We start from the raw sequence: 56,672 nt of genomic DNA, 5'->3' as shown, positions 1-56,672 counted from the left end.
CCCGATCGATCCACTGCCCTGGGACGCCGCGCCCGCCCCGGCGATGACGGGCGCTCTGGAGCCCAACGACACCCTGATGAAAGCCGAGCTATTGGCGCGCGGCCAGGTGCATGGTCCGGAAGACACCGCCGTCGACAGCCAGGGCCGGGTCTACGCCGGCCTGCATGACGGCCGCATCGTTCGCGTGCTGGCAGACGATAGCCTGGAAACCTTCGCTGACACCGGCGGCCGCCCGCTGGGCATGAACTTCGACGCCAGTGGCAACCTGATCGTCGCCGATGCCTACAAGGGCCTGCTGAGCATCGACCCGCAGGGCGCGATCAAGGTGCTGACCACCGAGGCTGAAGGCCTGCGTTTCGCCTTCACCGACGACCTGGACATCGCCAGCGACGGCACCATCTACTTCAGCGACGCCTCATCGCGCTTCGAACAGCCGGACTACCTGCTCGACCTGCTCGAGGCCCGCCCCCACGGTCGCCTGCTCAGCTATGACCCGACCAGCGGCGAAACCCGCGTATTGCTGAAAGACCTGTATTTCGCCAACGGCGTAGCCCTGTCGGCGAACGAGGACTTCGTACTGGTCAACGAGACCTATCGCTATCGCATCACCCGCTACTGGCTCAAGGGCGACAAGGCCGGCCAGCACGACATCTTCATCGACAACCTGCCGGGCCTGCCGGACAACCTGCAGGGCGACCGCAATGGCACCTTCTGGGTAGCACTGCCGACCCCGCGCAAGGCCGACGCCGACTTCCTCCATCGCCACCCCTGGCTCAAGTCGCAACTGGCCAAGCTGCCACGCGCAATGTGGCCGAAGGCGATCCCCTACGGCTTAGTCATCGCCCTCAACGAGCAAGGCGAGATCGTCCGCAGCCTGCATGACCCCAGCGGCACGCGCCTGCGCATGATCACCTCGGTCAAGCCGGTAGGCGACTACCTGTATTTCGGCAGCCTGGATAACGATCGAATCGGCAAATTGCAGATTCATTGAGCCAGAAGGCGGCCCGGGTCATTCAGGCCTGGGCCACCGGCTCAGACCTTCTGGGCGATCCAGATGGTGTGCCGCGTGCCCCGATTGCCGTGGGCATAGACCTGCACCGCCTCACCCTTGAAGCCGGCCTTGCGCACTTTCTCGGAAAAGGCGCGGTCGGCGCTCGACGACCATACCGCCAGCATGCCCTTGGGCCTTAGCGCTTTGGCGCACTGGCGCAGGCCGTCCATGCTGTACAACCAGTCATTGCCCTTCTGCGTCAGGCCTTCGGGGCCATTGTCGACATCCAGCATGATCGCGTCATAGCGCTGCACTGCTGCCTGCAGCACCTTGGCGACGTCCTCCTGGATGATCAGCGTGCGCGGGTCATTCAGGGGATAACCCGACTTCGCACCCAGCGGGCCACGGTTCCACTCGACCACGCCTGGCACCAGTTCGGCGACCGCAACCTCGGCATCGGCACCCAGGTGCTGCAGCGCTGACGCCAGGGTAAACCCCATGCCCAGGCCACCGATCAGCACACGCGCCTGTGGCCGACTCGCGATCTGCTTGCAGGGAATCGCGGCCAGGGCATCTTCCGAGCCGTGCATGCGCGTATTCATCAGTTGCCCGCCATCGCCTCCAGCAATCTTGATGACGAAGTCGTCACCGTACTCGAACAGATTGAGCGCGCCATCCGTACCGGGGATTGCAGCGGTGTCGAGCAAGACGAAACGTTTCATGCAGACGAAGACCTATGTAGCGAGCAACGGGGCGGGCAGCATGCCTGAATCACGCACGCAACACAGCCCCGCTATAAACGACGAGGCCCCGCGTTCACACGCGAGGCCTCGAGTCTGCTGCGATAAGCTCAGACCACGCCTTGCGCCAGCATGGCATCGGCCACCTTGACGAAGCCGGCTATGTTGGCGCCCTTGACGTAGTTGATGCGGCCATTCTCCTCACCATGGTGGACGCAGGCATGGTGAATGTTCTGCATGATGCCATGCAGGCGTTCATCCACTTCACCGGCGCTCCAGTGCAGGCGCATGGCGTTCTGGCTCATTTCCAGACCGCTGGTGGCCACGCCACCGGCGTTGGAAGCTTTGCCCGGCGCGTAGCAGATGCCGGCCTCGACGAACAGGTCCACCGCCTTCAGGGTCGAGGGCATGTTGGCGCCTTCGGCCACGCAGATGCAGCCGCTCTTCAGCAGCGCCCGGGCATCCTCACCGTCCAGCTCGTTCTGCGTCGCGCACGGCAGCGCGATATCGCACGGCAGGCTCCAGGGCCGCTGCCCCGCCAGGAACTGCAGACCATAGTGCTCGGCCATCTCGCGCAGGCGGCCGCGACGCACGTTCTTCAGGTCCATCAGATAATGCCATTGTTCAGCGCCCAGGCCGCCCTCGGCATACAGCGTGCCCTCGGAATCGGACAGCGAGATGACCCGGCCACCCAGATCCATGACCTTCTGCGCAGCGAACTGAGCAACGTTGCCGGAACCGGAGATAGCCACGCGCTTGTCCTCGAAACCCTGGCCGACGCACTTGAGCATTTCCTGGGCGAAGTACACGCAGCCGTAGCCGGTGGCCTCCGGGCGAATCAGGCTGCCGCCGTAGCTCAGCCCTTTGCCGGTCAGTACCGAGGTGAACTGGTTGGACAGCCGCTTGTACTGGCCGAACAGGTAGCCGATCTCACGGCCGCCGACGCCAATGTCACCGGCCGGCACGTCCAGATCGGCACCGATATGGCGGTACAGCTCACTCATGAACGACTGGCAGAAGCGCATCACCTCGCCTTCGCTCTTGCCCTTGGGATCGAAGTCCGCACCGCCCTTGCCGCCGCCCATGGGCAGCGAAGTCAGCGAGTTCTTGAATACCTGCTCGAAGGCGAGAAACTTGAGTACACCCAGGTTCACCGAGGGGTGGAAACGCAGACCGCCCTTGTACGGACCAATGGCACTACTCATCTGGATACGGTAGCCGCGGTTGACCTGCACCTGGCCACGGTCGTCGACCCAGGGCACGCGAAACAGGATGGCCCGTTCCGGCTCGACCATACGCTCGAGAATGCCAGCCTCGCGATAGCGCGGGTTGGCTTCGAGGAAGGGCCACAGGCTGCGCACCACCTCTTCCACCGCCTGGTGGAATTCCGGCTGATCGGGATCGCGCTGTTTCAGGCGCGCCAGGAAAGAATCGACGGACAACGACATGCGGCACCTCGACACCACAGAGACAAAGTGGCCGGCACTCTAGCAGGCAGCAAAGCACCAAAACAGATCAAAATGTCGCCTTGATGAAACTTTTTAGTGCATCACCCAGTGAGAAAAGATTGAAAAGCTTCTATAGCAGAGTTTTCCCAATTCAATTACGCACCGAATAAGAGCCAAAAACGCACGAATATCGACCACGACTTGCGCCGCTGGTGCCACAGCTTTGCCGAATGAAGCTGAACAGGCTCGTTCTTCGTGGGGATCGGATAGCAGGCTAGGCGGTATGATGCCGCAAACCCTGCTATGACACAGGAGACACCATGCCACTCGCTCAACTGATCAGCACGGAACACCTTCAACAACGTCTGGGACAGGAAAACCTGCTGATCCTGGACTGCCGCTTCGCACTCGAAGACCCGGCCTACGGCCGCCGCAGCTACCTTGATGGGCATATACCGGGCGCCCACTTCCTCGACCTCGAACAGGATCTGTCCGCTCCGGTGGTCAAGGGCGTCACCGGCCGCCACCCACTTCCCGACCCGAGCGCACTGGTCGAACGCCTGCGCAGTTGCGGCCTGCGGGCGGACAGCCAGGTGGTGCTGTATGACGATGGCCCCGGCGCCTTCGCCGCGCACGCCTGGTGGTTGCTGCTGTGGCTGGGCAAACGTGATGGCCTGTACCTGCTAGATGGCGGCCTGAAAGCCTGGCGTGAAGTCGGCCAGGAACTGACCACAGCGGCACCGAGCAATGCCCCCGGTGATTTTTCCGCGCAACCGGACAACAGCCTGCTGCTGACGGCCGATCAACTGGCCCAGCGCCTGGGCAACCCGGACCTGACCCTGCTCGATGCGCGGGCCCTACCGCGCTTTCGTGGCGAGGTCGAGCCACTCGACCCAATCGCCGGGCACATTCCCGGCGCGCAATGCGCCGTGTTCACCGACAACCTGGGTAACGATGGCCGCTTCCTTGCGCCGAACGCCTTGCGCGAGCGCTTCGACAAGCTGCGCGGAGAACGTCCCCTGGAAAACCTGGTGGCCTATTGCGGCTCCGGCGTCACTGCCTGCCACAACCTGTTCGCCATGAGCCTCGCTGGTTACCCACTGGCACCGCTCTATGCGGGGTCCTGGAGCGAATGGATCACCGATCCGACACGCCCGATAGCCACGGGCGATTGATCGAAGGTTTTAAGCACCAATCGAAATATGCCCAATAACTCAGATCAAGAATCAATTTAAAAACAGACCTTTACAGCTTAAATATCGCACTAGACTTGAAAATGAGCGGCTAACCCCGCTCCCGGTGGGGCCTTTATCGAAGAGCCACTAGAAAAGCTGCCACGCGCCCGGCCCCACCGGCACCCTCCGCGAGGATGCCATGGGAATTGCCGCCTGCGATCTCAGCCAGCATGTGATCCGCCCTACCCTTCTCTATCTCGAACGCCATAGCGCCACGGCCGAAGCGCTGCTGCTGGGAGCTGCCGCCTGTCAGTCGGCACTGGGCAGCGCGCTGGACACCCCGCAAGGTCACGGCCTGTATCGCATCAGTGAACAGCGCCACCAGATACTCTGGGACCAGCATCTGGCCTTCGACCCCGAGCTTGCCAGCCGTGTACGTGGCCTCGCCAGCCAGCACGCCTTCCTTGAAGCACCACACGTGGAGCTGACGGTCAATCTGCGTTACGCCACGGCCATTGCCTGGCTGCTGGTCGAAAGCGAGAAACTCGAGATGCCAGCCGCCGATGATCTGCCGGCCTTGGGCCGAATATGGTGCAAGGTTTTTCAGCCCCAGGCTCGGCAACATGATTTTCTCGATGCCTGGCAACGCTGCATCGAGCCCGTTAGCCAGGTAGCCTGATCAAATAGTCAGAAAATCTAATTTAGAAAATCCGTACATTATCAAACCAATTGTCCGACAATGCGCTCTATTTAGGGAACTTCAGCGTCTTGGCAGGGGTCAGGAAAAACTGTAGCGTGCGCCCCCCGCCTCACCACAGGAGCTTCCCCGTGAGCAAACGTCTTCTCAAGACCGGTCTTGCCGTCGCCATCACCGCCACCTCGAGCCATGGTTTCGCCAGTGGCTTCGCCCTCAACGAACAAAGCATTTCCGGCATGGGCACCTCCTTCGCCGGACGCTCATCGTCCGCCGATGACGCCAGCACCGTGTTCGGCAACCCGGCCGGCATGTCCCGCCTCAAGCGCGACGAAGTGTATGTAGGGGCGGCGGCGATTCACGCCAAGAGCGATATCAGCCACGCCAGCGCCAACGCAGGCCCCCTGGCGCTGTCGGGTAGCAACGACGGCGATATGGTGCCGACCACTGGCGTGCCCATGGGCTATTACGTCAAACCGCTGGACGACAAGGTCGCCTTCGGTCTGGGCGTATACGTGCCCTTTGGCCTGATGACCGATTACGAGAGCAGCTTCCAGGGCCGCTACTACGCCGACAAGAGCTACGTGCGGGTGATTACCGTGCAGCCGACCTTGAGCTATCGCTTCAACGACAAGCTGTCGGTGGGTTTCGGCCCGACCTTCAACCACATCGAAGGCGAACTCACTTCCTCCGTGCTCAACCCGCTGAGTCCCGGTAGCAATGACGGCAAGGTGAAGGTCAAGGGTGACGACACCGCTGTCGGCTTCAACGTCGGTGTGCTCTACGAGTTCACCCCGAACACCCGCGCAGGCGTGACCTACCATTCGCGCGTGAAGTACGAACTGGAGGGCGATACGCGCGTTTCCGGTAGCGGTGCGCTGGCCGGCATCGCCGGCAAGTACGACGCCAATCTGGACCTGACCACGCCCGAGTCGGTGGATATGTCCATCACTCACGACCTGAGCGATGCGCTGACGCTGTATGTCGGCAGCACCTGGACTCGCTGGAGCCGCTTCAAGGAAATCCGCGTGGAGAACGACTCCGCGACGCTGCCGGCCAACCTCTCCACCATCGTCGAAGAGCAGAACTGGCACGACACCTGGGCCCATGCAGTCGGTCTGTCGTACAAGGTCAGCCCGCAGTGGACGCTGCGCACCGGTATCGCCATCGACCAATCGCCGACCAACAACGTCGACCGCTCGCCGCGCGTGCCCTCCGGTGACCGCACCATCTTCAGCGTCGGCGCCGGCTGGAGCCCCAACCAGGACATGACCATCGACGTGGCCTACTCCTACCTGCAGGAAGAGTCGGTGGACGTGAACCACGTCAGCGCTACCCGTGGCACCTACAGTGCGCGCTACAAGAACAGCGCTCATGGCCTGGGGGCTTCACTAAGCTATCGCTTCTAATCGAGGCTCGGCTTTGGCTAAACTCACGCGGCAGAACAACAATAAAAGCCGCGTGAGAACATCATGACTGCCCTCTGCACCACCCTGCCCGACAATCTTCGCCTGCTGCTGGTCGACGACCATCGCATCTTTCTCGACGGCCTCTCCCTGGCCTTGTCGCCACTGAGCCAGAACCTGCAGATCCATACCGCGCACAGCGCTGCAGAAGCGGAGCAGTGCTTGCGTCAGCATGACTATGACCTGATCCTGCTCGACCTGCGCCTGCCTGACGATCCCGGCATCGAGCTGTTGCAGCGCTGGCTGGTGCGCGGCGAGAACACGCCGGTGGCGATTCTCAGCGCCAGTGATTCCGCGCTGGAGGCGCAGGCGGCGCTGGCCGCCGGCGCACTCGGCTTCATCCCCAAGAGCTCCGATGGCAACGCCCTGCGCCAGGCGGTGACCCGCGTCTTGCTGGGCGAAACCCTGCCTGCGCCAAGCAGCTCATCACCCCTGACACCCAGGCAGTTGGAGATTCTCCAGTTATTGGCAGAAGGCCTGCCGAACAAAGCCATCAGCCGCGAACTGGGTCTGGCCGAAGACACGGTGAAAACGCACCTCAAGGCGCTGTTCGAAACCTTCGCCGTGCATACACGCACCGCCTGCGTCAGCGCCGCCCGTCAGCGCGGCTGGCTGTGATCAGGTGAGTGCCTGGCGTGCCTGCAACTGAGTGGCCAGCACCTGGCGCAAACGCACCGGCAACAGGGGCTTGCCCAGAGGAATGACGTGCGCCGGCAGGCAGCGTTCATGCAGTTCTGGGCTCAGATCAGCAGTGATCAGCAACGCCGGCAACATCTGCCCTGCCGCCTCGCGCAATCGCTCGATGGCCTGCAGCCCGTCGCCCCGCTCGGCTAACCGATAATCGCTGATCAGTAGCTGCGGCGCCTCCTGACGCAAGGCCTGCAGCGCACCGGCCAGATCGGCGCAGGCCTGCACCTGGCAACCCCAGCGACGCAGCAAACCGGCCAGGGCTTCGCGCCCAGTGGCGTCGTCTTCGAGCAACAGGATGCGCCCGCGCAATGCCAGCGCAGCATCCACACGTGGCGCTTGTACCGGCACCTCAGCAAGCGGCAACTGCAGGGCGAAGCGTGTGCCAGCACCTGGCTGGGAGTGCAACTGCAAGGGGTGCTCCAGCACCTCGGCCAGCTGTTGCACGATGGCCAGGCCGAGACCGAGTCCGCGCTCGGCATTGCGCCCGGGATTGTCCAACTGACGAAACTCCTCGAACACCAACGCCTGTTCCGCCTCGCTGAGACCGCGGCCATCGTCCGCCACCTCCAACACGATTGCGTCGCCGTCATGCCGCGCACTCAGCTTCAGGTGCTGCGCCTGTGCGTGCAGCAGCGCATTGTTGAGCAGATTGCGCAGCAGTCGCTCCAGCAACAGCGGATCGCTGTACACCCCGCACTCGTCACAATGCAGCTCTAGTTGCAGCCCTTGTTGCTGCGCCTCCGGAAGCACTTCGGCAATCAGCCGCTCGAGCAATGGGCGCAGGGCGAACACATGTGGCCTGGCCTGCACGCCACCGGGCAAGGTCAGGCGGGTGTAGTCGAGCAACGATTGCAGCAGACGCCCCAACTGCTCTACCGAAGCGGCCAGACGCGCGCTGATGCGCCGGGTTTGCTGATCGCCGCCCTGCTCCACCAGGTGTTCGGCGTACAACCCCATGGCGTTGAGCGGCTGGCGCAGATCGTGACTGGCAGCCGCCAGCAGACGCAACTTGCGCGCGTCATCGGCTTCGGCGCGCTGGCGCGCCAGGTCGAGCAGGCGCAGGTTCAGCCAGGCGCCACGCTGACCATGCTCCTGCATATAAACACCGACGCTGCCGATCAGGTTGGCGCAGAACAGAAACAGGCCCTGGTAAGCCAGCTCACCGCCGGTTTCGCCGAACAGCACACCCACACCGATGAACAACAGGCAGAAGCTCCAGCTGCACAGACTGATCGCACGGAACGACAGCCCAAGCAGGGCGTAGCCGAACAACAGGACGAGGAACAGGCCGTCGTAGGGCATCGCCACGCCCTGCTGCCAGCACAGGTGCACGATCAACGCGACGCTGACACCGTTGACCCAGTAGGCCGCGGCATAGACCAATGGCACCCTGGCAGGCGGTGCCTCGATCCGGCGACAGTAGAAAAAGGACAGCGCCAACACCGCCAGCGCGATCAGGCGCAGCGGTAGCACCGAGAGACTGACCGTCAGCGGCATCAGCAGAAAATCCAGCAGCGCATAGATCAGCTGGAACAAGGCTGCCGTGGGGGCGATCAGGGGCAGACGCCGACGAATACGCTGCACCCGATGCTCGGCAAAACCCGCCTCCAGCTCGGCGACGAAACGCAGCGAGCGATAGCCTCGGCGCTGCTGGGCCAACAGCAGGCGCTCGCTCATGGGCGACATCCGTCAGGGGTCGAGCGGCTCCGGCTGCTTCGCGGCAATGGCGTCATAGGTTTCCACACGGTGTCGGTCTTCACTGCTGAACAGCCGCTCGCGCAACTGGCGCTGCAGTTGCTCGCCATCTGCCTCGCTCAGCCCACGACCCTGCAGGCTGGCCAATTCATTGCGATAGGCCTGGTAGTGCTGCTGCCAGCCGCGCTCGCGCCGCTGCTCATCGAGCAGGCGCTGCACGGTGTCCGGATCATAGGTCATCGCCAGGAACTCGCGCACCTGTTGCTCGTCCGCACCATCACGCCAGAGTTGCTCGCTGCGCTGCAATTGCTCCAGAGCCAGTTGCTGGCGCTGCTCACTTTCTCGCAGCGCGTCGGGCAGACGCTCACGCAACTGTTCGAGCAATTGCGTGCGCTGCGCCTCGCCGAGGTCATCACGCTGCTGCACTGCCAGGCTATCGAGGGTGTAACGGGCGTAGGCCTGTTCGGCGCCGAACAGCGCTTCCTGCGCAGCTGCAGAGAAATGTGCGCGGCGCAGCTCGTCCAGGCGCGCGAATGCCGACTGCAGAGCCTGTAACTGCGCCTGCGGCTCGACCTGCTGCCGAGCATCCAACGGCTGCTGCATCAGCGCCATGCTGGCACGCTTGTAGTCCAGGTAATCACCGAGCAGGCTGATCATCTGCCCGAGTGCAGGCTCCGGCAGGCGCCGGCCGGCATCGGCCAGCAACGCCTCGATCACCGCATCGAGCCCGGAATGATCGACCGCGCTGAGGAAGTAATCGAAGTAATCGCGAACCGCCAGATCCAGCAGCAGATTGCCGGCCGCGTCGGTACGCAGCCGGCCATCCACCTCGGTACCGGCCAGGCTGGGCAAGGTCGCGGCTATTGGCGGCTGCGCCTCGGCGGGCGCCTTGGCGGGGGAAGTCGAAGCCTGCTCGATCGACGACTGCCGTGACGGCACGGCGGCAGTGGCAGCAGGCTGCGCTTCAGGCACTGCTGCCGGCCAGCGCCAGTACAGGGTAAGGCCACCAGCGACCACCACGGCAACCAGGGAAAGACTGAAGAATTTGGACATGCGACCTCACTACGGCGAGTTGCCCCGCCGCGTTCACCGGGATCAGACGCCCTTGTTCTTCAGGCGATTGGCATGCTGACGATACAGCGACACCGGCTCGGTCCAGCCACGAATGCCGAACAGGTGGTTGATCGCATCGACGTGGTTCATGTTGTAGCGGTCGTCGATCACCTGCCCCAAATAGGTGGAACACACGCCCACCAGACCGTCGTTCTTCTCGCTGCCAAACACCAGGCCGGTGAAGGCTAGGAATGGATCAGCCGCATCGAGCACGTTGGTATAGGCGGCATTACCAGTCCAGGAGTAGTAGCGGATGCTGTGACCGCGTACGTTGTGCACTTCGGTCGACTTGGCGCAGTAGCTGCTGGTGTTGACGCCCCACGGGTGGCGACTGTTCAGCGCACTGGTGCCCGCGGTGGTCAAGGTGCCCAGCGCGTTGATACCGTTTTGCGGGTTGCTCGAGCCAGACAGCAGATTGATCACCGCGCCCAGAGCATTGGCGATGGCATTGGCACCACCTTCGATACCGCTACCCGGTGGCAGCACGCCGCGCACCACGTCGGCGACCTTGGAACCCTTGTTGACGCCGTTGATCGAGGTCACCGAGGCCACCAGATCCGGCCGCAGCGAAGCCGCCACGCGCGAGGTCGGCGAGCCCTGACTGTGGCCGATCAGGTTGACCTTGCCGCCTCCGGCTGCGGCCCAGGGCACGATCTGCCGGGCCAGCTCGGCGCCGCGCTGCTCGCTGTCATTGAAGGCAGCGACACTGGCGACGTGCACCCGGGCGCCATCACGCTCTAGGTTCCAGGGAATGGTATGGAAGTAATTGACCAGCCCGCCGATGGTATTGAACCCGGTCACGCCGTGTACCAGCACGATCGGATACTTGGTCTTGGTGTAGTTGGCCTGGGCCTCGACGGCGCCAAGCAGAGCGAGTGTTGCCAGGGCAGCGGTATAGACGCGACGCATGGGTGCCTCCTTATTGTTCTTGTAGGGCACGCCGGGTGAACTGCGTCCGGCGCCTGGCCAGTCTAGGCAGGCAGACGGACACGGCCCATCGCCCAGATGGGTGAAGGGCCGTGAAGCGAGAAGAATCAGAGCCTGTTCAGAGACTCTCAGGGTTGCGAGGCGATCGCCTTTTCGACGGCCGCAATCAGCTCGGGATCGTCAGGCTTGGTCAGGCTGGAGAAACTCGCCACCACCTTGCCCTGACGGTCGACCACGTACTTGAAGAAGTTCCAGCGCGGCTGCCGGCTCTGCTCGGCCAGGCCCTTGAACAACGGGATGGCATTGGCACCGGAAACCGGCTGCGGTTCGGTCATGGCGAAGGTCACGCCGTAGTTGACGTAGCAGACGGTGGCCGTCTCCTGACTATCGGCGGATTCCTGGCGGAAGTCGTCGGACGGCACGCCCAATACCTCCAATTCCTGATCCTTGTATCGTTGGTAAAGCGCTTCGAGCCCTTTGAACTGTGGGGTGAAGCCGCAAAAGCTGGCGGTATTGACCACCACCAGCGGCTTGCCCGCGTACTGACAGAGCTCGATGTTTTCACCTTTGGCGCGCAGCTTGGGCAGCTCACCCTGGAGCATGGCCGGGCACTCTGCGGCCAGCACCGGCAACGCCAGGCTGGAGAGCAACAGGGAACAGGCAAGACGACGAACAGACATGGCAGTGACCTCAGGCGATGACGCGATTCCACCACGCTACTCGCAGGCCCAGACGCAAGCAACTAGCAGATACCGACGCCCAACTGCAGCAACGCCAGCCCACCCTGGCGCCAGCCCCACCAGGCCAGCGCCAACAGTAGACCAAGGCCCAGCGTCAGGCCGGTGATCAGCAGTACCTTGTGGCTCACGCCGGCGCACCTTGCAACCGCGCAACCGGCACCTCGCGCACTGGCCAGTTCAGCGCGGCAGCCATCACACTCAGGCCAATGGAGATCTGCCAGACCAGGTCATAGCTGCCGGTGGTGTCGTAGAGGTAGCCGCCCAGCCAGCCACCGAGGAAGGAACCGAGCTGGTGGAACAGGAAGACGATACCGCCGAGCATCGACAGGTTGCGCACGCCGAACAGGGTCGCCACGGTACCGTTGGTCAGCGGCACGGTCGACAGCCACAGCAGGCCCATGGCGATACCGAACAGGTAGGCACTCCACTGCGTCAGCGGTGCCAGCAGGAACAGCGTGATCACCACACCGCGCAGCAGATACAGCGCACTGAGCAGGCGCGGCTTGGACATGCGTCCACCGAGCCAGCCGGCGATGTAGGTGCCAAAGATATTGAACAGGCCGACCAGCGCCAGCACCGTAGTACCGGTCAACGCCGGCAGGTGGTGATCGACCAGATAGGCCGGCAGGTGCACGGCGACGAATACCACCTGAAAGCCGCAGACGAAAAAGCCCAGCGCCAGCAGCCAGAAACCGGAGTGACTGGTGGCCTCACGCAGCGCTTCGACCAGCGTCTGCTGCGGACCATTGGTCACTGGTGGTGGCGTCTCCTTGATCATCGCCGCCAGCGGAATCATCAACGCCACCAGCAGCCCCAAGGCCAGCAGCGCTGCCGACCAGCCGAGCCAGCTGATCAGACCGAGCGTGCCCGGCAGCATGGCGAATTGACCGAAGGAGCCGGCCGCCGCAGCAATGCCCATGGCCATGCTGCGTTTTTCCACCGGCACGGCGCGACCGACCACGCCGAGAATCACCGAGAACGACGTGCCGGACAGACCGATGCCGATCAACAGACCTGCGCTCAGTGACAACGACAGCGGCGAGTCGGCCATACCCATGCACACCAGACCCAGCACGTAAAGCACGCCGCCGATGACGATGGCCTTGCGCGCGCCGAAACGGTCGGCCAGTGCACCGGTGATCGGCTGGGCCAGACCCCAGATCAGGTTCTGCAGGGCGATGGCGAAGGCGAACACCTCACGGCCCCAGCCAAATTCCGCACTCATCGGCGGCAGGAACAGGCCGAAGCCATGGCGCGTGCCGAGCGACAGCGCCAGGATCAGCGATGCGCCGAGCAGCAGCCAGGTGGTTGAACGCCATGCAGTTGTCATCGGTATCTCCAGCGGACGGTCGCCTGCGACCGTGTAGGCAGTGATGCGGCCTTCAGGCCAGTTCTTCGAGCAGCCTCATCAGCTCGGCACGGCGATCTGCGCCTAACCGGGCATTGAGTTCACGCTGCACCTGTTCCCACAGCGGCAGCGCCTGTTCGATGCGTTGCAGGCCGGCTTCTGTGAGCCGTACCTCGCGAGCGCGCAAATCGCGCCCTTCTCCCAGTTGCACCAGCCCCTGTTCCTCCAGCACCCGCACGTTGCGCCCGAGCGTGCTGCGATCGAGCCCCATGGCTTCAGCCAGCAGGGAAATGCTCGGTTGACCGAGCCGCTGCACATGGCGCAACAGGGAAAACTGCGCGGCACCGAGCCCGACGGCCGCGAGGGCATCGTCGTAACGGCGGGTGACACCACGGCTGGCGCGGCGCAATTGGGTACAGAGACAGGAGGTCGGCAACATGGATACAGGTATATACCCGCATCAGCGATTGGCACTCATACAGTTGCCCACCGCCTCGCCATAACAGTTGAGATCAGAGACTCAGCGCCAGTGTCAGGAGCACGGCGCACTCGGCCAGCTCGACCAGTGCACCGGCGGTATCTCCGGTGGTGCCACCCAGGCGTAGCAGCAACGCGCGACGCAGCCAGACGAACAGCAGCAATGCCGTGGCCAACGCCAGCAGCCCCGCCCAGCCGAACAGCAGCATGCCCAGTAGATGCACGCCCAGCACCCAATGCAGTTGCCCCCTCGGCAGATGATCGACCAGGGCCTGACCCAGCCCGCCGGCCCGCACGTAGGGCGTGGTTGCCAGCAGCAACGGCAACAGGCTGCGCCCCAGCCAGGGCAGCAGCAACAGGTAGATGCCCTGCCCGGCCTGCAGGAGCGTGAACAACCCAGCGAACTTGAGCAGTAACAGCAGCACCAGCACCACCACCGCAATGGGGCCGCTGCGCGGGTCCTTCATGATCGTCAGAGTGCGCTCGCGATCACCGAAACCGCCGACCCAGGCATCAGCGGTATCGGCCAGGCCGTCCAGATGCAGACCGCCGCTCACCCCCACCCACAACGCCAGAATGATCGCCGCCTGCAATAACGCCGGTGTCTGCCCCAACAGCAGATGAGCGCCCCACAGCAGCAGGCCGAGCAGCAGCCCCACTAGCGGGTACCAAAGCAGCGAGCGCCCCACCTGCTCGGGGGTGGGCATGCCAGGCAGGCTGACCGGCAGACGAGTGAGGAACTGCAGGGCGATCAGCAACGCGATCATGGCAACTCTGCCAGTTGCCCATCGGCATCCAGGCTCAGACGAAAACGCTGGGCATAGCCGACGTTGACCTGCAGCAGGTCCTGGCGTGGCAGGCCACGCGCGCGCGCCAGTAGCAGGCGCATCACGCCGCCGTGGGTGATCAGCAGCAGCCGCTCTCCCGCATGGCGCTGCTGCAAGCGTCGCAAGGCAGCCAGCACACGCGCCTCGAACTGCAGCAACGGCTCGCCATTAGGCGGTGTGAACGCATAGGGATCGGCCCAGAAGCAGCCCAGCGCTTCAGCATCGCTGTCCATCAGCTGTGCAGCAGTGCGCCCTTCCCAATCACCGAAATGCAGCTCTTGCAGATCCGCCTCGTAGTGCAGCGGCAAGGCATTGGCCAGCGCGATTTCCTCGGCAAAACGCGCGCAACGCTGCAGTGGCGAGCTGATCAGGCTATCCCAGGGGCCGGCGTCCTGCACCGCTGCGCGCAGTTGCGCCCAGCCCTGCTCGGTCAGCGCATCATCCAGGCTGCCACGCAGCCCACCGCCCAGCTCGGTTTCACCGTGACGCAGCAATTCCAGATGCAGCATCAGCTCGGCCTTTCGGCGACGGCCGCTTCGGTGAAGGTCGCCATCTGGCCATGCAGGGCACAGGCCAGACGCAGCAACGGCACGGCCAGCGCGGCGCCGCTGCCCTCACCCAGACGCAAGCCCAGCTCCAATAGCGGCTCGGCCTCCAGCGCCTGCAGCACACGAACATGACCGGGCTCGGCACCGTGATGGGCGAACAGCAGCCAGTCGCGGCAGCCAGGGTTCAGGCGCACGGCGAGCAAGGCCGCAACGCTGCAGATAAAGCCATCGACCAATACCGCGATACCCCGCTGCGCGGCGGCCAGGTAGGCGCCGGTGAGCGCTGCAATCTCGAAGCCACCCAGGTGGATCAGCGCCTGCAATGGCCCGTCGATCCGCGCACAGTGCAGGGCCAACGCGGCATCGATCACCCGCGCCTTGTGCGCCACACCCGCGCCATCCAGCCCGGTGCCGGGACCTGCCAGCTCGCTCGCCGGGCAACTCAGCAGCCAGCAGGCCAGCGCTGCCGCCGCGGTGGTGTTGCCGATGCCCATCTCGCCACCGACGAACAGATCGCAACCGCTGGCGCGCGCACGCTGGATGCTGTCGCGACCGGCCTCCAGGCAGATCATCACCTGCGCCAGGGTCATCGCCGGATCACGGGCAAAGTTCTGCGTACCAGCACCGACCTGCAGATGACGCACGCCTGGCAGCGGCGGCAAGGGTTCGGCAGTACCCAGGTCGATCACCTCGAGCGCCGCATCCAACTGACGCGCGAGCACACTGATCGCCGCACCGCCAGTGACGAAGTTGGCCAGCATCTGCCCCGTCACCGCCTGCGGGTAGGCGGAAATCCCTTCGGCCACCACGCCATGGTCACCGGCAAAGATGGCGATCGACAGCTTGTCCAGTCTCGGCCGCTCGCACCCCTGCAATGCGGCCAGATGGATCGCGAGACTCTCCAGCCGCCCCAGCGAACCCGCCGGCTTGGTCAATTGCTGCTGACGTGTCTCGGCCTTGAGCCGCGCAACATGATCGAGCGGCTGACAAGGCCCTTGCCACCATTGCAGACTCATAACGCCTCTCCCTTCAACACCATGGGCAAACCGGCGACTGTGAACAGCACGCGCTGGCTGCGCTCGGCCAGCGCCTGGTGCAGCCAGCCGGCCTCATCGACATAACGGCGGGTGAGCTCGCCCAGCGGCACCACACCCAGCCCGGTTTCGTTGCTGACCAGCAGGATTCGTCCGGGCAGTTCGTCCACGCAGCCGAGTAGCGCATCGCGTTCGGCTGCCAGCCGAGCCGGATCGTCCTGCATCAGCAGGTTGGTCAGCCACAGGGTCAGGCAGTCCACCAGCAGGCAACGACCGGGCGCGGCCTGTTCGCGCAGCACATGGGCCAGCGCCAGCGGCTCCTCGACCAGCGCCCAGTGCGGCGGGCGACGCGCGCGATGCTGAGCGACGCGCGCATTCATCTCGCCATCGAGCGGCTGGCTGGTGGCGATGTAAACGACCTCCAATCCAGACTCGTCGGCCAGCTTCTCCGCCAGCCGGCTCTTGCCGGAACGGGCACCGCCGAGGATCAATTCAAGCATGCTTCCATCCACATTCATTTCTCCCGTAGGAGCGAGCTCTGCTCGCGTACGGGACATAAAAGCTTCGCGAGCAGAGCTCGCTCCTACAGGCCGCAAAGCGCTCTGAGTTTTTCAGTATCCAGATGCAGTTCCACCTGGTCCGCCAGGCGGTCGATATCGCGCTCGCGCAACGCCTGGTAGTCCACCGTCTGCACCTCATGCAGCCCGGCCCAGCGCAACAGTGCGGCGAGCGCCGAGGGTTGCTCGAACAGGCCGTGCAGGTAGGTGCTGAGCACCTGGCCATCGGCGCTGAGACCGCCATCGCTGCGACCGTCATCGAGCTGCACGGCGCCGTTGAGACCCGGACCACGACTGACGCCGGCATGAATCTCGTAGCCGCTGACATCAGCCTGCTCCAGGCACAGCCGACCACGGACGTTACGCAGCTGTTTTTCCGGCTCCAGCAGCGTCTCGAAATCCAGCAGGCCGAGGCCCTCGCTGCTGCCGGCAGCGCCTTCCAGACCGTGCGGGTCGTGAATCTGCCGGCCAAGCATCTGCAGGCCGCCACAAATGCCCAGCAGCTTGCCGCCGTAGCGCAGGTGGCGGGTGATGGCCGCGTCCCAGCCCTGCTCGCGCAGCCGTGCGAGATCGGCGCGCACACTCTTGGAGCCGGGCAGGATGACCAGATCGCTCGGCGGGATGGCCTGGCCCGGCCCGACGAAGGTCAGTTGCACCTGCGGGTGTAGCCTTAGCGGGTCGAAATCGGTGTGGTTGCTGATACGTGGCAACACCGGCACCACCACGCGCAGCGCCTGTGCGTCCTTGGCCTGCTGCCGGGTATCGACGGCGTCTTCGGCTTCCAGGTGGAAATCCATCAGATACGGCAGTACGCCGAGCACGGGCTTGCCGGTGCGCTGCTCCAACCAGTCCAGCCCTGGTTTGAGCAGCGCGATATCACCGCGAAAGCGATTGATTACGAACCCTTGGATACGCGCCTGCTCGCTCGGGCTGAGCAGCTCCAGGGTGCCAACCAGATGGGCGAACACGCCGCCCTTGTCGATATCGGCAATCAGGATTACCGGGCAGTCCACCGCCTCGGCAAAGCCCATGTTGGCAATGTCGCCGGCGCGCAGGTTGATCTCGGCCGGCGAGCCCGCGCCCTCGACCAGCACCAGTTGATGACGCTCGAGCAAGCGGGCGTGTGACTCCAGCACAGCCGCCATGGCCACCGGCTTGTAGCCGTGATAGGTCAGCGCCTGCATGTTGCCGATGGCACGGCCGTGAATGATCACCTGGGCGCCCATGTCGCTGTTGGGCTTGAGCAGCACCGGGTTCATGTCGGTATGTGGCGCCAGGCCGGCCGCTTGCGCCTGTACCGCCTGCGCTCGACCGATCTCGCCGCCATCGGCGGTCACTGCCGAGTTGAGCGCCATGTTTTGCGGCTTGAACGGCGCCACGGAGACGCCCTGGCGCCGTACCCAGCGACACAGCGCCGTCACCAGTGTGCTCTTACCGGCATCGGAGGTGGTGCCCTGCACCATGAGGGTGGTCATCAGGGCGTTTCCTCGAGACTGGCCAATATCGGCGCGCATTCCAGCAGCCCCTGCTCCAGTCGCAGCCAGCCAGCCTCGTCCGCCGGCAGGCCGAAGCGCAGGCTGTCCAGTTCGGCGAACAGGCGTACCAGGATGCCCCGCCGCGCCAACAGCTCGGCGCAGGGCACGGCGCGGCGGGTGCAGCAGAACTGGAACAGCGACGAGCCCCCGGTCGACGGCAAGCCACAGTCACGCAGCAGCGCCTTGAGGCGCTCGCCGTCAGCCAGCAGGCGCTCACGCTGGCGGCGCTGCCCCTCGCCATCGACCAGCAGGCTGCGCGCCACGCTGCGCGCCGGGCCACTGACGGCCCAGGGCCCGAGCAGCGCCTCCAGCTCATCCAGCAAGGCCTGTGCAGCCAGGACAAAACCCAGACGCAAACCGGCCAGACCGAAGAATTTGCCGAACGAACGCAGCACGATCAGCCCCGGCATGTCGCTGTAGGCGGCCAGGCTGTGCTCCGGCGTGCAATCGATGAAGGCTTCGTCGACCACCAGCCAGCCGCCGCGCTCGGCCAGTTCATCGTGCCAGTCGAGCAGGCGCGCCGGCTCGATCAGGCGGCCGGTCGGATTGTTAGGGTTGACCACCAGCAGTACATCCACTTGCGGCAGCGCGCGATGTACCGAGCCCTCGCTCAACTTGATCACCCGATGCCCCTCGCGCCGCCAGGCGGCAGCGTGCTCGGCATAGGTCGGTGCGAGGATACCCACGCTGCTGTTCGTACGCAGACGTGGCAGGGCCTGGATCGCCGCCTGCGAGCCGGCTACCGGCAGCAGGCTGACGGCGCCGTAATAATCGCGCGCCGCCTGCTCCAGGCCGTCGTCCGCTTCAGGCAGGCGCGCCCAGGCAGAGCCCGGTACCGCCGGCAGATCCCAACCATAGGGTGCGACCCCGGTGGACAGATCCAGCCAGTCCTCCAGTGGGATGCCATAGCGCTGCGCCGCTGCGCGCAGACGACCTCCATGTTCAAGCACCCAGCACCTCCCAGACGATCAGGCATAACAGCCACAAGCCAACTCCGGCGATGACCCTGTTCATCGCCCGTTCGATATCCCGCGCCCGCGGCGGTGGGCCTTCGCCCAGTTGTGGGCGTTCATGCACCTCGCCGTGATACTCCGCCGCACCGCCCAGACTAACGCCCAGGCTTCCGGCACCAGCGGCCATCACCGGGCCAGCATTGGGACTGTCCCACAAGGGCGCCTGCCGGCGCCAGCAGCGCATGGCCAGGGCAGTCCGCCCAAGCAGCGCATAGGTCAGCGCCACCAGGCGCGCCGGGATGTAATTGAGCACGTCATCGATCTTCGCCGCGGCCCAGCCAAAACGCTCGAAGCGTTCGTTGCGATAGCCCCACATGGCATCGAGCGTGTTGCTCAGGCGGTACAGGACGACACCCGGCGCGCCAGCGACGACGAACCAGAACAAGGCGGCGAACACTGCGTCGGAGCCGTTTTCCAGCACCGATTCGGTGCCGGCACGGGCCACCCCGGTTGCGTCCAGCTCGGCGGTATTGCGGCTGACCATCCAGCCGACGCGCTCGCGCGCCAGGGCCAGGTCACCCAGACGCAGCGCGCGGGCCACCGGCTGCGCGTGCTCATACAGGCTGCGCAGACCAAGGGCGAAGTACAGGGCCAAGATCTCCACCGCCCAGCCAAGCGAGGTCAGGTGCACCAACAGCCAGGTGAGCAGGGTCAGGGGCAGCACCGCCAGGCACCAGGCTGTTACGCCATGGCTGCGCCAGCCGCCACCAGCCGGGTTGAAGCGCTGCTCCAGGCGCCCCGCCAGGCGACCGAAGGCCACCAGCGGATGCGCGCGCCTGGGCTCGCCCAGCACGGCGTCCAGCGCCACGCCGACGCAGGTGATCAGCGCCAGGCTCATCGTTCACTCACCAGATGATCCCCATCGATTCTCGAACAACAATTCCGATAGCGGTCGGGGCGTGGCCCAACCCTCCTCCACCAGCATCGGTTTGTCGTAAAAGGCCTGAACCGGCCCCAGGCACAGCAGCGCTACCGGCTTGCTGCCCGCCGGCATGCCCAACAATGCCGCCAGTGCCTCGGGGTCGAACAACGATACCCAACCGAGCCCGAGCCCTTCGGCCCGCGCAGCCAGCCACAGATTCTGAATGGCGCAGGCCACCGAGGCCATATCCATTTCCGGCAGGGTGCGTCGTCCAAAGACATGTCCGTCGCGTCCTTCCATCAGCGCCACCGCTAGTAGCTCGGCGCAGTCGCGAATACCTTCGACCTTCAGCCGCATGAACTCGTCACTGCGCTCGCCAAGGGCCTCGGCAGTGCGCACCCGCTCGGCCTCCACCAGTTCATGAATGGACTCACGCAGTTGCCGGTCACTAACGCGCACAAAGCGCCAAGGCTGCATCAGGCCAACGCTCGGCGCGTGGTGGGCGGCTTCGAGCAGCCGCGCCAGGACCTCGGCTGGCACCTCACCGCCGCTGAAATGACGCATATCGCGGCGCTCGGCGATGGCGCGATACACCGCCGCGCGCTCCTCGAGGCTGAAGGTATGCTCGCTCATGGGCGTAACAGCGCGGCGGCCGCCTCCGGGTTTGACGGTAGGTAGAAGTGGATATAGCTGGCCGTGAGTCGCCCCAGGCGATACACCGCCTCAGCCACCGGCTTGCCGTTCGGGCAGCGACCGAGCGCCAGAGGCTGCAAGGGACTTTCCAACCGCGAGTGATGGTAACTGTGGCCACGTAGCTCGCCTTCGGGCAGCGTCACCTGCTGCAAGGCCAGGGCGGTCAGCCGTGGCTGCAAGGCCGCGCTGCCCGCCAGCAGGCCGAGCATGCGCCCGCTGGCACCTTGCTTGTCGCGCAGTTCATCGAGCAGATAGAGCATGCCGCCACATTCGGCGAGCAAGGGCTTGCCGGCCTGATAATGAGCACGAATCGCCGCGGCCATCAGCTGGTTACCTTCCAGCTCGGCAAGGTACAGCTCCGGATATCCGCCAGGCAGATAGAGGCTGTCCACCTTTGGCAGCTCGCGATCAGTGAGCGGCGAGAAGTAATGCAACTCGGCGCCCAGTGCCTGCAGCAGATCGAGATTGGCCTGATAAAGGAAGGCGAACGCCGCATCGCGCGCTACGCCGATACGTACGCCAGACAACAGGGGCGCCAGTTCATCGACCTGCGGCGCGGCGAAGCTCACCGCAGGCGGCAGGTCGATGTTGGCACTGGCCGCCAGCGCATCGGCCGCGGCGTCCAGACGTGCGTCCAGATCGGCCAACTCACCGGCCTGCACCAGCCCCAGATGGCGGCTGGGCAGCTCCACCGCAGCGCTACGCGGCAACGCGCCGAACCAGCGAATGCTCGCTGGCAGCGCATCACGCAGAATCTCGCCATGCCGCGTGCTGGCAACACGGTTGCCGAGCACGCCGGCAAAGGGCAAGTCCGGCTGGAAGGTGGCAAGCCCGTGGGCCAGGGCGCCGAAGGTCTGCGCCATGGCCGCACCGTCGATCACGCCCAGCACCGGCACGCCGAAGTGGCGGGCCAGGTCGGCCGCCGAGGGCTTGCCGTCGAACAGGCCCATCACCCCTTCGATCAGGATCAGATCGGCCTCGCCGGCCGCCTGCCACAGCAGGCGACGGCTCTCTGCTTCGCCGACCATGGCCAGGTCGAGCTGGTACACCGGCGCGCCGCTGGCACGCGCATGGATCATCGGATCGAGAAAGTCCGGGCCGCACTTGAACACCCGCACCCGCCGACCCTGGCGCGTATGCAGACGTGCCAGCGCAGCGGTGACAGTGGTCTTACCCTGGCCGGACGCCGGCGCAGCGATCAGCAGCGCCGGACAATGACGTGCGCCCATCAGAATTCGATGCCCTTCTGTGCTTTTACTCCGGACTTGAACGCATGCTTGACCAGGCTCATTTCAGTGACGGTGTCAGCCGCCTCGATCATCCCAGGCAACGCACCGCGCCCCGTCACCACCACGTGCTGCAACAGCGGCCGGGCTTCGATATCAGCCAGCACCGTGTCCAGTTCGAGGTAGCCATGCTTGAGGGCGATGTTCAGCTCATCCAGCACCACCAGGCCGACCGACTCATCGCTGAGCAGATGCCGTGCCACCGCCCAGGCTTGCTGCGCCTTGGCGATATCACGTTGGCGATCCTGGGTTTCCCAGGTGAAGCCTTCGCCCATCACGTGATAGCTGACTTCCTCGGGAAAACGGCGGAAGAAGGTTTCTTCACCGGTGCTGGCCGCGCCCTTGATGAACTGCACCACGCCGACCTTGATGCCATGGCCAAGGGCGCGCGCGACCATGCCGAAGGCGCTGCTGCTCTTGCCCTTGCCATTGCCGCTGTGCACCAGCAGCAGGCCGTATTCGTCCTGGGCCTGGGCGATCTTTTCGTCGATCAGGGCTTTCTTGCGTTGCATGCGCGCCTTGTGGCGGGCGTCGCGCTCGGCGGTCTCACTCATGCTGTGCTCCTGCACGTCAGGCACCCGCGCCGCCTGTTCATCGAACAGTACGAACGGCAATGAGGAAGAAGATCGCGATGATCCGCACGCACTCATCCAGGCGCCAATGGCTGGTCAGGCGAGCGGAAGACGAAACAACACGAACGCCCCGGTAGAACCGGAGCGTTGGCCGGACAGCGCCCTCCGCGATGCCGTGAAACTGCGACAGGCCGGTCTCCGGGCTTGTGAGCGAACCATGGGTTCGACGCCGCGCCTTCCCGTGCATAGCACAGTGGCTTCGAGCAGCGTTTGACTCACCTACCGTTGCGGGGGCAGCGCCGGCATTGGAACCGGCTTCCCTGTTTCACCCCATGGCCGCCATTCACGGCAACGCGGGGCACCTGAAGCAAGGCGCGCAGGGTAGAGGCTGGCAGCCCTGCCCGTCAACGCCACTCAGTGCCTGGGCATGAACCCGGGCGGTTTGCTCGCCAACCAGTCGACGAACGTTCGCAAACGCTCGTCGCTCAGTAGTGCCTCGCGGCTGTTGTAGGTCAGCGCCAGCTCCTTTTCACTGAAAAGACGATGAATCTGGTTATGGCAGGCGCGGCAGACCCACAGCGTGGCGGTGATACGTTCATGACGAGGGTAGCGCTTCTGCACATAAGCCTTGTCGTGCAGCGCCTTGGGAATCAGGTGATGACGGGTCAATGCGACGGGGCGCGCGCACAGCTCGCAGACCTCAGGCTGAGGCGGCAGGCGAATGGGATCGACCATGGACAGTAATTCACGGATTACGCGCGAGCTCCGGAGTGATGACCCGCTTGGCATCTAGATAGACGCCCTGCCAGTAACCGCTGGTGAGGCTGTCCAGGCGCACGGTACCACCGGTGGAGGGGGCATGGACGAAGCGGCCATCACCGACATAGATCCCGGCATGACTGACGGCGCGGCCACCATTGGTGGCAAAGAACACCAGGTCACCACTTTTCAGGGCGTCGCGACGGACATCAGGGGTGCGCATGGTGCTCAGCTCACGCGTCGAACGCGGCAGACTGATACCGGCAGCATCGCGATAAACGTAGCCGATCAGGCCGCTACAGTCGAAACCACCTTCGGGGGTATTGCCACCATAGCGATACGGCGTACCGACCAGACCGAGGGCACGGAACAGCACGTCTTCAGCTCCGCCCTGATAAGACGGCGAAGTGACTGGAGGGGTGTAACTGGGCTGAGGAGAGGGAGCGCGACTGCTGCAGGCACTCAGCAGCAGAACGAGAGCGATGAGGGCAACACGGGTCGTGACGGGCATAAGCGAGGCGATCCTGAGCCTGAATGCGCTCTACTCTGCCCGAGACACGACGAACGGCGCAACCCTGAGGTTACGCCGTGTACATCAGTTGTTGCGCTTGGCGGCGACCTGCTCTTCCACCGGAGCCAACGCCAGGACGCGCTTGGCCTGCAGATAACTGCGGTTCCAGTAGCTGTCGTCGAGGCTGTCGATGCGCACACCACCGCTGCGGCTGCTGCTGGAGTGGATGAACTGATCATCACCCAGATAGATGCCGGCGTGACTGACGCGACCACGACCACGATCATTGAACAGGATCAGATCGCCCGGCTCCAGATCGGCGCGCGCCACCTTCGGTGCATCGAGGTTGATCAGCTCACGCGTGGAACGTGGCAGTTCCAGGCCGACTTCCTCGCGGAACAGGTAGCCAACGAAACCGCTGCAATCGAAACCGGATTGCACCGAGGTGCCACCGTAGCGATAGCGAGTGCCGATCAGCGAACGCCCGAGATCGAGCAGGCTGTCTGCCAGCTGGGGCATTTCATAGGGTTTGTCGTCGATCAGCGCGGTGATTTCATCGTCGGCAGGTTCAACCTGCTGAGAGAGCGGGCGAGCAACTGGCTCGGCCGCAGCGTCGCCTGTCTGCGGTTGCGGCGAGTGGCCGGCGCAGGCAGCGAGCAAGACTGTGAGTGCAAGAGGCACGAGGGGTGCGAAGCGTTTTAGCATGGGCACGACCGTGTCGGTTGAATTTACAAGTCGGTGACTATGCCTTCTACAAGGCCCATTTGCAAATTCTATCGTTAGAAATGTGACCCAGTAGTTTCGCCGCGCCATCTAAAGCGCCCGACCATACCCGCAGCCGGGCGATTCAGGCGCTAGCCGAGAATCTCGCTCAAGGGAATGAAGCGCAGCATATCCCCTTCGGCTAGCGTGCTGCCCTCCATCACCTCGGCCAACCCTTCGGCCCAGGCGGCGCTGCGCAAAACGCCGGAACTCTGGTTGACATAGGGCACCACGCGCCCTTGCTCCAGACGCGCGCGCAGATACTCACGGCGCATGCCGGGCTTACCCCAGGTAAAACCTGCCGGCACCGCGAAGCCCAGTGGTTCGACCCGCTGCACACCAAGACGACGCAACATGTAAGGACGCGCCAGCAGTCCGAAGGTGACCAGTGTCGAGGCCGGGTTGCCCGGCAAACCTATTACCGGAACGCCCTGGTAATGGCCGAAGGTCAGCGGTTTACCTGGCTTGATCGCCAATTTCCACAGCGCCAGTTCGCCCGCCTCGCGCAGGGCTATGCCGAGAAAATCCGCCTCCCCCACCGAAACGCCACCCGTGGAGAGGATCAGATCGACCTCGCCCAAGGCGCCCAGCGCTTCGCGGGTGCGCTGCAGGTCATCAGGCAATATGCCCGCATCCACCACGCTGCAGCCCAGCCGCTGCAACCAGGCGATCAGCAGACGCCGATTGCTGTTGTAGATCTGCCCCGGCCCAAGTGCCTGCCCCGGCTCGGCCAGCTCATCGCCGGTGGACAGCACGGCAACGCGCAGGCGCCGCCGCACCGACAGCCGTGCAGCCCCAAGAGAGGCTGCCAGCCCCAGCTCGATTGGCCCCAGGCGGGTACCGGCCGGCAGCACGGATTCGCCGCTGCGGGTTTCCTGACCTTGAGCCCGTACGTTCTGCCCGACGTTCAGCGGCTCGCGGAAATGCACCCGCCCCGCCTCATCCAGTTCAACGTTCTCCTGCATCTCGACGGTGTCGGCACCTTCCGGTAGCGGCGCACCAGTGAAGATGCGCGCGCAGGTTCCGGGCTCCAGCGGTGTGGGCGCGGTGCCCGCCTGAATGCGCTGGCTAATCGGCAACGCCTGACCATTGCAATCGGCCAGGCGCAGGGCGTAACCGTCCATGGCGCTGTTGGCCCAGGGCGGCAGATCCAGCGCTGCGATCAGCGGCTCGGCGAGCACACGACCATCAGCCTCGGCCAGCACGACCGGCTCGACCTGCTCGATTGGCGCCGCATCCGCCAGAGCCAGCAGGCGCTCCAGCGCCGCCTCCATGGGCAGTAGACCGGGGTGATCGCAACCACTCATCCGCGTGTCTCGCAGGCGCCCACCTGTTTCAGATGCGGCACGAAGTTGCAGGGACGATGCCGTGCATCCAGTTGTTCGCCGAGGATGCCGTCCCAGGCGGTACGACAGGCATTGGTCGAGCCCGGCAGGCAGCACACCAGGGTGCCGTTGGCCAGACCGGCCAGCGCACGTGACTGGATGGTGGACGTGCCGATATCGGCCACGGAGATCTGCCGGAACAGCTCGCCAAAACCGTCGACCTGTTTGTCCAGCAAGCAGGCGACCGCTTCCGGCGTACTGTCACGCCCAGTGAAACCGGTACCGCCAGTGATCACCACCACCTGAACCTGATCCTCGGCAATCCAGGTCGCCACCTGGGCGCGGATCTTGTAGAGGTCATCCTTGAGCAGAATGCGAGCGGCCAGTTGGTGCCCGGCGGCGGTCAGACGGTCGACCAGCAGTTGACCCGAGGTGTCGGTCTCCAGCGTGCGCGTGTCGCTGACGGTCAGCACGGCAATATTCAGCGGTACAAAAACCGCGTCGGCCTTATGGTTCATGGCAGGCATCCAATTGGGAGAGAATGGGCGCTGTTATATCACACAGCCTGCCTTCGGAGACTGCACACATGCCCGCATCCAACGCCCGCCTCACCTGCTCGGTGCTACTGCTTTCCGGTGGCCGAGGCCTGCGCATGGGCGGCCGCGACAAGGGCCTGCTGGAGTGGCGCGGTCGACCACTGATCGCGTGGTTGCATGATCTGACCAGACCGTTGAGCGACGACCTGATCATCTCCTGCAACCGCAACACGGAGCACTATGCACACTACGCCGACCAACTGGTCGCAGATCAGGATCAGGACTTTCAGGGGCCGCTGGCGGGTATCCGCGCCGGCATGGCTGCGGCACGCCACGAGCAAATGCTGGTGCTGCCCTGTGACGCTCCCCTGGTGGACCGCGCACTGATCGAGTCACTGCTTGCCCACGCAGGGAGCCGGCCGGTGGTGATCCGCCAGGGCAACTACTGGCAGCCACTGTTCTGCCTGTTGCCCACGGGGCTCAGAGACGACCTGGAACACGCCTGGCAATCCGGTGAACGCAGCCCGCAACGCTGGTTCGGCAAACTGGCCCCCATCGCCGTCGACTGCACGCTGGAAGATGCCCGCCTGGCCAACCTGAACACACCGGAAACGCTCGCGAACGGCATATCGCCTTGCTGAAGCGAGAAGCCCTGCGCGGAACTCATACGGTAGTTTCACGTCTGAGCGAGGGTATAGCACCTCTTTAGCACCCAAGGAGACAGACCATGACCAAACGGATAATCCCCGCCCTGCTGATGGCAATCGGCTTCACTGTGCTGGCCGGCTGCTCCACGCCGTCGGTGATCACCCTGAATGACGGGCGTGAAATACAGACGGTAGACAAACCCAAGTTCGATGAAGAATCCGGCTTCTACGAATTCGAGCAACTCGACGGCAAGCGCGCCACGATCAACAAGGATCAGGTGCAGACCGTGAAGGAACTCTGAAGCGAGAGCCCAAGGCACCGCTGAAGGACAATGGGGCACGCCCCGGCCGCAGAAAGGGATGACCGGCCTGATGATTTTTTCAGGCTAACCCCTTGTGCGGTAAAAGTTTTTCGGTAGAATACGGCTCATTCGGAGTGTAGCGCAGCTTGGTAGCGCGTCTCGTTCGGGACGAGAAGGTCGCAGGTTCGAATCCTGTCTCTCCGACCAATCCCTTGTTTCAGCATGTGCCTACATGTCTCGAAACCCCAGAAAACCCGGCCTCTGCGCCGGGTTTTCTGTTTCTGGCTGTCTCACCTTATCTCAGGTCATCCCTACCTAATTGGTATGCCCATTGGTATGCTGGCAAAACACCTATAACCCAGCATACCAAACAGCCATGAAACGAGCGGAAATCAAGCGCCGGCCGATGGCCGATACCACCCTCTCCAGCCTCGAGCCCGAAGAAAAAACATACCGCGAACACGACGGACAGGGGCTGTATTTTCGGGTGAAACCATCCGGCCAGAAGCTGTGGGAGCTACGGTACTCGAAACCAGGCTCGAAAGCCCGCTCTTGGCTGGGCCTCGGCCCTTACCCTAGCGTCGGTGGCGCCTTGGCCAGGACCAAGGCTCAGGAAGCGCGCACGCTCATCGCCCAAGGCATAGACCCTTCCACCCAGCGCAAAGCGGTTGAGGCGGAAGAGAAGGCACAATCCGAGAACCTGTTCGAACTCTTGGCGCGAGAATGGTATGCCACGCGCAAAGCGGGCTGGGGCGACGGGTATGCCAAGCGAGTAATAGGCGCCCTGGAACTGCATGTCTTTCCGAGAATGGGTAACCGGCCCTACGCCGATATCACCCCGATGGAATGGATGGAACTGTTCCGCTCCATGGAGAAGAAAGGCATCCTCGACCAGATGGGCAACGTGCGCCGCTTCTGCAAAGAGATTTACGACCTCGCCCGGGTTACCGGCCGGGCGATCAACAACCCTGTCGACGGCCTCGACAAGTTCCTCCAGAAGAAGCAGTCCACGAACTATGCCCACGTCGAACAGGTCCAGCTTCCCGCTCTCCTACGTGCAATCAGCGCCTACAACAACAGAACAGTCAGGATTGGGCTGCGCCTGCTGGTTATCAACGGGTTGCGGCCCAGCGAAGTACGAGAGGCCCGCTGGAGCGAAATCGACTTGGACAAAGCCATCTGGGAAATCCCGGCTGAACGGATGAAAAAACGGCGGGCGCACATCGTTCCGCTGTCGACCCAGTCAGTCGCTTTGCTCAAGGAACTGCAACTGTACTCAGGCTCCTACGATCTGCTGTTCCCCGGGAGGAATGACCGTACCAAACCGCTGAGCAACATGGTTTTCAACATGGCCCTTCGCCGCATGGGCTATGAAGGGATGCAGACTGGTCACGGCTTCCGCCACATCGCATCTACCATTCTGCGGGAGAACGACTTCCCGAAAGACCACGTTGAAGCGCAACTGTCCCACGCAGAGGAAGGCGTCGCCAGGATCTACAACAAGGCCACTTACCTTGAGCAACGGCGCACGATGATGCAGTGGTATGCCGACTACCTCGCCGCGCTCGAGCGCGGCAACGTGGTCCAGTTTGATAAGAGGGCCTGAACAGGCCCTCAGTCCGCTCTCACCGCCTCGATCTGCTTACCGACCTGATCAGTGATCAGGCTGCGCATCAGCGTGAGCCTGTCGATTTCCTTGCGCTTCCAGGCGCCGTCCCGGTCAGAGCGGCGCACGTTCTCCATCTGCTTGTTGATCTCGCTGATACGACGCTGCTGGCGGTTGAGCTGCTGCCGCATCGCCAGGATGCCGCGCTTCTCGGCTGCCAGATCCTGCGCCTCTGCCGTTTTCCCAAGCCCTTGCAACTCGCGCACGTCCGAGTAAATGCGGTTCGCCTCGCGCAGCCCATCGTAGAACAGCGTGCTGTACCGGGTGTAAGGCGCTGGTGCGCCCAGATCGCGATAGAAGCGGCGAATCGGTTGGTACTCGCTCCAGCGCTTGTCCGGCGCCTCTTGGCCAGTTGCTCCGCGCCATACCGTATCGATGATGCCGGCCGCGTTCGCACCCACGGTACCGAAGTAGCCGCGGATCAGATGATCAGCCTGCACAGGCGAAAGCGCGAACGGCGTTTCATCGCCAAACACCCGGCTCGCGCTAGATACGGCCTGCGCCGCCACGGTGGTGCTGTCCCTGGAGCGCAGCCCCTTGCTCAGACGCTCCATGCCTGCTGTTTCGATATCGCGACCAGTGAAGGCATCCCGGTTGGAGTAGATATCGATCACCGGTTGGAACATCTGCGGCACTGGGTTGAAGCTGAAGGTCTGCATCATCATGTCTTTCAGGCGATCGGCGAACAGCTTGCCGGTCGCCTTGTCGTCGACGAGCTGCTCGGTCACGCGCTCGGCCATGGTGGCGATCGCCCCCACCTCGAACGGCTTCGGGATGAAGAACGCATTGTCACCGATGCGGATAAACCAGTAGGCGTCCTTCTGCCAATCCTCGAGCTTGCGGTATTCATCATCATCCGCATTCGCCAGATACAGGGCAATGCTGGCCAGCGTGAGCGCGCCAGTCACTGCACTGAATCGTGCAGCAGCCTGCTTGTCACTGGTGGTACCCTGCCCCATGGCCGTCAACAGCGCCGGCTTGACGCCAGAGCGATACAGCTTGTCCAGGCCTTGCAGGCGCGCATTGAGGAACGGCACCACTCGAATCAGGAAGCGGATCGCTGGCCACGCCCCGTGCTGGCTGAAGTCCATAATGTCACGCGCCTCATAAGCAGCGCGCAGGCGCCCCAGGTCATCGACATTCTGCAGGTAGGTGGCCGCACGGCTCACGTTCTCGGCGGTGTCTGCTACCTCTCCCCAGCGCCGCCAGCCAGCTCGCAGCAGCTTCGGTACCATGCTCACATCCGTCACCAGTTCTGCACCGGTAACGGTCTTCTTCAAACTGGCCTTCACCTCGTTCACGTCAGCGCCGTACAGGTGGCCGAAGCTGAACGCCCCGCCGCTGGCCTGCATTTCCGCCCTGGTGCGCGCATCCCGGTAACCCGCAACGCCCTGCGACAGGTTCTTGAACAGGTTTTTACTGGTCGGTGAAGTCGCCGAGGCCTGCATCAGGTCGCGCATGGTGTTGGCCAGGATGAACTGCGGCGTAACCGTGGTCATGTTGGTGAACAGCCGCTTGAAGGCCGACATGGTCTGCACCGCCAAGTTATTCAAGCCAGGATCTGCCAGAGCAGTTAGCGACTCGAATACCAGGGGATCATCGATCTCGTAGAAGACACGCTCACCATCCTTCAGGACGAACGTGCTGGTCTTCGGATCACGGCGACTCTCTGGCACCACTCGCGCAATGCCAGCGCGCTCGGCGTTGACCATTGCCTGCGTCGCGGCCTGGTTCTTCAGGCTGGCCGAAATCAGGTGGTGGAAGTTCATCAGGGTGTTTTCCAGCAGGTCATTCAGATTCTGCTTGCCGCCCTTCAGCTTCTTGTAGGCCTCCTGCCGGCTCAGTCCCTTGCCCGCGCGCGGGCCGCCGGCGGCAGCCTCTTCATCCATCACCCGATAGAACGGCACGTAGAACTCGTCACGCCACATCGCCCTGGTGTCGGCATTGATGATGCCGTTCGCCTCGGCAATGGCCAGCACATCGTCACGGTACTGCTGAAACTCGTTGAAGACCTTGCTGTACAGCATCTGCCGGCTCTTGCCGTCCGCCGTCCGCCCGCCGTTCAGCTGCTTGCCGCTGGCAATTTCATCGGCGGTGAACAGGTTCTCGCGCCCCTCCTGCATCAGGCGATCAGCGCGATTCGCGGCAATCCACCCCATGAAGCGCTCCACCTCTGCCGCCGAACCCAACTGCGTCAGCACGGCAGAAAGCCCACCAGTCTTATCGCCGTCCTGCAGGGTGATCACCCGCTCTTTCCCGTCGAAGCGCAGGCGCCCAGTGGTCAGCATTGCATTCAGCGCACCAGAGGCCGACGACGACATACGCGCCAGCACCCACGAACTGCTGTGAATGGCGTTGTCGATGAAGTCTTTGCCAAGCAGCCTCTCATCGAGCTCTTTCAGCGCTGCATAACGGTCCACTACGCCCTGGCGGATCTTCGTGGCCACACGATCAGTACGCTCGCGCACCCATTCCTTGGCCTTGGTCAGCGCCGGCGGCGATCCGATCTTGTTCAAGAAGTCGCGCGCACCCTGATTCAGCTCGGGGAAGGCATCTGCAGTTTTGCCGGTAACAAAACGATCAGTGAAGGTATCGAGCAGATCGACAGTGCCCTGGCCTGATCGGCGATAGCGGATATCAGGATCGACCTCATCGAATGCACCCGTGTTGTTCGTGGCCGACTTCACCTGGTTGTTGTAGAACGCCACCCAGGTACCGGTATTCGCAAGCTGGATGCCGTCATAACCCTCGGCTTCAAGCCGCTGCCGCATAGCGATCGACTTCTCGAAGCTATCCAGGCTCTGCGATTCCGCCACACTCATACGGTAAGGGTTCTTGATCGAGGCGAACAGCGGCATCACGTTGGCCAGCCCTGGCATGCCGTCGGTTGCTTTCTCCGCGTAGGCTTTCGCCAGGGTGCCGTCATTGGTGAGGAACACACCAAGCGGTGCCGTAGTGTGGCCGGTGCTGCGACCCGGCCGGCTCTGGTCAAAGATAGTGAACTGTTCGGCGGTGCCGTGGTACAGCACCAAGGGCTCGCCGTTACCGTCCGTCACCTTGGATACGTCTTCTGGATTGACGCGCGCCAGCGGTCGACGTACAAAGGTGCCTGACGCCTTGGTATTGGCCGGGAGCGACCCCTGAGCATCACTGCTCATATCGCCCGGAGGGACTGCCAGGGCGTTCTCTTTTCTGTCGACGGTCACCGTGTTGTAGAACATCCGACCGTTTACATCCTCCCGCACGGTGAACACCGCCACTAGCGGAACCCCGTCTACATCGATCGGCGCCAGCAGCTTGTGATATGCAGCAGTCTGGCCACTCTGGGTGGACAGGGTGCTGCTGGCGTAGATCGAATGCTCGAACGCCTGTTGCAGCCGCGTCAGCACCGCCTGTTTCGCTGGGTCAGCCGCAGTCGATGCCGCCTTCTTCGCCCCAGACATTGCCATGGTCACGTCGCCCAGGTCGTCATGCGGCAGAGCTTCGCTCTGCCTGGCCATGGTTTTAAGCGATGCCTCGACCTTCTCCAGCCGATCACGCTCGCTGAGTTCCTTCCACGTGTCAGGCATACGTAACTTCAGCGGCGCCTTGTCATCCAGACGTGACTGCGCATCCAGCGCCTGCCAGTCACCGAACCAGCGCTTGAAGTTGTCGCCGCGCGTCTGGTGCCACTGTTTCTGGGTCAGATTCGAAGGCTTGCCATTCGGCGCCAGCAGGCGGCCCTGCTCGTCGACCATTTCCACCAGTCGCCCGCTGTCACCGTTGCGCGAGAACACGGTGCGACCGCGGCCACGGCCCTTGCCGCGCTCGATGTAACGGCGAGCATTGGCCAACAGCCCCTGAATATCGCCCTCGGTCCAACGCATGTTGAAGCCGATCGAGCGCAGCGCGTTGCGCATGGCGGTCACGACCCGCGGCCAGAACGCTTGCTGCTGGATGGTGCCCGCGCCAGCCATGTCAGCCAGCACTTCCTCCATGGCCACGGCCGGCCTGTAGCCGAAGCGGCGCACCAGGGCGTCAGCCTGGGCCTTCATTTCTGGATTGCCGTTGTAGATGCTCATGAGCAGCGGCGTCAGGCGCTGGCCGTAGGCGCCCTGTAGTCCGGCATGGCCAAGTACTTCGTGCTGCAGGACGAAAGCCGCATGCTGGGCGTCGCGAAGGTTATCCGCCACCAGATACACCTGACCGTCGGCGAAGATGCCTTCCACGTCGAAGGCTCCATCGCGCTCGACCTGGCGGCGCTGGCGGTCAGGCAGATCTTTGACCGACTGCACAACCTTGATCTCCGGGGCGTTCTGCCAGGCTCCGGTAAGGCGCTTGAGCTGCAGCCTTACCTGCCCAGAACGGCTACTTTTTGCAGCCGACTTGCGCGGCGACCGCGAGTACAGCACCTGCCCAGGAGCCAGGCGATACATGGTTTCCATCGTTTGGAAAACCCTGTTGCGCCCCTTGTTCTCAAGGAATCCGAAACGCTTATAGAAGTCGACCAGACGCGCCTTGTTTCCGCCAAAGTCAGCGCTAGGGCTCAGGGCGATGTGCTTCCCAGCCATATCCGCATACTGGGTCAATATCTGCATGGCCTGGCTGCCACGACCACTGCCAGCAGCAGGCGAAATGATCTTCGATACCGTGACGATATCGCCGCGCTCGCTCAGCGCTCCATCGACACCCAGTTCCCGCCAACCAGCCAGAACCTGATCAATGCTTGCCGGTGCAGGGTCACCCCTATAGCTTCCGCGAGAGTACTGCTGCTGGCCAAACTCCTGACGCAGTGCCTCCCAGGCCTGGCGGTTGACGCCCTCCGGGCTGTCGCTGTTCAGTTCGTTGTACTGCTCGAAGGTGATGCCGGCCGAGGCGCGGTCTACGTCAGCCTCGTACTGATCCTGCAGGCGCTGGATGGCCTGGTCGTAGCCTGGCGATCCCTTCTTTATGCCAGCAGCCTTGGCCTGGCGGTCTATGTAGCGCTTGCGCGGGGTTGCCAGGATCTCGGGCAGAGCCGGCGCCTGATCATTCGCTTGAGCGGGTACCGCCTCTTCACTGGCCGCTGGTTGATCAGCAGCAGGCTGCTCGCTCAGTGCACGCTGTCCGTCTGCCCCTTGAACTGCAGCAGGAACACCAGATCGACCAGCTTCTGCCGATCGCCCGGCAGCGGCAGGCCGTTCAGCCACAACTGGCTCTCGCGCCACGTTATCTGCCGCATCTGGCACAGCAGGCGTATCGCCTGCGGCTCGGTCATCAACAGCCCCTGGCCGACTATCAGCACCTTGCACCTCCTGGCGGCGCTGGATGCGCCACTCGCGATTGCCACTCTTCACTACTTCGAACGCAGCCGGCTCTGGCATTGAGCGCAGCGCTTTATTTGCACCGGGAACGCTTCGGTAGACGGTGGAAACCGCCTGCTGCTCGTCCCGCACGGCCTTGATTGCCCGCGCAGCCTGCGCCCTGGTTGCGCCACTTGTGGCGGCCAGCGTCTCGGCATCCGCCTGCTCTCCAGCCTGGCGAGCCTGCTGCAACACCTGATCGAATTTCGGGCGTTGGCCAGGCACAGCCTGAGCGGTCATGCCATCCACGCGCGGCGCCGGCTCTGCCTGCGGCTGATTAGGAACCCGGCCCACTTTGGCCTGTCCAGCGCTGTCCACCACCACGGCCTCTGGGCGAAGGTCTGGCAACGCCTGGCGCACGGGCTCAGCATCGAAAGTTCGCTGGGTTGCCGGCGGCTGCGCCTGTGGCATCCGAGCAGCCGGGATCACCTCGCCAGTGATAGGCAACTCACCACGCGCCGTCTGTTGGTCCATGCCGGGTCCACCGCCTGGCTGGCCAGCCTCGCGCCCTGGTACCGGACGCTGCTCGCGGTCCACGTTGCGAGCAGGCCCTCGCTCGCTCACCTGGCCAACGGCATCTGCGTACAGCACCTGCTCAGGTGCAGGCAGCGCCAGACGATCCGGCGCCGGCAGTTGCGCGGCAGTGCGGGAGATAACGCCAGCAGCAGGATCTGGAGCAGGTACCGGCGCCGGCATCGGGTTTTCGGCAGACGGCGACGGCTGAACCATGCGCGTGCGCGCCATGTTCCAAGACGCCTCAGCAGTGCTCTGCCCAAGGGAAAGCAAGCTCTCCAGCACGGCATCAGGGATGTTCCCTTCACCAGTGGCTGCCAGTTCGCCAAGATACTCGCCGACACCCTCGCCAACAGTCTCCATGCCCAGCAGCGCGCCGCCAGTCGCAACTCGACGCCCGAGCCGATCAGTTGCCTTGCGCGCATTGTCCTGCGCCACCCGCACGGCAGCAGCAATCTCAGGGTTCGCCCGAGCAGCAACCACAGCGGCTTCACTGGTCACGTCAACGCCACGATCCATCAGCGTCTTGCGAGTAGCAGCCTCCAGCGCGGTGCTGCTGGTACGCTGCAAGGTGCTGGCCACCTTCCCGCCGACACCCAGCGTGAGAGCGTCCACACCAGTGATCACACCGCCCTTGATCGCCCCCTCGCGCCTGGCCTGCGCCAGTTCTTCCTGGGTCACCTCGCCGTCATCGGCCGCAGCCATGGCCTTGTTGCCGGTTTCCAGAGCAGTGTTCCCGAGGAACATGCCAGCCAGACCGCCAACCACGCCGCCAACGGTACCGCCAGCAGCCGTACCCACACCCGGCACAACAGAGCCGATACCAGCACCGATAGCCGCGCCACCCTTCAGGCCAGCCCAGCCACCGCCGAGTACTGCCGCAGCATTCGGCAACTGCTCGAGCACGGCCAGTCCAGCGCCAGCAGGGTTATCAACGATGGCACCAATGCCCTGACCAATGGTTGGCAGCAGGCCAGGATCTTCACCCAGTGCCGCGGTGCGGTCTGCATAGTCAGCCTGGAACTGCTCCAGACGAGGATCGCGAGGGGCCTGCGCCTGCTCGGCGGCGCGATCTGCGACGCCCTGCGTGTTGCCGGTGTAAGCATCGACAGTGGAGGCGATCGCACGGCCAGTGTTCTTGGCTCCCTCGACAACAGTGTCGACGATGCCGCTGGCCTTTGGCTTCTGCGGCTGAAGGCCAAACTCCTGCGCAAGACTGGAGCCGCCAGTGGATCCTGCCGACTCATTGGCCCCTAATCCAAACTCATCAGCCAGCTTGCTCATTGCCCCTCCAAACAGCCGCACCGTGCGGCACCGTTCAGAGAACGCTATGTCACTGGCCCACTTGGACAAGGCGAAAGAAATCCCACCAAATGGTGGGATTATCTCGTCGAAAGGAAACTTACATACCCCTATATCCGGGTATGTACTTTCTATGCAGAGAACAGCGACTCAAGGCATATATCGAAGGCCTCAAGCCACGCGCCAGCTGGCCATGCCTTGACGGTGCCATAGCGCTCGTCGACCACATCGACCGCCTGGGCGTTATTGCGCTTGCACCAGCGGCGCAGCGCTACATACGCATTCTTGGGGAAACGCTTGCCGGTGGCGCGCTCCACAGCAATGACGGTGGCGTGCTTGCTGTTCTTGCCGAGTTCGCCCTTAAGTCGGTTCACCTCCCGCACAGCAGCGGATGCCGTGGCCATGGCAGAAGCTTCTCGCTTGCTGCCGATCTGCGCCTTGGTGGCGATGGCGTGGTCGCGCTCGGCCTCGATGCGGATCTTCTCCTGCTCGGCGGCCAGCGCCATCTGTATCAGTTCGAGACGGGAAAGCTCGCGCGGCTTGGCCAACTGCGACTCCAATTCCTGCCAACGATCAACCAGGCGAGCTGTGAACTCAGGGCTGAGCTGAGCGACCACGATGATGCTGTCGCGCTTACCCTGTTCACCCGAGAAGCTGTATGCCTTGATGGTCTTCGGCCCAGGCCCGGCGTTGGACACTTCAGCCAATGGCGGAAGTGTCACAACACCACGCTCAGCAAGGCGTTCAATGGAGCGCCGAACATCGGCATGATTGGAATTGACCAACTCGGCAATCTCCAAGCTGGTCATAGTGGCACATGTGGAAGGAAGGATAAGACTGCCCATCATGCAGCCTCCCGATCGCACAGCGCGCGATCCAGATAGGTTTTCATCTGGCTCAACTGCGACTCCAGCAGCCAGAGAACATTCTTCTCATGCGTAGGCAGGGCACCGCCTTGCAGCACTACGGCCAGGCCGATAGCCCGGCCGAGGAAGGTATTGAGTACATCCTGATTCAGCGGCACATTGTCGGGCAGGCTGAATATCTCCTCCGGCGTAGTGGCGTCCTCAAGGTTGCATTCCACGGACTTTGCGTTAGCATTCATCAGGTGAACTCCTTCCAAAGTTTTCACATCCGAAGCCTCAGGTGTTACCAGCACCTGGGGCTTCATTCTTTCAGGCATCTGCCTGCTTGCCTCGCTGACTCTCATCCTGCTTCCTCGATTGTTCCAACCTGTAAACGACCTCTGCCGTAAGGCTACGGCGGCTTTGCCCTGCCTGTTCTGATAGATAGCTTTTCAGCTCCTCAGGCAGGCGCAATTTGAACTGCAGATCTATGCGACTCATCTCTCCTCCTACTGGACCCAATGGGTTCAAATCGATTAGAACCCACTGGGTCCATTTACGTCAAGACCCATTTGGTCCATCATTCGCCCATGAAAAGAACCGACCCTCAGTTCAAGCTGCGAATCCCAGAAAACCTGAAAGCCAAGGTCGATGATTCCGCCAAAGCCAACCACCGATCGGTAAATGCGGAGATCGTTGCTCGCCTTGAAGCAAGCTTTGACGAGGGTGTTACCTTGGAGAAGCTGGTTCCGGTCAAAAAAGCGCAGGAACTTTCTCTGATAGCTCGTCGGCGCATCCCAGATATCGTGCGCCAACGCATCATCAAGGCGATCAACAAAGCCATCGCAATGGGGCACAGCGCCGCTAGCGCGGAGTTTTATGACCTCGATCTTGAGGGAGGTCTAAGCGGCGAAGAAGCCTCAGACCTTCTGCATGGAATCGACGAAGAGCTTCTAAACGCCGGTTATGAGGTTGAATGGGATGGGCCGGCTGCCGTCACGATCTTCCTTTGGCCACCGGAAAGAGCCTGATTGTCTCTAGGCGGGAAATGGTCTATACCGCGCTAATGAAGAAGCTGATCATCACCACCCTGCTCGCGTTCTCCGGCCTGGCCCAGGCCGGAAACTTCGCTACGTGCTTGCTCGACGAGCTGCCCGGAGTGCAGAACAACAATGCCGCGGGTGCGGCGTATCAGGTGTGTAGCGCCCGACACCCCGAGCGCTATGATGGCGTTGAGCAAGGCTCTGGGCGCGGATTCTTCGGCTACGAATCTGGCGCCGAATGCGCACTCAAGAAAGCGCGTGACACTCACAGCCAGAGCGCTGCAGGCATGATTCGAGTAGCCTGCAACCGCCTGTACAACAAGCAATGCTCAGCCTTGGCTACCGAGTTTGGGCTGAACTGCAACTGATCAACTGACGGCAACACCCTGAGCAGTAAGAGCCCTGATGTAGTCGTCGATTGAAACGCCATCCTCCTTGGCAGCCTGCTCAACCTCCTGCCGAGTTACGCTCATTCTGCGACTGACACCACCCGTCGATACCGGCCTCCCAGTAGTCACATCGATCAGCTGTGAGCCACGGATATCACGACCGTTCTCGTCGCGTCCGATGATAATGTCCTGCGACTGGTACCGATCTTTCGCCGGCGTACTGAGCGAGGTGTAAGCGCTGCGCGCTGCCTCGCGCTGATCGGCACCCAGGTTAGGATCTGCGATCTGGTCGCGAAGAGATTGCAGGCGCCGCTGATCTTGCGAAGCAAGCGCACCCTGATCGACTTCCTGAGACAAGCGTTGACGCTGCAATTGGCCAGTCAGGCGCTCATCCATACCGGAAAGGATGCTTTGTTGTGCCTGCTGGTTCTGCAGGCTGGTCTGGGCCTGACGAGCATCAAGGCGGGCATTTTGGATATCAGCGATGCTAGGCGCGCGGGAACTGTCACGCACGACAGTCACCCGACCACCGCCCTCGCCTATTTGCCCTCGGCGACTGATTTCGATCATCCGCTGCCTTTCTTGGTTTGCACGCTCAAACCGACCAAGAGCCAACTGGCTATCGCCAGGCTGCATCTGGGAGAAAGCACCCATACCGTCACCGATGCTCTGCGGCGTCCTGCCATTGACAGTGATCATTGACTGCGTCTGACCAACAGCATCAGCCTGCACTGGTGCAGAAGCTTGATTCGGCATGTCTGAAGCAATGCTTTGCGCCTGCGTCGGTGCAGCGGTGCTTTGAACCGCTGGAGCAGCCTGCGCCGGGGTAGACATTCCGTCGATGATGCTTTGCGGTTGCACCCCGAGCGCTGCCCGCGTGCCGGCCTTAACCTGATCGGACGCCCGCGAAGCGCGATCAATACCCTGCGAAAGGGTCGCCGATGCCGCGTCTGCATAGCGATTTGCGCCACCCGGAAGCGTGCTTGGGTCGCCACCAGCAAGCCTTGCGATTCCGCCGCGAGCGGCGTCGAGGCCTACGGCGAATGGAAGCGCCGCACCACCTGCGACAATCTCTGCGCCGCCAGCCAGCCCTGAAAGTATACCGCCAGACTGAGGTGGTCGCGGGACGCCAGCCGAAACTGGCTGGATGACACCACGCGGCCCAGTGACTGGTTGGCTCATTTGCGCTTGCATGCGATCGGCACGCGTCGTCGTTGGCATATTGGAGATCAGCGGGTTCTCACCTTGGCGCCGGCGCTCCTGATCTTCCTGCGTTTGGTATTGAACGGCCATGCTGCCTCTCCAGAGTATTCGAGTTATGCCAAACCTATGTCACCAACCGCAATTCGCAAGCATCAGTCAGATGATTTCCATCGCCGACCTGAATGCAGTCCAAAAACCAGCCGGCGGCGGCACAACACCACCCGCGCCAGCAACCAAAAGCGCGCCCATCACCAGATCGGCGCCAGGCAGTTGTGTAGCAATGAACGACCCTGAATCCGGCCCTTGCTCAATCGTTGCAGATGGAGCCCAGCGCACACCCTGCGCTAGTGGGGAGGGGATGAAATCGGGCTCGTAATCAGCCGTGAAAGTAACCATCAACGGCAGCTCGCCCGACGCGACGTAGACGGTACCGCTCGACTGATCAGCCCCTGTCTCTGTCACGCCCTCGACAACAACCAACCCGTCGAAGCTAGCCGAGGCAATAACCCCTGGATACAGACGCGCCAACGCTGGAAACGCATCGCAGCGCGAAGGGTCAAACACTGACCATCCCCCAGAAGTCTGGCTTTCCCAGTTCCACCAGCTGGCGTAGTCACGGTTAACCGTCTCAGAACTGGCCGATATCTCAGACAGGTTTATCGGAGAGAAGACCTGAACATACCCAGTTGCCATTATGTGAAATCCTCTGCGCGAACAAGCCTGCATTCCCCATTGGCGTAATACACCAATCCGTTTGGCATGTACTCAAACGAGAGGTCTTGCGGCTGCATGGCCTCATCAAACTGAAGCGCCCGGTACTGGCGCACCACCCCTTCAGCCGACACAAGAAAATACGTCCGCACAACGACGCCAGTGCTCGACTCTTCACCGTAGAAGACCATGTTGTCGCCCGTGCTACCCAAATCGCCAAAGTCGTAGTACTCCGAAAGCATGGCCATGGTGAACCGGTGAATCTCCACCGCGGCAGCCGGCGGCGTGTCCTTGTCCGCGCTCGGCACGCATCGCATGACCCTCAGATCATCACCATCCCAACTGCTGACCAGCACCACATCGCCCACCAAAACACCAACGGTGTCGGACTCTGCAGCTACGCGGCGCAGCACTTCAGCGCCGCCAGGTGTATAGGTGTACAAGTAGCAGTACCCGGTGTTGAAGTCTTTCACCGCACGATAGAAAACAGCCACCGCGACCTCCTATTCCCTAACTTTCAAAGCTGTACCGCAGTAATAAGCGCCTGCCGGCGAGCCGAAATCGGCCATCACGGACCAAGTCGCGCCAGAGTCAGCACTGATGAATGTTTGCCCACCTTCGACACCAGACTCTCCAGCAGACTGGCCAAGGCCGCCGAAGGTGATGATCACCGTCGCCTGGCGAACGATTACACCGTCATCCACACGCTCGAGCACCGGGCAATCGATCGCCCCAATGAAAAGATTTGTGCGCAACTGCCGCTCCGCAACAACAACGCCTGCGACCGAAACTACATTCAGGTTGCTGTCGTAGAGCATGACAACCAGATCGCCAAGACTGTTGAACACGCCTGGGCTTATCTCGATCTGGTCAGTAGCAGGAAACAGGTACTTGCCGTTCCCTATGTAGCGGACACAGGAGAAACGGCTTTCCACGATGTTCCGGCAGTACCTTTGCGGTACCAGTTCACTGAGTACCACCACCGCACCAGCAGACGTCAGAGCAACGATATCGATGCTGGTTTCGGTGGTACGTGCGCCTGCGCTGTAGTCCACATCGCTGGAGAAAAAGACGGCGTAGGCTGTTTCACCGTCCGCATCGATTCCTATCGGAAACGAGAAGTCATGAGGCTGCCCATCAGTCGGATCAATCATCGCCGCCACAGGTCCGGCGATCAGATCCTTCGTCAACCCGCCTTCGCTCCAGCGATATGCATACACAGCATTGAACGGGGCGAACCCTTCATCTACAGATGCATAGTTGAGGTGCAGGACAACAGCGATCACCATCCCTGAATCAAGCCGAGCCAGCATCGCTGGGTACAGAGTGTTCGATGAATACACATCCTCAACAGGATCCAGCACCGGGACCATAAGCGGCTCTGAGCCGAGCCGCGTGTCATCCAGAGAGAACCACGGCAGATCAAGGTATGGCCCGGCCGACTCGGGTTGAATCCCCCTTACCACCCCGAACCACAGCCCCTTCGCGCCGTACCGATCATCATCGTTTCGCATCTCTGCAACGACATGGATCACCAGCAGCGTATCGAAATAGGCCTGCCCATCATCATCGACGCCCATGCTCAACTGTATCGCGCGCGCCCACGGCTGCTGGGCAGCACTGAATACCGTTGCAGCAGAACTACCAGGGTCGTATGCCGGCGGCGCAATACGCTTGCAGAACGGCAACGCTCCGGCTGTATCCCACAGCGCGCTATCGGAAACAGCGATCGACCAAGTATCCGATGGCACCTCATGGTCAGATACTTCCCAGCCATCACCGCCCACGCTGTATCGAGCGCGCGCGATAGCCGGCGAGTAGAGATTCAGCAGGTAGACTATGTTGCTATCTCCACGCCCCACGAATGCATATGGGTTCACCACGTAGGGTCCAGGCATATAGAGCGGCACGGTCAGTTCGACGACGCCGATTCCCTGCCGCACCGAAAGCGACGGCTGAATGCGACTCTCAATGACGCTCACAGCCGGTTCCAACGTGCCGCCGAGCACCACGGGTAGTGGTGGGCATCCAGCATGATCAGGAAACAGGCTCGCCGGCCCACGGCTCCACGCACGCGCTATATCGTCCCTACCACCAGGCAGATCGATCAGTGGGCAATGCGTAGGCTCGTATCCAGATCCAGGCCCGCCGACCAGAGCTCTGCCCGGTACAGCCACAGTTCCAGGGGTGTCGATCAAGTAGACTGTCGCCCTATTGCCGACCCGCGATGCCTTCATGATGTAGCCGTCGACGATCCTCGATCGCGTTATGTTCATCGCCCCGGGCAATGACCTGGCAAAGCGCACAGCCTCGTCCCGTAGCCACGCGGCCGAGGCCGCAAGCAGCTTCACCGTGACGCCAAGCCGGAAATTCACTGTCACGCACCGCCGCTAAGGATATTGGCATTCAACGTCGACGCGGCGCTTGCTGCCGACGACGCGATATCTCCATATGCCCGCACGGCCTGGCCAAGCGCATTGTTGCGGGTATCGCTTGCCACGGCGCCAACGGCGATGCGTGACTTATCCAACTGCCCATTCATGCGCAGGTTTGCCGCCTGCAGACGAAGTTCCTCGAAGCCGAGTTGCACACGCCAGTACGACGAAAGAGAATCTTGGAACGTCGCATAGGCCTGCGTCCTGATCCTGCTGGCCTCCAGATCCTTGTTCGGCAGTTCGATCCACTGCCGATAGAAGTCAGCCATCGCCTGCAGCACACCAATCTTCAGGTTCAGAGCCTGCTGCTGGGCAAACTTCAGCAGATCGAGCTTGATCTCCGCGTCACGCACAGTCTGCGCGCGGTTTACTTCACCAATCGCGTCACTGGCTCGCTCTTCTGCCCGGGCAATTGCCTTCAGCATGGCACCTGGCGGCGCACTGAACCCGCTAGCCGAGAACTCCGAGCGGATCTGCTCAACAGCACTGTTGCGCGCTCGATATTCACGATCCCGACTGTCGTGCCAGACCGCCTCGAATACTTGCTTGTTCAGCCCGAACGGCTTCTGCCCGGTGATGATTCCAACCAGCCACTCTTCCGGCGCATACCGCAGTGCGCCCTGCAACTCAGGAAAGTACTTATCCAGCCACTGCTCACTTTCCGAGTTCAGGAACTGGATCGTTGCACTGCTGTTGTCCGGAGAAAGAAGATCGCCAAGGCTGGTGGGCACCGGCATGTTCACCGTTTTCTCGGTGAACGCCAGGTTTCCGCCAGAAACCTGCGGCAGATATGTCGATAGCCGCCCTTCTGCAGCTCTGGCATTGCCAAGTGCAGTATTCGCAAAGGCGAATAGCTCAGCAATGTTGTCGTCTATACCGGCCATGCTATCCCCTCCTGCCATAGCCACGGCGCTGGGTCACGCCAACTTCAAGTTCAACGCTATCGATGGTCGCGTACGTTGCGTCAGCCAACTCCAGACGCACATTCCAAGTCCGGCCGGTCACGCCCTTCGCCAGGATCGATCGCTTCTGCGCGCTGTCGCCGACCATCTTGTAAACCCGCTCAGGACCATCATCGGTGCACAACCTCAGGTAGCACTCGCCATCGGTACGCAATCCAACGAATGCCATGGCCATGCGCTTCAGGTGAGCGTCGCCGTAGTCAGATGCGCCGAAGTCGACCAGGGCACTGATCACTTCTTCGCTTTCACCACCCAGGCGGTACAGCCCATCCTTGCGCCATGCATAGGCCTGACCTTCGTCATAGGTGAAGCCGAGAAAATCGAAGTCGCGATAGGTGGTCAGCGCGCCGGTCATGAAGTTGACCGCGTACTGCAGGGCCTGCTGGTGAGCAGCAAAGGATCTGGACAGCACCGCAATGCGCTCCATGGCGATCATCTCTATGATCGAGCCAATATGCGCATCATCCGAAAACGAAATGCCGTCCTCTGCAGCCATCTCGAGGACGATGATCATGTCCGCACTACCGGCGACTTCGAGCGAGTCCAAAGCAACCAGCAACAGCGCACTCTCAAGCACATGCAGTTCGGTTGCGATTATCGCGTCGCTGCCGTCGTATACCCCTGCATCCAGATACGGCACCTGGGTATACACGACGGGTATGCACGGCATCGATACCGCTACGAGATTGAATGGCTGCTCACCAATTGCAGATCGAACCGGAAGCTCTGCGGAAAAACGCAGCGCCTCTCCCTGAGCGCCAACAGCACTACACAGGACCGGCGGCGTCAGCCCAATGAAACTGGTCAGGAGCTCTTCGACACTTCCTAGCCTCGCGCTAAGCGATATTGCCGGTAATTCCGACTTCACCCACTGCGCACTCGACTCAGTCCCGATAGCTGCGATCAGCCCTGGTAACTCAGCCTCGAAGCGAATCGACCCAGTTACTGCAACCGCCGTTGCCTCCAGCCTGATACGAGGCATACGGATATCGACTGCCGTGTAGTCGGCAGTTTCACTGATCGCGGCCACCAGACTGAGAATGTCGCACTCAAACGATATCGGCGATTCGGATGCAGCGATCTCCGGTGAGTCGACATAATCACCAACGCTATACAGCAATGCCCCGCCGTAAATCTCCCCAGCGGAAGGCACCGCCGATGCGTAGACCTGCGTCCCGTTAATGCTGTAGGTCACGGCGCCGTTAAAACGCTTGATCTCGACAATGGCTTGGGCTGGAAGCGGCTGTGGTCCGTATACCGCAATGCCGCTCTCGACAATGGTGTACTCGTCTCGCCTGGCCACCAGGCTATGAGTCATCGCGCCGATAACAGGCTCGTAGGTTCGACGGCTGAACCCGATCTGCACACCAACCGGCGACGGCGGTAGCACTCCACGAAAGAATCCGATCGCGGGAACCTGGGCCAGGCTGCGAGCGCCTGCGCTCCATCCCGTGTTGTTTCCGTAATCGTAGCGTGACGGTGAGCCAGGCACTGCCGGAATAGCCGGATAGCAGACTTGGTCGCCAACCTTTGTAGGTGTGTAGGGGCTGTAACCAGATTGACCACTTACGCTTGAGGCCCCGGCGGCCAACTGATTGTAAATCCCACTTGGGATATTCAGTTGCCCGCTCGACGTATAGTTACTGGTTGGCAGCGTCACATATGGCGATACCGCCTTCCCAGATCCACCACTGCTGCCACTGGCGAATGCGAAAGAACGCTGTGTCGAGCCGCCAACGCAGAATGCCGCTCTCCCTGGCACAGGAAGCACGGCCGGCACATAAATCAGCTTCTGCGTCCTGGCCAGACGATTTCCCATTACTGCTCCGGAATGGCGAGCTGGAACAGTTCGAACGAAAGCGGCTGACCGTTCACCAGTGGCAGCGTGGCAATAAACATGTCACTCCCAAGAACCCCCGCCGAACCTTGGAAGCGAACAGCAGAAGCACTGGCATCACCTGCATCGCCACTCAACACATAGCGAAAGAAGGTCGGAGTACCATCAGCAGCATTGGTACCGACCCAGGTCTCGGCGACGCTCTTCACCAAAATTCCGCCTGGCGCCGTCGCCTCGAAGGTGACCGGCGTACCATCACCCCCAGCACTGATTTCGTTGAGTAACACGGCACCGCCGAGAGCCGCATCAGCGGATGCTGGAATAGCCCCCGAGTAGATTCGGACCAGGCCACCATCCAAGGCTTCCTTGAGCGATCCAGTGATTGCAAGCGCCTGGCGCAATCCGGTACTGAGCTTAATCATGATCGTTCTCCTAGATCACATTGGTGGGAATGTAGGTAAGCCCGCACACCAGCTTGGCCTCGAGCCCAACAGACAGTTGTTTGGCGGTAGAGAAGCGAACAACCGACAGCAGCAGCCCTGAGTTGGCGCCCTTGGTTGGGTTAGAAACGATGAACGAGCCGTATACAGTGCGATCAGCGGTCGGCGTGAAGACGGCTTTGGCATCGACGTTGTCGTACGTGCCAGCACCGTTGTAGCTACGTTGCCAGATCGGTCGAGTGGCTTCGCTGTACTCAACGAACTCCCCCATCACCGCGGGAATATCCGCAGCCGAGGTATTCGCGTCGGCAAGGAAGTTGTTTCGGAACAGGCCGCAATAGAAGTTAGGGATCGGGGCTACGTCGCCGAAAGGCGTCTGTATCAGAAAATCGATACCGGCCTGCGGAATACGGTTGTACTTCACCTCACGGGCAACCAGCAGACCGGTTTCCTTGTCGTAGAGCTCCAGCTCATGGCGAAAGCCCAGTACTTTCAAATGGTCAGAGTGCATCGCCTATCTCCAGATCAGCAAAGTCGCCCGTGGCGAGGTTGTTCGGTTTGGCTTCGCCACGCATGGTGGTCACCACCATCGGAATGCCGTTGTTTTCAAGCACGCCAGCAGCCCCCGAGCACGCAATGTCGGGCGCGTAGGTCTGGCGGTTAGGTAGGGAGATCTCGCCGGCCGCGTTGCCGATAGCCATGCCATATCGGGTAAACCAAGCAACGCGCATATCTGGAAGGCGTGCAGCAGATCCGCGCACAGCCCTCATATCGAGCACAGGAACCTGGCTCGGCGTGCCGGTATCGAGTCCGGTGACAAAGTAGGTGCGATCAGCAACCACATAGACGCCGCCCTCGGTCGGAGCGATGACGGTCGGTTGCTCCGGGTACTGCAAGAACCCCGCGACCGGATCCATCAGGTGCGGGGTCATCGGCGCCGTGAAAACCACGTAGTTACCGCACACCCCGACCAACAGGGAGTGGAATGCAGCCAGCATCGAGCAGACTGGCAACGGCACAAGCCCAGCAGTTGTGAGCCTGGCGGTTTGATCATCGACACCGGTAATCGCCATCGCGCCACCGATCAGCGGCCCCTGGCTGTAGAGCGTCGCGCCATTGGCAGGACTGACGTACACCTGCAGAGGCCGGCTATCATCGCTGACCACACGAAACGCCTGGCCCTCTGCGAGCCTGAAGATGACCGGCTCGACGCCGGACTCTTCGCCGTCAGCACCGAACGCTGTGACCGCAACTTTGTAGATGCCAGCCGGCAGCGCACCTGCGATCAGCTCAACGTCAAAACCAGGCGCCGGGACAGCCCAGGGCTTCACCACTCGCCCATCAGTACGCAAGCTGTCGAAAGCGCCGCTCAGATACACCTGGCCATTGAGGACAGCGCCAGCAATGTCACCATCAGCAGCCATGCTGCCAATCACCTGGCTTGAGTCGGAATCAGCGCTGTAGCAGCTGATGTCGCCGCCGTCGACGAACACCACGCGCCCGGACAGAGATACTGCAACGCGCACGTTGTCGCCTGCCGCAATACGCTGGTAGCCAACCCGAGTCTCAAGCTGGCCACCCTCACTCGGGTCCAGATTGACGAGATCGCGCACAAAGCCAGCAGGCAGCCGCTCGGGCTTCGCGACGTTGTTCGCGCCCTTGGCCCAGTTGTCGGTGCGGATGGTGTCCATGCTCACCCCCGGTACCGAATGGAGCGAGCACCACCACGACGACGCAGTTCGTCCTCGTAGATTCGCTGGCACTCGTAATTGAACTCGGCCAGGTACTGGCCAGCCTTCACAGCGTCGAAGATCTCTGCGTCCTTGACGTTGTAGGCACGATGCTTGATGAACAGCAGCAGGTACTCGCGGTGCGCCGGGTTCACGTCGACCAGTTTCGAATCTTTGGCCAGATCCTTGACCTGGCGGCGGATCGCCTGCAGCACAACCTTGCCACTTTCTTGCGGTTTGGGTACCAGACGCATCCGCCCTACGGCAGAGTTGGCCAGCAACACGCAAGGCCTGCCAGTGGTCGGCAGGCGGGACCTGCGGACCTCTGCAGGTGAACGCAGGTCGATTGGCCAACTGCGCTCACCCAGGAAAAGCTCGGCGTCGATCACGTCGATGATGTAGGCCGGATATTCGACTTCATCCTCACCAGCGGCGAATTCAACCTCGATACCGTCGCCAATGATGCTCTTGGTTCTCTCGGCGAAAGCCGTCAGCGCCCCATTCGCAAAGCGAACGAGCTTAGAATCAGACCAGAACGGCGACGAACTTTCGTCGAGTTCATCCTCACGGAAGGCCTTGATCAGGTCGCTGACGGTTTCGTAGGCCATGATCAGTCGTCGACGCCGTCGTCGTCTTCGTCTTTATCGCCAGCACCCAGGCTCTCGACGAACTTCGGCCAGGCGGCCTCGTACTGCACCTTGGTGACTTTGAAGCCGACCTGCTTGCTTACGGCTGCGAGCTTGGCTCGCCCGTCGCCTTCCAGTTCATCAGGGGCTTGGCGCTCCATCACCGCAGTGATCGCAGCCAGAATCAGGTCTTCCTTGGTAGGCCCAGCGCCACCACCTTCGTCATTCAGGTTCAGACCGACAACGTCGCAGCCCTCGCCCACCGCCTGCTTACGGAAGCGGTCGGGAATGATGCTGCCAGGCTTGCCGTCGGCAGGATCGATGCGATAGATCACGCAGGAATGGCCGTCAGTGCTGGCCAGGTGCAGCATATCCAGGCCTTTCGGCGGCAGGAATCGCGGTTCTTTGTTCATGAGGATGCCCCTCTACAGGTTGGAAAGAGAGGGGCCGAGTCACCCCGGCCCCGTAGCACTCAGCCCTGAGTGCTCTGGGTGCGCTTGCCGACGATGTACTCGACGAACAGGCGGCACTTACCGGTGGTGGCTACGGCACCGGTCGACGCATAGGTGACGATCAGGTTGCCCTGAGCCGGCATCGCGTAACCGGTAACGTCCAACTCGACCACTGCGAGCGCTTTCACGTCCGCAGGAGTGGCGGTGTAGCGATCGTCATCGACCGAGTCGCCGACCTTCAGGGTTGCGGTAGTGGCCGCGTTGAAGGTGGTGATGGGTTGGATGAAGCCGCCGGTGACGATGGCGCCACCGGGCAGCTCGATCGCTGCCTGCACTGCGCCGTCGGAGAAGTCCGCCAGGTTGATATCGACCCAGGCAACCAACGGGGCCTGGCGCTGATCGTTCTTCGTGATGCTCATGATTCAGTCCTCAGTTGCTGGCCGGGATTCCCGGCCAGCTTTGCCAGAAACCCGGGATCAACCCAGGAACAGATCGATGGCGAGCACGCCGAAGTCCTCGACCGACTTGTCGTAGATCGAGTAGAACTTCGGCTTGAGCAGGCCAAACATCTTGTCGACGCTGATGCCGACCTTGGAGTCGTAGTCGAACTTCTTCTCGACCCACTCCGGCACACCCAGGTCAGCCATGCCCAGCGCCTGAGCACCGCACAGCAGCGCGCGGGTACCGTTGACGTTGCCGTCAGCGCCCCACTTGTTGCCGGCCGATGCACCAGTGGTGCTGTACACCAGGCGGTGTTCATGGATCACCGCGCCGTCGATGGTCACAGTGCCGCCAGTGAACCAGGGCGAGCTCTTGCCATCCTTCTGCGCCAGGGCCACCACCGCGCGCTGGTAGTCCGCGTCCTTCTTCAGCTGAGCCAGGGTGCCCGGCTTCACCAGAATGACGTAGTACTCCTTGCCACCAGCCATCAGTGGCTTGATGTAGTGGTCCTTCGCATAGGCGATGGCATCCACGATCAGCTTGTAGCTGGCCACGAACGCACTAGTGATGCTGGCGGTGTTGCTGGTGACGAGGTTGGTGCCGTTCCACATCAAATGCCGCTTGGACGAGGGGGCAGACACGTCGGCAGCAAAGGACAGCGATGGGAACGGCGACCCAACGCGGGTGCTCCCGTCGTTATGCAGGGCATACGAAATGCCCGACAACGTCAGGAATACGAGCTGATCGATACGGTTGGCGAGCCAGTAGGCCAGGCGATCGCGGGCCTGCTCGCGGAAGTTGATGACGGTCTTCTGGTCCGCCATCTTGCCCTTGTTGCGCACTTGGTGAGAGATGAGATCGATGTTCAGCTCGACCTCGAAGTTCTGCATCTCTTCTTCGTTGCCTTCGCGCTCGTTGTCACCGATCACGCCATCCTCGACCAGATCGGCGACGAGCTGCATCAGCACCTTCTCGCCTTTCTCGGTCTTGGTCAGCTCAGTGATGCGCTGAATCATCGCGCCCGGGCCGGTACCCAGGAATTTTTTCACGAACATCTGATCGCGGGCAGCGCTCCATACATCGCGCGACCAGACGATCTTCTGCTTGCTGTTCAAGCGAGCAAAGTTGGTAACAGCCATGGCTGCTCTCCTCGTCAATTTATGTCGTCGTGTCTGGGTTGTGTCGCCACCCGAGCGAGGACAGGCTTTTGGGGAGAGCCAGAAACTCTGCTGCAGCTTTACGCCCTGCCTGGCGGGAACACCGTGTCTCGGTGAGCGAGCAGCCCTGCTGCGTGGTTAAATGCCCCTGGCCTTTCGACTCAGGGGCTCCCTTTCAACCCTGGACCATCCCTCGGTCCTGGCGGACTGGTTATGTCACTGGCGGACGCCGTCAATCCCTTTCGCTGACGAAATCACCACGCGCCTTGCGCTTCTCAGATTCAGGCAGCGCGTCAAACTCGTCCTCGGACAGATCGGCGTAGTCAACATCCTTGCCACGCTCGCCAACGCCAGGCATAACGGGCGGAATACTTCTCTGCCGCTCGACATTCCGATCGATCTTGTCCTTGCCCAGAGCCGGCTTTTCCTTGACCGGTTTGCTCTTGTCGCCTGGCTGTTCCTCGGCTGCGGGCGCATAGCGAGGCGCAATCTTCTCGACTGCCGCAGCGACGGCCTTCGACGGCGACATACCCTGGCGTAGGTAATGGTCACGGCGCGCGATCACATCCTCGATCGCGTCCTGATTGGCTTCGTCCGAGTCGTTGTTCAGGAACGGATACTTGGCCAGTGCATCATCGAGCACCTTCTGCAGGCGTTCGGTTTCGGCACTCTGGTCGCGCTTCTGCAGCTCTTCCTCGGCGGCTTTCTTCGCATCCTGACCGGCCTTGCCCTCGAAAATCTTCAGCTCTTCGGCACGGATCTCGCGACGAATTACCTTGGCCTTATCCGTGTCACCTTCCATCACGGCGGTCATGTAGCGATCTTCTGCCGCGTCGAAGTCATAGGCCGCCGGCGTCTCCGGCTTCTGCTCTTCCGGTTTCGGCGCAGCGCCCTTGAGGCGTGCGTTTTCCTCTTCCAGGCGCAGACGCTCGGCACGCTCTTGTTTCAGCGATTCGTTGACTTCATGGAAGCGCGAGTGCGGTACGACCTTGGACTTACCGCCTTCAGCCAGTTCTGCCAGGGCATCGGCGTCGAGATCAGGGTCATCCTCGGCATCGGGATCATCGGCGTCGTCTTTGTCGTCATCCCCTGGCTCATCGTCCGGATCGCCTTCGGTCTCGGTCAGATCAGGGTCGATATCGTCGCCGCGATCATCGTCGCCAGCCTCATCGTCCGGGTCTTCATCCTCGTCCTCTTCTTCCTCTTCTTCCTCGAAGTCGGAATGCAGAGTCTCCGGGTCGATATCATCGGAACAGTCGACCAGGGTGTTGTAACGCATGCCCAGCGCCAGGTCGGCGCTCGCGTGTTCGGGTTTCATGGCCATGGGTGCCCCCTTGATTGCCGTTGGTGGGTTACTTCTTGGTGATCTGCTGCATTTCGGCCATCTTTTCCTTGGCCATCGCACGGGCCGCAGCCAGGCGCTTCGGGTCCTTCTCGATTTCCTTGGCGCGCAGCAGGGTCCGCATGTCGTCCTCTGCCTGCCATTTCTTGTCGTCGCTCATTGGTGATGCAGAACCTTTCATGCTGGTGCTCCCTCGATCTGCTGCGTTTCAATGCCACTCATGAGCCCCACACCAGGGTTGGCCGGCGTGATGGGATTGGTGTTGGTAGGTAGATTGCCGGCGATGCCAGTGCCCCCCTGGAGTTCCGGCACGATCGGCGGCAGGTCTCGATCGACGTAACCGCCAGAGCGCAATAGCGAATCAGCAAGGCCAGCGGTCAGCGGGTTCGTGGCGATCACGCCCGCCGTCTGGATAGCGCTGTACTGCGCTTCGACGGCACGATTCACCGTCTCCTGGCGGGTCTTGTCTGCCTGGGCCTTGGCAAGCTCGGCGCGGGCTTCGTTGAGCGGATCAGGCTGGGCGGTGGCCTGCTGCTCGATCGCGTCGATAATGTCGTTCTTGTCCGTGACGTTGCTGTGCTTGATCACGAACGAGTCAGGAATGCGCACGCCCTTCTCGCGCATTTCCATGATCTGGGTGAACTGGCTGTTTTCGAACGTCACTTGCATCGGCTGCTCGGAGACAACCACGTCGTATTCGCCGATAGTCAGGTCGTTGAGCACGCTGCCATCTTCGGTCGGATAGTTGACGTACAGATCTTCGGTAACCGGACGCCCGCGGCTGTCCTGCTCGGTGATCTTCAGGATGCGCGGCTCGTCGTAGAAGTCCTGCACCAGCTCAAGGATGCGCTTGGCCATCATGTTGCGAGTCTTGGCCAGGTTATCCAGCGGCACAGCCAGGCCCTGCTGGGCGGCGAACTGGCGAGACTGGATGGCCACGCCACTGATCTCTCGGCCCGTGTTGCCGGTCATCGCGTCATTGATACCGGTGGTTTCGTCGATCATTTGCCCAGCACGGTCGATGACGCGATCAATCCCGGTAGGTATCTGGTTGGGCTGGATCTTCTTCGGTGCCTTCTCGACTGGCGTTTGGTCCTTAAGCACGATTGCGAGGCCGGTTTCAGCCCCTCGATCAGCCATTTCATCGTCCGACATGTTTGCCAGCGTGCCGGACCACCACACCCAACCGCTGTTGGCTGTGTTGTTGATGGTGTGCAGGAACTGGCTCATGGACTTGTTCAGCAACTGCTGAGGGCCGATCGCGTCATCCACCAAGCCGGTCGTCTTGCCGCGACGGAAGAACGGGAAGAACGGCACCACGGTGAAGTGCTTGAACGGGCTCCACTCGTCGAAGAGCGTGTAGTTGTAGGTGGTGATCACCCAGCGCACGCGGCGAATGCGGCGCCTTGCGCGCACAACACCCTGCGCTGCCGCGATCTGCTCTTCGGTCATGCCTTCGATGGTGCGGATATCACCGGTCATGGTGATCAGCACATCGGCATTCTCGGTTTTCCAGAACTGCCGTTCGATCACCCGGATGCGTTTGCTGCCGTCCGCCAGCGTGGCCGACCCCATGTAGCCGGTACTGCCGGTGTCTTCATTGCCGAACTTATTGCGCTCTTCGTCGGCCTCGTCGTCGCCAAAGTCCTGATCCTCAAGGTCTTCCTTCTCGCACTTGTCGCGAGCTTCCTTGCCATACAGATCCTCAATCTCGTCCAGGGTCAGCCAGCGCGTGATGATCACGTCCGACCACTTGTCTGGGTCGTAGCTCTTGGCGTCTGGATCAGGGATGACGTCTAGCGGGTCAAGATCGGTGATAGAGATCTCGCCCAAGATCGAATCTTGATAGCTGATGCGGATATCGAAGTAGCCGCGCTGCTGGATCAGACCATCTGAGAAAACTTGCGTCTCTATCCAGTGCAGGCCGGTGTTATCGCCGACCTGCTTGGCCACCTTGCTCAGCACCCTGGCCTTGTCTTCGTCAGCGCCCTGGCCGCGCGGCTGAAAAGCGATATCCATGCGGTTCTGGATCTGGTACCCAATGGCGGTATTCAGCTTGGGCTTGACCTGATTAAACTCCAGGGCTGGGCGCCCCTCGGCCTCTAGCGTCTCGCGATCTTCTGGCGTCCACTGCCGGCCACCACCCATGTAGAAGTTTTCGCACTCGCGCGCTTTCCGGCAGAAGCTCTGATGCCCACGCATGCGCCCGTACTCGTAGCGCTGCCAGTTTATGTTCGCCTGCTCGTCTCGGTTTCCGGACATTCGCTACGCACTCATCGCTGATTTGCGGCCTTTGCCGGCAATCAGCCGGCGCTTCCATTCGGGCACTTCTATGTCACTGGAGGCGATTGGCAATGCGAACGTGAGTGCCAGCGCGTCGCCGGCGTCGGGTGACTTCTTCAGTTCTTTCTTGATCTCTTCCTTGGAATCGAGCTTGATCTGGCCGTTTGAGCTGTACCGGTAGCCTGGCGCTGTCAGATCAGCATGCAGCTTGTCGCAGTCTGGGATGCTGGGCGGGATTATGTCCGCAATCCACTCGGCCATTTCCCCCCACATTTCAGAGCGCTTATTGAAGTACTTGCGCTGGTCGGTGGCCTTGCCGCCGAAGTTCACCGCCGTTACGCGATCGCCATAGCCCAGCTCGACCAGGCGATCGTAGATACCAGCGCCCAGGCCGCCGATATCGACGAAGACGCGGCGGATGGTCTTGTCGTCCTCAAGCATCCGCACGACCACCCCGACCACAGCCATGGTGTCGAACTGGTCGATCTTCTCCAGCCCCCAGGCCTTGCGCCCCTGACGGTGGATGATCGCGGTAGAGTCGTCGCCGAAGCGCGCCGGGTCGACACCAACGACATGAGCGCCGATCGCCTGCAGGTGAGCCGGGTTGACTTTGCGCGCCCTGGCAACGGCCAGCGTGTTGACCAGAGCCTTGTGGCCAACTCGCTGAAACGCCATATCTGGCGTGGCCGGGTACTCTTGATCGAACCAGGCGAAGTCGCCCTTGAAGTCGGTGTAGACCTTTGCTTGGCGCCATGCCATCTGCTCGTCGCTGAGCCCGAACGTCTCCTGATATTCGGCTTCCTCTGGCGACAACTCGAAGTCGCGCGGCACCTCGCGCTGATACTCGCGCTGGATGAACCAGGGGATGAACACCGCCATGTAGTCGCTTTTCTCGGCGACGGCCAGCGTCCACATTTCGTGGAAGAGGTTGGCCAAGCCGTTGGCCGTTGACTCCAGAATCGCCTCACTGCCTGCGACCAGGGGCAACGTCTGCCCGAGACCCGCCATGATGTTGATTGCGTTCGGCCAGAACGCCACTTCTGAACCATGCAGGTACTGGATCGTGTCAGAGCGGCCGGCGTGCTTACTGCCTGCCGTGGCCACCTTGTAACCGCTGCGCAGCTTGGCGAAGTTCAGTTCGGTGTCGCTGTTGTTCTTCGTTGCCGGCTTGAGCGTGGCATCGCTCAGCTCGTAATAGGTCTTGGCGATCCGGAAAAGGTTCTGGGTCGCTGCGTCGAGGTGGGTGATGATCATGGTGCGCTTGCCGAAGCGCATGCTGGTGCGTTTGTAGAACCTGGCCGCCACGTAGGTGCTGATACCCTGCTGCCGCCCCTTCAGCACGATGACGCGAACCCAGCCTCTCGCAGCCAACTGCTGCTCGATCTTTTCATGCAGTGCGCGCTGGGCATCATTCCACTCGAACGGCAGCACCTTGCCGCTCTTGTCGCGGATTTTCAGGTTCTTGGCGCAGTAGAGCTCGTCATCCTCGATGAGCCTGGCCAGGAGATTGTCGGCAGTTGACATGCGCACCCTCACTTCTGTGAGGGCTACGGAATGTCACTGGTAACGAGCCAGCAAGCCAGTCTCCCCATAAAATAGCTCTACAAGCTATTTGGGAATGGCGATGCAGGTGGAGTGAAGTTGGCGGTATAACGTGCCGATTTAGTCAGCCGAAACTGTTCCAAGTGCCCTAAAAATGGCGAACTGCCGAGAAGATTCTGTCCTAGCCGCAAAATTGAAAACGTGTAGTTGTTCGAGTCGATGTAGTTCGAACCTTGCTGAACACCGTCAATAAATACCCGTGTAACACCAGAGGCGCGACATATGGCTACGTGATAGAAAACGCCATTAGAAAGCGAGGTAGTTGTTACCCTCGTCGCGCCGTTTGCGAAAAAAACAAGACTGCTAGTTGAATTAGGCTGGAAGAGCACTAGGTTTGTCGTTACGGTTCCTGCTCGATTGTCAATCAGGGTTCCACCGCCTGCCGATCCAAACTGCGTACCACGAAAAAACGTCTCTACTGTGAAATCACCTGTACCTATGCTGACTGCAGCATCCGAGCAATCAAGCCTCCCTCCACCGAAAAGCCCAGAAGAACCGAACTTGCTGAACGCAGTGTCAACTTCTACCGCCCCATTACGCGCCCAGGTACGCCCTGCGCTATCGGGAAATGTAGTCGCCCCATCTACACCGGAAAATGGCAGTAGACTAGAAACCGATCCCCATAGCGGATCACCTCCCCCAGAAGTGGGCGAGAACGAGTATGGGTTCAGAACCATCGTCATGGTTGATATCCAACCAGAGTAACTTTCAGTCCTTTCGCAGTACCGTCGCCGATCTGATCAATGTCGATGGTGATCTCTGCATCTGCAGCAATGGCCGAATCTGATATGACCGGTGCAGTCACGGCTGTTGCACTCGTCTTCTCGGTGTTGTCGATGGTCAGCTTCGTGGAAAGGATCGAAACACCGGCCTCGTTGATATCGACGGTGAGAATTGACCCACCAGCTTGTGCGGTTGTCAGCGACGCGAGCACGCCAGTTACCGTGAAGGCATAGGGCATACGGAACGTGACCTTGGCTGTGCCAGCCGTTAGCGCCGTTGTTTCGTCGCTGCACGCGATGATGATAGGCACCAGCACCTGAACAGCGCCCGTTCTGCCATTAACCGATGACACCGCACCGCCGGATATGGATAGATC

57 protein-coding genes, 1 tRNA gene and 1 riboswitch (2 of these 59 cut by a window edge) are annotated in these 56,672 nt (G+C 62.0%); of the genes, 11 read left to right on the top strand and 47 right to left on the bottom strand.

The features are described from left to right. Positions 1-991: the 3' portion of an SMP-30/gluconolactonase/LRE family protein gene (locus tag BM186_RS07655; RefSeq protein WP_099481806.1), read on the top strand. It extends 71 nt beyond the left edge of the window; the window shows 991 of its 1,062 coding nt (coding positions 72-1,062); the start codon falls outside the window, past its left edge; its stop codon occupies positions 989-991. A 41-nt stretch (positions 992-1,032) separates the two neighbouring features. On the opposite strand, the gene BM186_RS07650 is transcribed toward BM186_RS07655, so the two are convergent. Both BM186_RS07650 and gdhA read right to left on the bottom strand, forming a co-directional pair. Further along, complete coding sequence (locus BM186_RS07650) at positions 1,033-1,713, bottom strand: spermidine synthase (protein ID WP_074914306.1); 681 nt, start codon at positions 1,711-1,713, stop codon at positions 1,033-1,035. Positions 1,714-1,841: 128 nt separating this feature from the next. Beyond that, positions 1,842-3,179, bottom strand: coding sequence for an NADP-specific glutamate dehydrogenase (gdhA, locus tag BM186_RS07645; protein ID WP_074914303.1), 1,338 nt, complete (start codon positions 3,177-3,179; stop codon positions 1,842-1,844). A 320-nt stretch (positions 3,180-3,499) separates the two neighbouring features. Between gdhA and BM186_RS07640 the strand changes: the two genes are divergently transcribed. The 4 genes from BM186_RS07640 to BM186_RS07625 all read left to right on the top strand — a co-directional run bounded on the left by BM186_RS07640 (position 3,500) and on the right by BM186_RS07625 (position 7,132). After that, on the top strand, positions 3,500-4,354 hold the full coding sequence (locus BM186_RS07640; protein WP_074914301.1) for a sulfurtransferase: 855 nt from the start codon (positions 3,500-3,502) through the stop codon (positions 4,352-4,354). Positions 4,355-4,553: 199 nt separating this feature from the next. Continuing rightward, positions 4,554-5,033, top strand: a complete 480-nt coding sequence (locus tag BM186_RS07635; protein ID WP_017677451.1) for a hypothetical protein — start codon at positions 4,554-4,556, stop codon at positions 5,031-5,033. Positions 5,034-5,182: 149 nt separating this feature from the next. Beyond that, the gene (locus BM186_RS07630; protein ID WP_074914298.1) at positions 5,183-6,457 is read left to right on the top strand and encodes an OmpP1/FadL family transporter; all 1,275 of its coding nucleotides are present in this window, start codon (positions 5,183-5,185) and stop codon (positions 6,455-6,457) included. Positions 6,458-6,520: 63 nt separating this feature from the next. Then, the gene (locus tag BM186_RS07625) at positions 6,521-7,132 is read left to right on the top strand and encodes a response regulator transcription factor (protein WP_074914295.1); all 612 of its coding nucleotides are present in this window, start codon (positions 6,521-6,523) and stop codon (positions 7,130-7,132) included. Here BM186_RS07625 and BM186_RS07620 read toward each other — a convergent pair whose 3' ends face one another. The 22 genes from BM186_RS07620 to moaB all read right to left on the bottom strand — a co-directional run bounded on the left by BM186_RS07620 (position 7,133) and on the right by moaB (position 26,306). After that, complete coding sequence (locus BM186_RS07620) at positions 7,133-8,881, bottom strand: hybrid sensor histidine kinase/response regulator (RefSeq protein ID WP_074914292.1); 1,749 nt, start codon at positions 8,879-8,881, stop codon at positions 7,133-7,135. A gap of 12 nt (positions 8,882-8,893) precedes the next feature. Beyond that, the gene (locus tag BM186_RS07615) at positions 8,894-9,952 is read right to left on the bottom strand and encodes a lipase secretion chaperone (protein WP_074914290.1); all 1,059 of its coding nucleotides are present in this window, start codon (positions 9,950-9,952) and stop codon (positions 8,894-8,896) included. 42 nt (positions 9,953-9,994) lie between these two features. Continuing rightward, on the bottom strand, positions 9,995-10,921 hold the full coding sequence (locus BM186_RS07610) for an esterase/lipase family protein (RefSeq protein WP_074914287.1): 927 nt from the start codon (positions 10,919-10,921) through the stop codon (positions 9,995-9,997). 146 nt (positions 10,922-11,067) lie between these two features. Next, positions 11,068-11,619 carry a glutathione peroxidase gene (locus BM186_RS07605; RefSeq protein ID WP_074914284.1) on the bottom strand — a complete coding sequence of 184 codons (552 nt, stop codon included), beginning with the start codon at positions 11,617-11,619 and terminating at the stop codon, positions 11,068-11,070. 62 nt (positions 11,620-11,681) lie between these two features. Then, on the bottom strand, positions 11,682-11,807 hold the full coding sequence (locus BM186_RS26965; protein WP_274521347.1) for a hypothetical protein: 126 nt from the start codon (positions 11,805-11,807) through the stop codon (positions 11,682-11,684). Beyond that, positions 11,804-13,009 (bottom strand): MFS transporter, encoded by a 1,206-nt coding sequence (locus tag BM186_RS07600; RefSeq protein WP_074914282.1) that lies wholly within the window; start codon positions 13,007-13,009, stop codon positions 11,804-11,806. The genes BM186_RS26965 and BM186_RS07600 overlap by 4 nt, the downstream gene beginning before the upstream one ends. A gap of 52 nt (positions 13,010-13,061) precedes the next feature. Next, complete coding sequence (locus tag BM186_RS07595; RefSeq protein ID WP_074914280.1) at positions 13,062-13,466, bottom strand: MarR family winged helix-turn-helix transcriptional regulator; 405 nt, start codon at positions 13,464-13,466, stop codon at positions 13,062-13,064. A gap of 73 nt (positions 13,467-13,539) precedes the next feature. Continuing rightward, on the bottom strand, positions 13,540-14,271 hold the full coding sequence (locus BM186_RS07590; RefSeq protein ID WP_074914278.1) for an adenosylcobinamide-GDP ribazoletransferase: 732 nt from the start codon (positions 14,269-14,271) through the stop codon (positions 13,540-13,542). Further along, on the bottom strand, positions 14,268-14,840 hold the full coding sequence (gene cobC, locus BM186_RS07585; protein ID WP_074914276.1) for an alpha-ribazole phosphatase family protein: 573 nt from the start codon (positions 14,838-14,840) through the stop codon (positions 14,268-14,270). Before cobC ends, BM186_RS07590 begins: the two co-directional genes overlap by 4 nt. Then, on the bottom strand, positions 14,840-15,895 hold the full coding sequence (gene cobT / locus BM186_RS07580) for a nicotinate-nucleotide--dimethylbenzimidazole phosphoribosyltransferase (protein ID WP_074914274.1): 1,056 nt from the start codon (positions 15,893-15,895) through the stop codon (positions 14,840-14,842). Before cobT ends, cobC begins: the two co-directional genes overlap by 1 nt. Next, a complete protein-coding gene (gene cobU / locus BM186_RS07575) occupies positions 15,892-16,413 on the bottom strand; it encodes a bifunctional adenosylcobinamide kinase/adenosylcobinamide-phosphate guanylyltransferase (RefSeq protein ID WP_074914271.1) in 522 nt (173 codons plus the stop codon). The genes cobT and cobU overlap by 4 nt, the downstream gene beginning before the upstream one ends. Positions 16,414-16,496: 83 nt before the next feature. Further along, positions 16,497-17,945: a cobyric acid synthase gene (locus BM186_RS07570; RefSeq protein ID WP_074914269.1), complete on the bottom strand. Its 1,449-nt coding sequence runs from the start codon at positions 17,943-17,945 to the stop codon at positions 16,497-16,499. Further along, on the bottom strand, positions 17,945-18,955 hold the full coding sequence (cobD, locus tag BM186_RS07565; RefSeq protein ID WP_074914266.1) for a threonine-phosphate decarboxylase CobD: 1,011 nt from the start codon (positions 18,953-18,955) through the stop codon (positions 17,945-17,947). The genes BM186_RS07570 and cobD overlap by 1 nt, the downstream gene beginning before the upstream one ends. After that, the gene (gene cbiB, locus BM186_RS07560; RefSeq protein ID WP_074914263.1) at positions 18,948-19,856 is read right to left on the bottom strand and encodes an adenosylcobinamide-phosphate synthase CbiB; all 909 of its coding nucleotides are present in this window, start codon (positions 19,854-19,856) and stop codon (positions 18,948-18,950) included. Before cbiB ends, cobD begins: the two co-directional genes overlap by 8 nt. A gap of 3 nt (positions 19,857-19,859) precedes the next feature. After that, complete coding sequence (bluB, locus tag BM186_RS07555; RefSeq protein WP_074914260.1) at positions 19,860-20,513, bottom strand: 5,6-dimethylbenzimidazole synthase; 654 nt, start codon at positions 20,511-20,513, stop codon at positions 19,860-19,862. After that, positions 20,510-21,802, bottom strand: a complete 1,293-nt coding sequence (locus BM186_RS07550) for a cobyrinic acid a,c-diamide synthase CobB (protein ID WP_074914257.1) — start codon at positions 21,800-21,802, stop codon at positions 20,510-20,512. The genes bluB and BM186_RS07550 overlap by 4 nt, the downstream gene beginning before the upstream one ends. Continuing rightward, positions 21,802-22,413 carry a cob(I)yrinic acid a,c-diamide adenosyltransferase gene (gene cobO / locus BM186_RS07545; RefSeq protein WP_045733356.1) on the bottom strand — a complete coding sequence of 204 codons (612 nt, stop codon included), beginning with the start codon at positions 22,411-22,413 and terminating at the stop codon, positions 21,802-21,804. The genes BM186_RS07550 and cobO overlap by 1 nt, the downstream gene beginning before the upstream one ends. A gap of 190 nt (positions 22,414-22,603) precedes the next feature. Continuing rightward, positions 22,604-22,812: riboswitch (cobalamin riboswitch) on the bottom strand. A 33-nt stretch (positions 22,813-22,845) separates the two neighbouring features. Next, entirely contained in the window at positions 22,846-23,166 is a 321-nt protein-coding gene (locus BM186_RS07540) for a hypothetical protein (protein ID WP_017677470.1), read from the bottom strand. Positions 23,167-23,176: 10 nt separating this feature from the next. Further along, complete coding sequence (locus BM186_RS07535; RefSeq protein ID WP_074914243.1) at positions 23,177-23,701, bottom strand: C40 family peptidase; 525 nt, start codon at positions 23,699-23,701, stop codon at positions 23,177-23,179. A gap of 84 nt (positions 23,702-23,785) precedes the next feature. Beyond that, entirely contained in the window at positions 23,786-24,406 is a 621-nt protein-coding gene (locus tag BM186_RS07530) for a C40 family peptidase (RefSeq protein ID WP_021490063.1), read from the bottom strand. Between the two features lie 149 nt (positions 24,407-24,555). Beyond that, on the bottom strand, positions 24,556-25,770 hold the full coding sequence (locus BM186_RS07525) for a molybdopterin molybdotransferase MoeA (protein ID WP_074914241.1): 1,215 nt from the start codon (positions 25,768-25,770) through the stop codon (positions 24,556-24,558). Next, positions 25,767-26,306, bottom strand: coding sequence for a molybdenum cofactor biosynthesis protein B (gene moaB, locus BM186_RS07520; RefSeq protein WP_074914238.1), 540 nt, complete (start codon positions 26,304-26,306; stop codon positions 25,767-25,769). The genes BM186_RS07525 and moaB overlap by 4 nt, the downstream gene beginning before the upstream one ends. A 68-nt stretch (positions 26,307-26,374) precedes the next feature. On the opposite strand from moaB, the gene mobA reads away from it, so the two are divergent. The 4 genes from mobA to BM186_RS07500 all read left to right on the top strand — a co-directional run bounded on the left by mobA (position 26,375) and on the right by BM186_RS07500 (position 28,879). Then, the gene (gene mobA, locus BM186_RS07515) at positions 26,375-26,965 is read left to right on the top strand and encodes a molybdenum cofactor guanylyltransferase MobA (RefSeq protein ID WP_074914236.1); all 591 of its coding nucleotides are present in this window, start codon (positions 26,375-26,377) and stop codon (positions 26,963-26,965) included. 86 nt (positions 26,966-27,051) lie between these two features. After that, on the top strand, positions 27,052-27,273 hold the full coding sequence (locus BM186_RS07510) for a YgdI/YgdR family lipoprotein (RefSeq protein ID WP_017677476.1): 222 nt from the start codon (positions 27,052-27,054) through the stop codon (positions 27,271-27,273). Positions 27,274-27,403: 130 nt separating this feature from the next. Beyond that, positions 27,404-27,480, top strand: a tRNA-Pro gene (locus tag BM186_RS07505). Positions 27,481-27,649: 169 nt separating this feature from the next. After that, entirely contained in the window at positions 27,650-28,879 is a 1,230-nt protein-coding gene (locus BM186_RS07500) for a tyrosine-type recombinase/integrase (RefSeq protein ID WP_074914233.1), read from the top strand. A gap of 8 nt (positions 28,880-28,887) precedes the next feature. Here the strand turns inward: BM186_RS07500 and BM186_RS07495 are convergent, their stop codons facing one another. From BM186_RS07495 to BM186_RS07480, 4 genes are all read right to left on the bottom strand, one after another. Next, the gene (locus BM186_RS07495; protein WP_074914230.1) at positions 28,888-36,057 is read right to left on the bottom strand and encodes an LPD38 domain-containing protein; all 7,170 of its coding nucleotides are present in this window, start codon (positions 36,055-36,057) and stop codon (positions 28,888-28,890) included. A gap of 149 nt (positions 36,058-36,206) precedes the next feature. Beyond that, positions 36,207-36,923, bottom strand: a complete 717-nt coding sequence (locus BM186_RS07490; RefSeq protein WP_244157411.1) for a Rha family transcriptional regulator — start codon at positions 36,921-36,923, stop codon at positions 36,207-36,209. Further along, a complete protein-coding gene (locus tag BM186_RS07485; RefSeq protein ID WP_074914227.1) occupies positions 36,920-37,180 on the bottom strand; it encodes a hypothetical protein in 261 nt (86 codons plus the stop codon). The genes BM186_RS07490 and BM186_RS07485 overlap by 4 nt, the downstream gene beginning before the upstream one ends. A 70-nt stretch (positions 37,181-37,250) precedes the next feature. Continuing rightward, the gene (locus tag BM186_RS07480) at positions 37,251-37,421 is read right to left on the bottom strand and encodes an Arc family DNA-binding protein (RefSeq protein ID WP_074914226.1); all 171 of its coding nucleotides are present in this window, start codon (positions 37,419-37,421) and stop codon (positions 37,251-37,253) included. Between the two features lie 89 nt (positions 37,422-37,510). Here BM186_RS07480 and BM186_RS07475 point away from each other — a divergent pair, with 89 nt between their 5' ends. Further along, positions 37,511-37,951 carry an Arc family DNA-binding protein gene (locus BM186_RS07475; RefSeq protein ID WP_074914224.1) on the top strand — a complete coding sequence of 147 codons (441 nt, stop codon included), beginning with the start codon at positions 37,511-37,513 and terminating at the stop codon, positions 37,949-37,951. Then, positions 37,930-38,331 (top strand): hypothetical protein, encoded by a 402-nt coding sequence (locus tag BM186_RS07470; RefSeq protein ID WP_208606734.1) that lies wholly within the window; start codon positions 37,930-37,932, stop codon positions 38,329-38,331. The genes BM186_RS07475 and BM186_RS07470 overlap by 22 nt, the downstream gene beginning before the upstream one ends. Here the strand turns inward: BM186_RS07470 and BM186_RS07465 are convergent, their stop codons facing one another. The 19 genes from BM186_RS07465 to BM186_RS07380 form a co-directional block, all read right to left on the bottom strand. Continuing rightward, on the bottom strand, positions 38,332-39,645 hold the full coding sequence (locus BM186_RS07465; RefSeq protein ID WP_074914223.1) for a TrbL/VirB6 family protein: 1,314 nt from the start codon (positions 39,643-39,645) through the stop codon (positions 38,332-38,334). It lies immediately after the preceding gene. 66 nt (positions 39,646-39,711) lie between these two features. Next, positions 39,712-40,248, bottom strand: a complete 537-nt coding sequence (locus BM186_RS07460; RefSeq protein WP_074914222.1) for a hypothetical protein — start codon at positions 40,246-40,248, stop codon at positions 39,712-39,714. Then, entirely contained in the window at positions 40,248-40,760 is a 513-nt protein-coding gene (locus tag BM186_RS07455; protein WP_074914221.1) for a hypothetical protein, read from the bottom strand. The genes BM186_RS07460 and BM186_RS07455 overlap by 1 nt, the downstream gene beginning before the upstream one ends. 9 nt (positions 40,761-40,769) lie before the next feature. Continuing rightward, complete coding sequence (locus BM186_RS07450) at positions 40,770-42,248, bottom strand: hypothetical protein (protein ID WP_099481804.1); 1,479 nt, start codon at positions 42,246-42,248, stop codon at positions 40,770-40,772. 395 nt (positions 42,249-42,643) lie between these two features. Continuing rightward, on the bottom strand, positions 42,644-43,585 hold the full coding sequence (locus BM186_RS07445) for a hypothetical protein (protein WP_074914218.1): 942 nt from the start codon (positions 43,583-43,585) through the stop codon (positions 42,644-42,646). A 1-nt stretch (position 43,586) separates the two neighbouring features. Further along, positions 43,587-45,482, bottom strand: coding sequence for a hypothetical protein (locus BM186_RS07440; RefSeq protein ID WP_139228004.1), 1,896 nt, complete (start codon positions 45,480-45,482; stop codon positions 43,587-43,589). Then, on the bottom strand, positions 45,482-45,922 hold the full coding sequence (locus tag BM186_RS07435; protein ID WP_083431574.1) for a hypothetical protein: 441 nt from the start codon (positions 45,920-45,922) through the stop codon (positions 45,482-45,484). The genes BM186_RS07440 and BM186_RS07435 overlap by 1 nt, the downstream gene beginning before the upstream one ends. A 10-nt stretch (positions 45,923-45,932) precedes the next feature. Then, positions 45,933-46,451: a hypothetical protein gene (locus BM186_RS07430; protein WP_074914215.1), complete on the bottom strand. Its 519-nt coding sequence runs from the start codon at positions 46,449-46,451 to the stop codon at positions 45,933-45,935. Then, complete coding sequence (locus BM186_RS07425) at positions 46,441-47,631, bottom strand: hypothetical protein (RefSeq protein WP_074914213.1); 1,191 nt, start codon at positions 47,629-47,631, stop codon at positions 46,441-46,443. The genes BM186_RS07430 and BM186_RS07425 overlap by 11 nt, the downstream gene beginning before the upstream one ends. Positions 47,632-47,633: 2 nt before the next feature. Next, positions 47,634-48,278, bottom strand: a complete 645-nt coding sequence (locus BM186_RS07420) for a phage adaptor protein (protein ID WP_074914212.1) — start codon at positions 48,276-48,278, stop codon at positions 47,634-47,636. Between the two features lie 2 nt (positions 48,279-48,280). After that, positions 48,281-48,709: a hypothetical protein gene (locus tag BM186_RS07415; protein WP_045736461.1), complete on the bottom strand. Its 429-nt coding sequence runs from the start codon at positions 48,707-48,709 to the stop codon at positions 48,281-48,283. A 59-nt stretch (positions 48,710-48,768) separates the two neighbouring features. Then, on the bottom strand, positions 48,769-49,167 hold the full coding sequence (locus BM186_RS07410) for a hypothetical protein (RefSeq protein WP_045736462.1): 399 nt from the start codon (positions 49,165-49,167) through the stop codon (positions 48,769-48,771). A 57-nt stretch (positions 49,168-49,224) separates the two neighbouring features. Further along, positions 49,225-50,328 (bottom strand): N4-gp56 family major capsid protein, encoded by a 1,104-nt coding sequence (locus BM186_RS07405; RefSeq protein WP_074914210.1) that lies wholly within the window; start codon positions 50,326-50,328, stop codon positions 49,225-49,227. Positions 50,329-50,578: 250 nt separating this feature from the next. Further along, positions 50,579-51,670 (bottom strand): hypothetical protein, encoded by a 1,092-nt coding sequence (locus tag BM186_RS07400; RefSeq protein WP_074914209.1) that lies wholly within the window; start codon positions 51,668-51,670, stop codon positions 50,579-50,581. A gap of 28 nt (positions 51,671-51,698) precedes the next feature. Beyond that, positions 51,699-51,869, bottom strand: coding sequence for a hypothetical protein (locus BM186_RS26600; protein WP_158234271.1), 171 nt, complete (start codon positions 51,867-51,869; stop codon positions 51,699-51,701). After that, positions 51,866-53,950 carry a portal protein gene (locus BM186_RS07395; protein ID WP_074914207.1) on the bottom strand — a complete coding sequence of 695 codons (2,085 nt, stop codon included), beginning with the start codon at positions 53,948-53,950 and terminating at the stop codon, positions 51,866-51,868. The genes BM186_RS26600 and BM186_RS07395 overlap by 4 nt, the downstream gene beginning before the upstream one ends. A 3-nt stretch (positions 53,951-53,953) precedes the next feature. Beyond that, the gene (locus BM186_RS07390) at positions 53,954-55,495 is read right to left on the bottom strand and encodes a terminase large subunit (RefSeq protein ID WP_074914205.1); all 1,542 of its coding nucleotides are present in this window, start codon (positions 55,493-55,495) and stop codon (positions 53,954-53,956) included. Positions 55,496-55,572: 77 nt separating this feature from the next. Beyond that, a complete protein-coding gene (locus BM186_RS07385) occupies positions 55,573-56,256 on the bottom strand; it encodes a LamG-like jellyroll fold domain-containing protein (RefSeq protein WP_074914204.1) in 684 nt (227 codons plus the stop codon). Continuing rightward, a protein-coding gene (locus BM186_RS07380; RefSeq protein WP_074914203.1) for a hypothetical protein crosses the window boundary here: on the bottom strand, positions 56,253-56,672 show its end. The gene runs 999 nt beyond the window's last position; only the last 420 of its 1,419 coding nucleotides appear in the window; the start codon falls outside the window, past its right edge; it ends in the stop codon at positions 56,253-56,255. Before BM186_RS07380 ends, BM186_RS07385 begins: the two co-directional genes overlap by 4 nt.

The sequence above is a fragment of the Ectopseudomonas toyotomiensis genome, assembly GCF_900115695.1.
Classification (GTDB): domain Bacteria; phylum Pseudomonadota; class Gammaproteobacteria; order Pseudomonadales; family Pseudomonadaceae; genus Aquipseudomonas; species Aquipseudomonas toyotomiensis.
The sequence above is the reverse complement of the archived record's forward strand: the minus strand, read 5'-3'. Positions and strand labels throughout refer to the sequence as shown.

Bases quoted from the DNA above. Each gene is read 5' to 3' on its own strand.
- BM186_RS07400 (WP_074914209.1), bottom strand. From the start codon at position 51,670: ATGGCCATGAAACCCGAACACGCGAGCGCCGACCTGGCGCTGGGCATG.
- BM186_RS07635 (WP_017677451.1), top strand. From the start codon at position 4,554: ATGGGAATTGCCGCCTGCGATCTCAGCCAGCATGTGATCCGCCCTACC.
- BM186_RS07590 (WP_074914278.1), bottom strand. From the start codon at position 14,271: ATGATCGCGTTGCTGATCGCCCTGCAGTTCCTCACTCGTCTGCCGGTC.
- BM186_RS07385 (WP_074914204.1), bottom strand. From the start codon at position 56,256: ATGACGATGGTTCTGAACCCATACTCGTTCTCGCCCACTTCTGGGGGA.
- BM186_RS07495 (WP_074914230.1), bottom strand. From the start codon at position 36,057: ATGAGCAAGCTGGCTGATGAGTTTGGATTAGGGGCCAATGAGTCGGCA.
- BM186_RS07480 (WP_074914226.1), bottom strand. From the start codon at position 37,421: ATGAGTCGCATAGATCTGCAGTTCAAATTGCGCCTGCCTGAGGAGCTG.
- BM186_RS07410 (WP_045736462.1), bottom strand. From the start codon at position 49,167: ATGAGCATCACGAAGAACGATCAGCGCCAGGCCCCGTTGGTTGCCTGG.
- BM186_RS07600 (WP_074914282.1), bottom strand. From the start codon at position 13,009: ATGACAACTGCATGGCGTTCAACCACCTGGCTGCTGCTCGGCGCATCG.
- cbiB (WP_074914263.1), bottom strand. From the start codon at position 19,856: ATGAGCCTGGCGCTGATCACCTGCGTCGGCGTGGCGCTGGACGCCGTG.
- BM186_RS07540 (WP_017677470.1), bottom strand. From the start codon at position 23,166: ATGGTCGATCCCATTCGCCTGCCGCCTCAGCCTGAGGTCTGCGAGCTG.
- BM186_RS07405 (WP_074914210.1), bottom strand. From the start codon at position 50,328: ATGGCTGTTACCAACTTTGCTCGCTTGAACAGCAAGCAGAAGATCGTC.
- BM186_RS07570 (WP_074914269.1), bottom strand. From the start codon at position 17,945: ATGACCACCCTCATGGTGCAGGGCACCACCTCCGATGCCGGTAAGAGC.
- BM186_RS07485 (WP_074914227.1), bottom strand. From the start codon at position 37,180: ATGAATGCTAACGCAAAGTCCGTGGAATGCAACCTTGAGGACGCCACT.
- BM186_RS07610 (WP_074914287.1), bottom strand. From the start codon at position 10,921: ATGCGTCGCGTCTATACCGCTGCCCTGGCAACACTCGCTCTGCTTGGC.
- BM186_RS07550 (WP_074914257.1), bottom strand. From the start codon at position 21,802: ATGGGCGCACGTCATTGTCCGGCGCTGCTGATCGCTGCGCCGGCGTCC.
- cobU (WP_074914271.1), bottom strand. From the start codon at position 16,413: ATGCTTGAATTGATCCTCGGCGGTGCCCGTTCCGGCAAGAGCCGGCTG.
- BM186_RS07640 (WP_074914301.1), top strand. From the start codon at position 3,500: ATGCCACTCGCTCAACTGATCAGCACGGAACACCTTCAACAACGTCTG.
- BM186_RS07625 (WP_074914295.1), top strand. From the start codon at position 6,521: ATGACTGCCCTCTGCACCACCCTGCCCGACAATCTTCGCCTGCTGCTG.
- BM186_RS07510 (WP_017677476.1), top strand. From the start codon at position 27,052: ATGACCAAACGGATAATCCCCGCCCTGCTGATGGCAATCGGCTTCACT.
- BM186_RS26600 (WP_158234271.1), bottom strand. From the start codon at position 51,869: ATGAAAGGTTCTGCATCACCAATGAGCGACGACAAGAAATGGCAGGCA.
- BM186_RS07620 (WP_074914292.1), bottom strand. From the start codon at position 8,881: ATGAGCGAGCGCCTGCTGTTGGCCCAGCAGCGCCGAGGCTATCGCTCG.
- cobO (WP_045733356.1), bottom strand. From the start codon at position 22,413: ATGAGTGAGACCGCCGAGCGCGACGCCCGCCACAAGGCGCGCATGCAA.
- BM186_RS07425 (WP_074914213.1), bottom strand. From the start codon at position 47,631: ATGGACACCATCCGCACCGACAACTGGGCCAAGGGCGCGAACAACGTC.
- BM186_RS07605 (WP_074914284.1), bottom strand. From the start codon at position 11,619: ATGTCTGTTCGTCGTCTTGCCTGTTCCCTGTTGCTCTCCAGCCTGGCG.
- BM186_RS07490 (WP_244157411.1), bottom strand. From the start codon at position 36,923: ATGATGGGCAGTCTTATCCTTCCTTCCACATGTGCCACTATGACCAGC.
- BM186_RS07430 (WP_074914215.1), bottom strand. From the start codon at position 46,451: ATGCACTCTGACCATTTGAAAGTACTGGGCTTTCGCCATGAGCTGGAG.
- cobT (WP_074914274.1), bottom strand. From the start codon at position 15,895: ATGAGTCTGCAATGGTGGCAAGGGCCTTGTCAGCCGCTCGATCATGTT.
- BM186_RS07500 (WP_074914233.1), top strand. From the start codon at position 27,650: ATGAAACGAGCGGAAATCAAGCGCCGGCCGATGGCCGATACCACCCTC.
- bluB (WP_074914260.1), bottom strand. From the start codon at position 20,513: ATGAGCGAGCATACCTTCAGCCTCGAGGAGCGCGCGGCGGTGTATCGC.
- BM186_RS07595 (WP_074914280.1), bottom strand. From the start codon at position 13,466: ATGTTGCCGACCTCCTGTCTCTGTACCCAATTGCGCCGCGCCAGCCGT.
- cobC (WP_074914276.1), bottom strand. From the start codon at position 14,840: ATGCTGCATCTGGAATTGCTGCGTCACGGTGAAACCGAGCTGGGCGGT.
- BM186_RS07395 (WP_074914207.1), bottom strand. From the start codon at position 53,950: ATGTCCGGAAACCGAGACGAGCAGGCGAACATAAACTGGCAGCGCTAC.
- BM186_RS07420 (WP_074914212.1), bottom strand. From the start codon at position 48,278: ATGGCCTACGAAACCGTCAGCGACCTGATCAAGGCCTTCCGTGAGGAT.
- mobA (WP_074914236.1), top strand. From the start codon at position 26,375: ATGCCCGCATCCAACGCCCGCCTCACCTGCTCGGTGCTACTGCTTTCC.
- BM186_RS07435 (WP_083431574.1), bottom strand. From the start codon at position 45,922: ATGATTAAGCTCAGTACCGGATTGCGCCAGGCGCTTGCAATCACTGGA.
- moaB (WP_074914238.1), bottom strand. From the start codon at position 26,306: ATGAACCATAAGGCCGACGCGGTTTTTGTACCGCTGAATATTGCCGTG.
- BM186_RS07445 (WP_074914218.1), bottom strand. From the start codon at position 43,585: ATGGCCGGTATAGACGACAACATTGCTGAGCTATTCGCCTTTGCGAAT.
- BM186_RS07530 (WP_021490063.1), bottom strand. From the start codon at position 24,406: ATGCTAAAACGCTTCGCACCCCTCGTGCCTCTTGCACTCACAGTCTTG.
- gdhA (WP_074914303.1), bottom strand. From the start codon at position 3,179: ATGTCGTTGTCCGTCGATTCTTTCCTGGCGCGCCTGAAACAGCGCGAT.
- BM186_RS07440 (WP_139228004.1), bottom strand. From the start codon at position 45,482: ATGGGAAATCGTCTGGCCAGGACGCAGAAGCTGATTTATGTGCCGGCC.
- BM186_RS07465 (WP_074914223.1), bottom strand. From the start codon at position 39,645: ATGGCCGTTCAATACCAAACGCAGGAAGATCAGGAGCGCCGGCGCCAA.
- BM186_RS07475 (WP_074914224.1), top strand. From the start codon at position 37,511: ATGAAAAGAACCGACCCTCAGTTCAAGCTGCGAATCCCAGAAAACCTG.
- BM186_RS07415 (WP_045736461.1), bottom strand. From the start codon at position 48,709: ATGAACAAAGAACCGCGATTCCTGCCGCCGAAAGGCCTGGATATGCTG.
- BM186_RS07460 (WP_074914222.1), bottom strand. From the start codon at position 40,248: ATGGCAACTGGGTATGTTCAGGTCTTCTCTCCGATAAACCTGTCTGAG.
- BM186_RS07650 (WP_074914306.1), bottom strand. From the start codon at position 1,713: ATGAAACGTTTCGTCTTGCTCGACACCGCTGCAATCCCCGGTACGGAT.
- BM186_RS07525 (WP_074914241.1), bottom strand. From the start codon at position 25,770: ATGAGTGGTTGCGATCACCCCGGTCTACTGCCCATGGAGGCGGCGCTG.
- BM186_RS07535 (WP_074914243.1), bottom strand. From the start codon at position 23,701: ATGCCCGTCACGACCCGTGTTGCCCTCATCGCTCTCGTTCTGCTGCTG.
- BM186_RS07390 (WP_074914205.1), bottom strand. From the start codon at position 55,495: ATGTCAACTGCCGACAATCTCCTGGCCAGGCTCATCGAGGATGACGAG.
- BM186_RS07615 (WP_074914290.1), bottom strand. From the start codon at position 9,952: ATGTCCAAATTCTTCAGTCTTTCCCTGGTTGCCGTGGTGGTCGCTGGT.